The organism is Bradyrhizobium sp. USDA 4510, from assembly GCF_054059095.1.
Genome location: NZ_JBSSBT010000001.1, coordinates 1,661,519 through 1,718,063 on the forward strand (window position 1 = coordinate 1,661,519; position 56,545 = coordinate 1,718,063).

At 59.1% G+C, this 56,545-nt stretch carries 54 protein-coding genes and 4 pseudogenes (1 of these 58 only partly in view); 26 read left to right on the forward strand and 32 right to left on the reverse strand.

The features are described 5' to 3' along the window. Positions 1 to 800 precede the first annotated feature (800 nt). From ACVMDN_RS07375 to ACVMDN_RS07425, 11 genes are all read right to left on the reverse strand, one after another. Positions 801 to 1,091: a hypothetical protein gene (locus tag ACVMDN_RS07375; protein ID WP_253587595.1), complete on the reverse strand. Its 291-nt coding sequence runs from the start codon at positions 1,089 to 1,091 to the stop codon at positions 801 to 803. Between the two features lie 53 nt (positions 1,092 to 1,144). After that, positions 1,145 to 1,426: a chaperone modulator CbpM gene (locus ACVMDN_RS07380; protein WP_456835399.1), complete on the reverse strand. Its 282-nt coding sequence runs from the start codon at positions 1,424 to 1,426 to the stop codon at positions 1,145 to 1,147. Positions 1,427 to 1,433: 7 nt separating this feature from the next. Next, the gene (locus ACVMDN_RS07385; RefSeq protein ID WP_253587594.1) at positions 1,434 to 2,345 is read right to left on the reverse strand and encodes a DnaJ C-terminal domain-containing protein; all 912 of its coding nucleotides are present in this window, start codon (positions 2,343 to 2,345) and stop codon (positions 1,434 to 1,436) included. Between the two features lie 49 nt (positions 2,346 to 2,394). Next, on the reverse strand, positions 2,395 to 2,982 hold the full coding sequence (locus tag ACVMDN_RS07390; RefSeq protein WP_253587593.1) for a nucleotide exchange factor GrpE: 588 nt from the start codon (positions 2,980 to 2,982) through the stop codon (positions 2,395 to 2,397). Positions 2,983 to 3,025: 43 nt separating this feature from the next. Beyond that, the gene (dnaK, locus tag ACVMDN_RS07395; protein WP_253587592.1) at positions 3,026 to 4,930 is read right to left on the reverse strand and encodes a molecular chaperone DnaK; all 1,905 of its coding nucleotides are present in this window, start codon (positions 4,928 to 4,930) and stop codon (positions 3,026 to 3,028) included. Between the two features lie 149 nt (positions 4,931 to 5,079). Continuing rightward, the gene (locus ACVMDN_RS07400) at positions 5,080 to 5,550 is read right to left on the reverse strand and encodes an Hsp20/alpha crystallin family protein (protein ID WP_456835398.1); all 471 of its coding nucleotides are present in this window, start codon (positions 5,548 to 5,550) and stop codon (positions 5,080 to 5,082) included. A 44-nt stretch (positions 5,551 to 5,594) separates the two neighbouring features. Next, positions 5,595 to 6,251, reverse strand: a complete 657-nt coding sequence (locus ACVMDN_RS07405; protein ID WP_253587591.1) for a BON domain-containing protein — start codon at positions 6,249 to 6,251, stop codon at positions 5,595 to 5,597. 185 nt (positions 6,252 to 6,436) lie between these two features. After that, a complete protein-coding gene (locus tag ACVMDN_RS07410) occupies positions 6,437 to 7,087 on the reverse strand; it encodes a hypothetical protein (protein ID WP_225645948.1) in 651 nt (216 codons plus the stop codon). A gap of 21 nt (positions 7,088 to 7,108) precedes the next feature. Beyond that, positions 7,109 to 7,588, reverse strand: coding sequence for a PRC-barrel domain-containing protein (locus ACVMDN_RS07415; RefSeq protein ID WP_225645949.1), 480 nt, complete (start codon positions 7,586 to 7,588; stop codon positions 7,109 to 7,111). 194 nt (positions 7,589 to 7,782) lie between these two features. Beyond that, on the reverse strand, positions 7,783 to 8,091 hold the full coding sequence (locus tag ACVMDN_RS07420; RefSeq protein WP_253587590.1) for a hypothetical protein: 309 nt from the start codon (positions 8,089 to 8,091) through the stop codon (positions 7,783 to 7,785). 299 nt (positions 8,092 to 8,390) lie between these two features. Continuing rightward, positions 8,391 to 8,621, reverse strand: coding sequence for a redoxin domain-containing protein (locus ACVMDN_RS07425; protein WP_456835888.1), 231 nt, complete (start codon positions 8,619 to 8,621; stop codon positions 8,391 to 8,393). A gap of 303 nt (positions 8,622 to 8,924) precedes the next feature. Between ACVMDN_RS07425 and ACVMDN_RS07430 the strand changes: the two genes are divergently transcribed. Further along, positions 8,925 to 9,710 (forward strand): helix-turn-helix domain-containing protein, encoded by a 786-nt coding sequence (locus ACVMDN_RS07430; RefSeq protein ID WP_456835396.1) that lies wholly within the window; start codon positions 8,925 to 8,927, stop codon positions 9,708 to 9,710. A gap of 705 nt (positions 9,711 to 10,415) precedes the next feature. Here ACVMDN_RS07430 and ACVMDN_RS07435 read toward each other — a convergent pair. The 7 genes from ACVMDN_RS07435 to ACVMDN_RS07465 all read right to left on the reverse strand — a co-directional run bounded on the left by ACVMDN_RS07435 (position 10,416) and on the right by ACVMDN_RS07465 (position 16,461). Further along, a complete protein-coding gene (locus ACVMDN_RS07435; RefSeq protein WP_253587588.1) occupies positions 10,416 to 11,036 on the reverse strand; it encodes an HdeD family acid-resistance protein in 621 nt (206 codons plus the stop codon). A 234-nt stretch (positions 11,037 to 11,270) separates the two neighbouring features. Next, a complete protein-coding gene (gene lon / locus ACVMDN_RS07440) occupies positions 11,271 to 13,706 on the reverse strand; it encodes an endopeptidase La (protein WP_253587587.1) in 2,436 nt (811 codons plus the stop codon). Continuing rightward, positions 13,699 to 14,127: an Hsp20/alpha crystallin family protein gene (locus ACVMDN_RS07445; protein ID WP_253587586.1), complete on the reverse strand. Its 429-nt coding sequence runs from the start codon at positions 14,125 to 14,127 to the stop codon at positions 13,699 to 13,701. The genes lon and ACVMDN_RS07445 overlap by 8 nt, the downstream gene beginning before the upstream one ends. A gap of 89 nt (positions 14,128 to 14,216) precedes the next feature. Beyond that, positions 14,217 to 15,020, reverse strand: coding sequence for a universal stress protein (locus ACVMDN_RS07450; protein WP_253587585.1), 804 nt, complete (start codon positions 15,018 to 15,020; stop codon positions 14,217 to 14,219). Between the two features lie 258 nt (positions 15,021 to 15,278). Continuing rightward, entirely contained in the window at positions 15,279 to 15,740 is a 462-nt protein-coding gene (locus ACVMDN_RS07455; RefSeq protein WP_253587584.1) for a PRC-barrel domain-containing protein, read from the reverse strand. Continuing rightward, positions 15,731 to 16,150, reverse strand: a complete 420-nt coding sequence (locus tag ACVMDN_RS07460; protein ID WP_253587583.1) for a hypothetical protein — start codon at positions 16,148 to 16,150, stop codon at positions 15,731 to 15,733. The genes ACVMDN_RS07455 and ACVMDN_RS07460 overlap by 10 nt, the downstream gene beginning before the upstream one ends. Before the next feature lie 131 nt (positions 16,151 to 16,281). Then, entirely contained in the window at positions 16,282 to 16,461 is a 180-nt protein-coding gene (locus tag ACVMDN_RS07465; RefSeq protein WP_057836313.1) for a hypothetical protein, read from the reverse strand. 333 nt (positions 16,462 to 16,794) lie between these two features. Between ACVMDN_RS07465 and ACVMDN_RS07470 the strand changes: the two genes are divergently transcribed. Beyond that, complete coding sequence (locus ACVMDN_RS07470) at positions 16,795 to 17,010, forward strand: hypothetical protein (RefSeq protein WP_253587582.1); 216 nt, start codon at positions 16,795 to 16,797, stop codon at positions 17,008 to 17,010. Between the two features lie 116 nt (positions 17,011 to 17,126). Here the strand turns inward: ACVMDN_RS07470 and ku are convergent, their stop codons facing one another. Then, a complete protein-coding gene (gene ku, locus ACVMDN_RS07475; RefSeq protein ID WP_456835395.1) occupies positions 17,127 to 17,996 on the reverse strand; it encodes a non-homologous end joining protein Ku in 870 nt (289 codons plus the stop codon). A 63-nt stretch (positions 17,997 to 18,059) separates the two neighbouring features. Continuing rightward, positions 18,060 to 18,545, reverse strand: a complete 486-nt coding sequence (locus ACVMDN_RS07480; protein ID WP_253587580.1) for a DUF2267 domain-containing protein — start codon at positions 18,543 to 18,545, stop codon at positions 18,060 to 18,062. 572 nt (positions 18,546 to 19,117) lie between these two features. On the opposite strand from ACVMDN_RS07480, the gene ACVMDN_RS07485 reads away from it, so the two are divergent. Next, a complete protein-coding gene (locus ACVMDN_RS07485; protein ID WP_253587579.1) occupies positions 19,118 to 19,678 on the forward strand; it encodes a type 1 glutamine amidotransferase domain-containing protein in 561 nt (186 codons plus the stop codon). A gap of 213 nt (positions 19,679 to 19,891) precedes the next feature. Here ACVMDN_RS07485 and ACVMDN_RS07490 read toward each other — a convergent pair whose 3' ends face one another. Further along, positions 19,892 to 20,029 carry a hypothetical protein gene (locus ACVMDN_RS07490; RefSeq protein ID WP_253587578.1) on the reverse strand — a complete coding sequence of 46 codons (138 nt, stop codon included), beginning with the start codon at positions 20,027 to 20,029 and terminating at the stop codon, positions 19,892 to 19,894. 14 nt (positions 20,030 to 20,043) lie between these two features. On the opposite strand from ACVMDN_RS07490, the gene ACVMDN_RS07495 reads away from it, so the two are divergent. From ACVMDN_RS07495 to ACVMDN_RS07510, 4 genes and pseudogenes are all read left to right on the forward strand, one after another. Beyond that, positions 20,044 to 20,445: a PCC domain-containing protein gene (locus ACVMDN_RS07495; RefSeq protein ID WP_253587577.1), complete on the forward strand. Its 402-nt coding sequence runs from the start codon at positions 20,044 to 20,046 to the stop codon at positions 20,443 to 20,445. A gap of 209 nt (positions 20,446 to 20,654) precedes the next feature. Beyond that, positions 20,655 to 21,005, forward strand: a complete 351-nt coding sequence (locus tag ACVMDN_RS07500; protein WP_253587576.1) for a DUF5335 domain-containing protein — start codon at positions 20,655 to 20,657, stop codon at positions 21,003 to 21,005. 405 nt (positions 21,006 to 21,410) lie between these two features. Beyond that, a complete protein-coding gene (locus ACVMDN_RS07505; protein WP_225645966.1) occupies positions 21,411 to 21,836 on the forward strand; it encodes a DUF3775 domain-containing protein in 426 nt (141 codons plus the stop codon). Between the two features lie 318 nt (positions 21,837 to 22,154). Further along, positions 22,155 to 22,441, forward strand: a pseudogene (locus ACVMDN_RS07510) (SDR family NAD(P)-dependent oxidoreductase); the annotation flags it as partial. Here the strand turns inward: ACVMDN_RS07510 and ACVMDN_RS07515 are convergent. Further along, positions 22,359 to 22,988, reverse strand: coding sequence for a TetR-like C-terminal domain-containing protein (locus ACVMDN_RS07515; RefSeq protein WP_456843628.1), 630 nt, complete (start codon positions 22,986 to 22,988; stop codon positions 22,359 to 22,361). The pseudogene ACVMDN_RS07510 and the gene ACVMDN_RS07515 sit on opposite strands and share 83 nt — an antisense overlap. A 604-nt stretch (positions 22,989 to 23,592) precedes the next feature. Here ACVMDN_RS07515 and ACVMDN_RS07520 point away from each other — a divergent pair. Then, complete coding sequence (locus ACVMDN_RS07520) at positions 23,593 to 24,567, forward strand: AraC-like ligand-binding domain-containing protein (RefSeq protein WP_253587575.1); 975 nt, start codon at positions 23,593 to 23,595, stop codon at positions 24,565 to 24,567. Positions 24,568 to 24,640: 73 nt separating this feature from the next. On the opposite strand, the gene ACVMDN_RS07525 is transcribed toward ACVMDN_RS07520, so the two are convergent. The 3 genes and pseudogenes from ACVMDN_RS07525 to ACVMDN_RS07535 all read right to left on the reverse strand — a co-directional run bounded on the left by ACVMDN_RS07525 (position 24,641) and on the right by ACVMDN_RS07535 (position 28,009). Next, positions 24,641 to 24,796 carry a hypothetical protein gene (locus tag ACVMDN_RS07525; RefSeq protein ID WP_225645968.1) on the reverse strand — a complete coding sequence of 52 codons (156 nt, stop codon included), beginning with the start codon at positions 24,794 to 24,796 and terminating at the stop codon, positions 24,641 to 24,643. 793 nt (positions 24,797 to 25,589) lie between these two features. Beyond that, positions 25,590 to 25,848, reverse strand: a pseudogene (locus ACVMDN_RS07530) (DNA ligase); the annotation flags it as partial. 1,114 nt (positions 25,849 to 26,962) lie between these two features. Continuing rightward, positions 26,963 to 28,009, reverse strand: a complete 1,047-nt coding sequence (locus ACVMDN_RS07535; RefSeq protein WP_253587574.1) for a zinc-dependent alcohol dehydrogenase family protein — start codon at positions 28,007 to 28,009, stop codon at positions 26,963 to 26,965. An 879-nt stretch (positions 28,010 to 28,888) separates the two neighbouring features. Between ACVMDN_RS07535 and ACVMDN_RS07540 the strand changes: the two genes are divergently transcribed. The 9 genes from ACVMDN_RS07540 to ACVMDN_RS07580 all read left to right on the forward strand — a co-directional run bounded on the left by ACVMDN_RS07540 (position 28,889) and on the right by ACVMDN_RS07580 (position 40,216). Continuing rightward, a complete protein-coding gene (locus tag ACVMDN_RS07540; RefSeq protein ID WP_301322233.1) occupies positions 28,889 to 29,818 on the forward strand; it encodes a lactate/malate family dehydrogenase in 930 nt (309 codons plus the stop codon). A 449-nt stretch (positions 29,819 to 30,267) separates the two neighbouring features. Further along, positions 30,268 to 30,882 carry a DUF1931 family protein gene (locus ACVMDN_RS07545; RefSeq protein WP_253587573.1) on the forward strand — a complete coding sequence of 205 codons (615 nt, stop codon included), beginning with the start codon at positions 30,268 to 30,270 and terminating at the stop codon, positions 30,880 to 30,882. Positions 30,883 to 30,921: 39 nt separating this feature from the next. After that, complete coding sequence (locus tag ACVMDN_RS07550) at positions 30,922 to 31,737, forward strand: universal stress protein (RefSeq protein WP_253587572.1); 816 nt, start codon at positions 30,922 to 30,924, stop codon at positions 31,735 to 31,737. 36 nt (positions 31,738 to 31,773) lie between these two features. After that, entirely contained in the window at positions 31,774 to 33,516 is a 1,743-nt protein-coding gene (locus tag ACVMDN_RS07555; RefSeq protein WP_253587571.1) for an FAD-dependent oxidoreductase, read from the forward strand. A 267-nt stretch (positions 33,517 to 33,783) separates the two neighbouring features. Next, the gene (locus ACVMDN_RS07560) at positions 33,784 to 34,239 is read left to right on the forward strand and encodes a hypothetical protein (protein WP_253587570.1); all 456 of its coding nucleotides are present in this window, start codon (positions 33,784 to 33,786) and stop codon (positions 34,237 to 34,239) included. 73 nt (positions 34,240 to 34,312) lie between these two features. Then, positions 34,313 to 35,821 carry a glucose-6-phosphate dehydrogenase gene (gene zwf / locus ACVMDN_RS07565; protein ID WP_253587569.1) on the forward strand — a complete coding sequence of 503 codons (1,509 nt, stop codon included), beginning with the start codon at positions 34,313 to 34,315 and terminating at the stop codon, positions 35,819 to 35,821. 207 nt (positions 35,822 to 36,028) lie between these two features. Then, positions 36,029 to 37,870 (forward strand): glycoside hydrolase family 15 protein, encoded by a 1,842-nt coding sequence (locus tag ACVMDN_RS07570; RefSeq protein ID WP_456835394.1) that lies wholly within the window; start codon positions 36,029 to 36,031, stop codon positions 37,868 to 37,870. Between the two features lie 174 nt (positions 37,871 to 38,044). Next, positions 38,045 to 38,599, forward strand: a complete 555-nt coding sequence (locus ACVMDN_RS07575) for an NADPH-dependent FMN reductase (RefSeq protein WP_253587567.1) — start codon at positions 38,045 to 38,047, stop codon at positions 38,597 to 38,599. Positions 38,600 to 39,592: 993 nt separating this feature from the next. Then, a complete protein-coding gene (locus tag ACVMDN_RS07580; RefSeq protein WP_253587566.1) occupies positions 39,593 to 40,216 on the forward strand; it encodes a MarC family protein in 624 nt (207 codons plus the stop codon). Between the two features lie 94 nt (positions 40,217 to 40,310). On the opposite strand, the gene ACVMDN_RS07585 is transcribed toward ACVMDN_RS07580, so the two are convergent. The 3 genes from ACVMDN_RS07585 to ACVMDN_RS07595 form a co-directional block, all read right to left on the reverse strand. Further along, positions 40,311 to 41,159: an SDH family Clp fold serine proteinase gene (locus tag ACVMDN_RS07585; protein ID WP_253587565.1), complete on the reverse strand. Its 849-nt coding sequence runs from the start codon at positions 41,157 to 41,159 to the stop codon at positions 40,311 to 40,313. 22 nt (positions 41,160 to 41,181) lie between these two features. Then, positions 41,182 to 41,922, reverse strand: a complete 741-nt coding sequence (locus ACVMDN_RS07590) for a rhomboid family intramembrane serine protease (protein WP_253587564.1) — start codon at positions 41,920 to 41,922, stop codon at positions 41,182 to 41,184. Positions 41,923 to 42,075: 153 nt separating this feature from the next. Next, on the reverse strand, positions 42,076 to 43,770 hold the full coding sequence (locus tag ACVMDN_RS07595; RefSeq protein ID WP_253587563.1) for a thiamine pyrophosphate-dependent enzyme: 1,695 nt from the start codon (positions 43,768 to 43,770) through the stop codon (positions 42,076 to 42,078). A gap of 494 nt (positions 43,771 to 44,264) precedes the next feature. On the opposite strand from ACVMDN_RS07595, the gene ACVMDN_RS07600 reads away from it, so the two are divergent. From ACVMDN_RS07600 to ACVMDN_RS07610, 3 genes are all read left to right on the forward strand, one after another. Next, complete coding sequence (locus ACVMDN_RS07600; RefSeq protein WP_456835393.1) at positions 44,265 to 44,462, forward strand: transposase; 198 nt, start codon at positions 44,265 to 44,267, stop codon at positions 44,460 to 44,462. 112 nt (positions 44,463 to 44,574) lie between these two features. Next, the gene (locus tag ACVMDN_RS07605; protein WP_456835392.1) at positions 44,575 to 44,850 is read left to right on the forward strand and encodes a transposase; all 276 of its coding nucleotides are present in this window, start codon (positions 44,575 to 44,577) and stop codon (positions 44,848 to 44,850) included. A 255-nt stretch (positions 44,851 to 45,105) separates the two neighbouring features. After that, positions 45,106 to 45,399, forward strand: coding sequence for a hypothetical protein (locus ACVMDN_RS07610; RefSeq protein WP_428841160.1), 294 nt, complete (start codon positions 45,106 to 45,108; stop codon positions 45,397 to 45,399). Positions 45,400 to 45,466: 67 nt separating this feature from the next. On the opposite strand, the pseudogene ligD reads toward ACVMDN_RS07610, so the two are convergent. Continuing rightward, positions 45,467 to 46,366: pseudogene (ligD, locus tag ACVMDN_RS07615) on the reverse strand (non-homologous end-joining DNA ligase); the annotation flags it as partial. A 998-nt stretch (positions 46,367 to 47,364) separates the two neighbouring features. Continuing rightward, entirely contained in the window at positions 47,365 to 47,496 is a 132-nt protein-coding gene (locus tag ACVMDN_RS07620; protein WP_301322231.1) for a hypothetical protein, read from the reverse strand. 4 nt (positions 47,497 to 47,500) lie between these two features. Here ACVMDN_RS07620 and ACVMDN_RS07625 point away from each other — a divergent pair, with 4 nt between their 5' ends. From ACVMDN_RS07625 to ACVMDN_RS07650, 6 genes and pseudogenes are all read left to right on the forward strand, one after another. Next, on the forward strand, positions 47,501 to 47,770 hold the full coding sequence (locus ACVMDN_RS07625; protein WP_253587562.1) for a hypothetical protein: 270 nt from the start codon (positions 47,501 to 47,503) through the stop codon (positions 47,768 to 47,770). A 118-nt stretch (positions 47,771 to 47,888) separates the two neighbouring features. Then, positions 47,889 to 48,209 (forward strand): co-chaperone GroES, encoded by a 321-nt coding sequence (locus ACVMDN_RS07630; RefSeq protein ID WP_253587561.1) that lies wholly within the window; start codon positions 47,889 to 47,891, stop codon positions 48,207 to 48,209. Between the two features lie 46 nt (positions 48,210 to 48,255). Continuing rightward, positions 48,256 to 48,648: pseudogene (locus ACVMDN_RS07635) on the forward strand (TCP-1/cpn60 chaperonin family protein); the annotation flags it as partial. 168 nt (positions 48,649 to 48,816) lie between these two features. Then, on the forward strand, positions 48,817 to 50,823 hold the full coding sequence (locus tag ACVMDN_RS07640; protein WP_456843629.1) for an erythromycin esterase family protein: 2,007 nt from the start codon (positions 48,817 to 48,819) through the stop codon (positions 50,821 to 50,823). A 35-nt stretch (positions 50,824 to 50,858) separates the two neighbouring features. Beyond that, on the forward strand, positions 50,859 to 51,536 hold the full coding sequence (locus ACVMDN_RS07645; protein ID WP_456835391.1) for a dienelactone hydrolase family protein: 678 nt from the start codon (positions 50,859 to 50,861) through the stop codon (positions 51,534 to 51,536). Positions 51,537 to 51,812: 276 nt separating this feature from the next. Then, positions 51,813 to 54,173 (forward strand): efflux RND transporter permease subunit, encoded by a 2,361-nt coding sequence (locus ACVMDN_RS07650; protein WP_456835390.1) that lies wholly within the window; start codon positions 51,813 to 51,815, stop codon positions 54,171 to 54,173. Between the two features lie 19 nt (positions 54,174 to 54,192). Here ACVMDN_RS07650 and ACVMDN_RS07655 read toward each other — a convergent pair whose 3' ends face one another. Beyond that, on the reverse strand, positions 54,193 to 54,789 hold the full coding sequence (locus ACVMDN_RS07655) for a hypothetical protein (RefSeq protein WP_456835389.1): 597 nt from the start codon (positions 54,787 to 54,789) through the stop codon (positions 54,193 to 54,195). 130 nt (positions 54,790 to 54,919) lie between these two features. Then, positions 54,920 to 56,545, reverse strand: the 3' portion of a protein-coding gene (hpnN, locus tag ACVMDN_RS07660) for a hopanoid transporter HpnN (protein WP_456835388.1). 999 nt of this gene lie beyond the right edge of the window; 1,626 of the gene's 2,625 nt are visible here — the last part of the coding sequence; the start codon falls outside the window, past its right edge; it ends in the stop codon at positions 54,920 to 54,922.

Genomic DNA, 56,545 nt, shown 5'->3' on the forward strand with positions numbered 1-56,545 from the left:
GCACGACTTCAGGCCGAGGCTGATAGTCTGTGAAGCGAGATGTTCGAGGCGGCGCTCCTGTCGACCTTGCTTCAGGAGTCTGAGGCGATAAGAAGAATCAGCCGGTAAGAAGCTAGGGGTAGTGTCCGCTCAACAGGTTGGGGAAGTTTACAAGCCGGGCTGCCATTGTCCCTGCCGGAACAATGCGATCTTGCCCTAGCAACAACAGACGAACACGCAAAATTGCGGTCACAAACTTGGTTGCGACCGTGCCGCCAAGGCGCCTGGGTAGTTGTATATGGCTTCGAGAAGCCACGCGGGGGTAGGTGATGCAGCGCCTTCGTTGACGAGCGGTTGCCCAGTTAGGCGCAAAAAGCTGATCAATTGCTCACGTCGTGTTTCGGCTTCTAGCACCCCAAGGCGCACACGGCGGTTGGGTCCTATGATATGCGGCGGCGGAGGAACACGTTCCCGGCAAGTGCAGTGACAAGGGGCGAGCGTCAATGTCGTTTCGATGATTACGACGAGCCCAGCAATGGTGCTGATGAATTGCGTAGACGAGCAGACTGCTTTGTCGATCTCGCTAATCTGCGTTGCGATTGTGCCCGGCATCTAACGGTGAGGGCTTCGATTGGAGGTCTGAACTCGAAAGAATTTGCTCTTCTGCTTTCCTCATAAGGGCCTATCGGCGCTGTGCGCTGGGTCGGTCAATGGCGATAGCGTAGGCGTTGCGTTCCTTCGCCACAAGCGCAGAAGCCGATCGGCCGGCTTGATTGACGTCCCGCGCTGGCGCAAGATTGCTGCTCTGAATCCGAAGCTTGCTACTTCGAATCCGAGGCGGGTGACGCTGAATCGGCTTCTGGCTTGGGGTCCTTAATCAGCACGGCAGGTTCGTCGTACCCCTTGCGGCTGCTGTAAAAGAGCAGGGCCATGAGTCCGAAGCCGAGGACAAGCGAGAAGGTCACGCCGAGTGCCATGGCGATGTAACCCGATGCGGGTACCTCGGCATCTCCGAGGCGCAAGCCCTCATTTGCAAGGAAACCGGCGGCTGCCAGCAGCAACAACAATAGAGTGATGACCAGCCACGAACCGAGGCCCTTGGGAATTGGCATCAGTCGTTCCTTTTTTTGAACGCAGGATTGGCTCTGTTCAGTTTTCTGCGGCTTCAGCCGCCACGCTTGCTGCGATCCAGCGTCTCCATGGTGTGGATATCCTGAACTAGGCAACGCAGCCCGTGCAGCTGATCCAGCAGGTGCAAGATTATCGAAATGCCTTCGTCGTTAACGCCGAAATCGGCCTTGAGGTCCTGGATCAAGCGCACCCGCGCAAGTTCGGCATCAGAAAAGTCCAATCTTCTTTTGGCAGCGATGGGGACAAGCCATTCCGCTTCGATCCACACATTTAGTGTCGGGAGGTCGAGATGTGATCGGTCGATGAATTCCTGCATTTGCATGTCAAACCCCCATAGACTGCCGCGGGCTTTCCGTGGCCGGCTGCCATCGGGCGACGAATTTCTCGAGTTCCGGATCCCGCTTTTGCGGCAGCACCAGCTTCAGTGTAATGTATTGATCGCCCTTGCCTCCGTCAGGACGCGGAACGCCGCGCCCCTTGAGCCGGAGCAAGCGACCGGTGCTCGACCATTTCGGCACCGTCACCGTAACCGTCCCGCTCGGCGTAGGAACGCTGATCTTTGCGCCCAGCACCGCTTCCTTCAGCGAGATCGGTAGATCCAGATAGATGTCGTCGCCTTTGCGGGTGAAGTAGGGGTGCGGCTGAACGCTGATCTCGATCAGGGCATCGCCGGGTTGACCTTCGGCGGCCGCCGGACGGCCTTTGCCTTTCAGACGCAGTGTCTGGCCGTCTCGCACACCCGGGGGGATGTTGACCTCGAGCCTGGATCCATCGGGAAGCACAAGCGATTGCTTGCCGCCGTTGACGGCATCGAGGAAGGCGAGGTCGATATGATAGCGGACATCTTGGCCCCGTCTGCGGCCGCCGCGGCCCGCGCGACCGAAAATCTCCGAGAGGATATCCTCGCTACCGGAAAAGTCGCCGAAATCGGCAAAACCGGAATTGCTGGTGTAGGTCGACCAGCCGTCCTGATCGGCGAAATCCCGATAGTACCGCCGCCTCGGTCGCTCAGCGCCCGAACTGTCGATCTCGCCGCGATCAAAGCGTGCGCGTTTCTCCGGATCGTTCAACAGATCGTAGGCGGCGGAGAGTTCCTTGAATTTTTCCTCGGCGGCCTTGTCGCCGGGATTGAGGTCAGGATGCGATTTCTTCGCGAGACGGCGATAGGCCTTCTGGATATCTGCTTGCGTGGCATCCTTTTTTACTCCCAGTGTCGCATAGGGGTCTGCAGCCAATATCCGCTCCCGTTCCTTTTGTACGCGGTTGGGCCGCGCGCAGCCCGCCTCACTGTCGTGTTGCCTGCGGAGATGGCTGTCGAGCTTTGGCTACCGCGACGCGCGCCGGCCGCAGTAGACGATCGTGCAGCGTGTAGCCATTCTCGAGAACCTGAACCACATTGCGGGACGGCTGCCCGGCTGCATCGATCTCCAGCACAGCTTCGTGTTTCTCGGGGTCGAACGGTGCGTCCAGCGCCTTCATCTCCTCCACGCCGAACCGCTTCAGGACCTCCGTCAGAATGCGGTCAGTTGCTGTCACGCCTTCGATCAATGGATCCTGCTGGCCAGTGTCAGCCCGGTTACTGCCGGCACCGATCGCCCGCCGCAGATTGTCGACCACCTGCAGCAGTTCGCGGGCGAAGCTCGCGATAGCGTACCTCCGTGCCTCCTCTGTGCGCCGCTCGCCTTGCCGGCGGGTATTCTCGGTCTCGGCGAGCGCGCGCATCAAACGTTCCCTCAAAAGTTCATTCTCGACCTCGAGATCGCCGCTCCCGGTCTCGACGCTATTCACCTGCGTTTCGCGGCTATTCACCTGCGTTTCGCGGCTATTCGCCTGCGCCCTATTAGGATCCTCGTCCACGGGATTTGTTGCCATGTCATTCGCCTGTTTTCATGTGCGAGTTCGCGCTTCACGATGCTCATCGGTCGCGCGGGTCGACTTCCTCGAATTCGGCATCGACGACGTCTTCACCGGAAGAACCGCTTCCGCTCGACGACGCCTGCGCGTCGGCGCCTTGCGAGGCGGCGCGGTTCAGTGCCTCGCCGATCCTGGCGGCGGTCTGTTGCAAACGATCCGTCGCTTGGCGAATCGATTGCGGGTTTTCGGCCGTGAGGGCCTGCTTTGCATCGGAGATTGCCTGTTCGACCTCCTTCTTGAGATTGGCAGGGATCTTGGATTCCGATTCCTTCAGGGCCTTTTCAGTGCTGTAGATCGCCGCATCGGCTTGGTTGCGTGCTTCGACGAGTTCCTTGCGGCGCTTGTCCTCCTCGGCGTGGGCTTCGGCTTCCCTGACCATCTTCTGGATATCCGCCTCGCTAAGACCACCGGAGGCCTGGATCCGAATGCTTTGCTCCTTGCCGCTGGCCTTGTCCTTGGCGGAGACATTGACAATGCCATTGGCATCGATATCAAAGGTGACTTCGATCTGTGGCACGCCGCGGGGTGCCGGCGGAATCCCGACGAGGTCGAATTGCCCCAGCAGCTTATTGTCGGCTGCCATTTCCCGTTCGCCCTGAAAGACGCGAATGGTGACCGCCGTCTGGTTGTCTTCCGCAGTTGAGAATACCTGGCTCTTCCTGGTCGGAATGGTTGTATTGCGGTCGATCAGCTTGGTCATAACGCCGCCCAGCGTCTCGATGCCCAGCGAAAGTGGCGTCACGTCGAGCAGCAGCACGTCCTTGACGTCGCCCTGAAGCACGCCGGCCTGAATTGCGGCGCCGATCGCGACCACTTCGTCCGGGTTGACGCCCTTGTGCGGTTCACGCTGAAACAAGTTCTGAACGGTTTCCTGCACTTTCGGCATGCGGGTCTGGCCGCCAACCAGCACCACTTCGTTGATGTCGGACGCCTGCAGCCCGGCATCCTTCAACGCTGCCCTGCAGGGTCCGACGGTGCGCTCGATCAGATCGTCGACCAGCGCCTCCAGCTTCGCCCGGGAGAGCTTGATATTGAGATGTTTCGGCCCGTTCTGGTCGGCCGTGATGAAGGGCAAGTTGACGTCGGTCTGGGTGGCGCTCGAGAGCTCGATCTTGGCCTTCTCGGCGGCATCTTTGAGCCGCTGTAGTGCAAGGCGATCCTTGCGCAAATCGATGCCGTTCTCCTTGCGAAATTCGTCTGCCAGATAGTCGATGATGCGCTTGTCGAAATCTTCGCCACCGAGGAAGGTATCGCCGTTGGTAGCCTTCACCTCAAACACGCCATCTCCAACCTCAAGGATGGAAACGTCGAATGTGCCGCCGCCAAGATCGTAGACGGCGATCTTTCCGCTGCCCTTTTTGTCCAGGCCATAGGCAAGCGCGGCCGCGGTCGGCTCGTTGATGATACGGAGTACCTCGAGGCCGGCAATCCGTCCGGCGTCCTTGGTTGCCTGACGCTGGGCATCGTTGAAATAGGCCGGCACGGTTATTACAGCCTGCGTTACCTTATCTCCTAGATGGGCTTCGGCAGTTTCCTTCATCTTGGTCAGAATGAAAGCGCTGATCTGGCTTGGGCTGTACCTCTTGCCCCTCACTTCGACCCATGCGTCACCGTTGTCGCCGGGCACGATGTGATAAGAAACCATACCCTTGTCTTTCGCGGTGATCGGATCGTCATAGCGCCGCCCGATTAGCCGCTTGATGGCGTAGACGGTGTTCTCCGGATTGGTGATGCTCTGCCGCTTGGCGGGTTGCCCGACAAGGACCTCACCTTCATCGGTGAAAGCGACCATCGACGGCGTCGTGCGGCCGCCCTCGGCGTTTTCAATGACCCTGGCCTTGCTTCCTTCCATCACGGCGACGCAGGAATTGGTGGTCCCGAGATCGATGCCGATTGCTTTCGCCATGACTGGCTCCTTTCGATGTAGTCGCGCTGGCTCGGTTGCGGAGCGGTCGTCGACCGCCAGATGTGTTGGTGTGATTTCGCATCAGCAGGTTGAGCGGGACGCGCAATGCGCCGGGAGGAGAACGATTTGCGCGCCCCGCAGCCGCGGGGCTAGGCGGCTTCCTTGACCTCGATCTTCTTCGGCTCCGGTTTGGCAGGCTTCGGAATCGTAATCTTCAGCACACCGTTCGACATGGTTGCCTGAACGCTCGAAGGGTCGATACCGGAAGGCAATTGCAGCACGCGATAGAACACGCCGTAGCTGCGCTCGCTGTGCTGGACGTTCTTGTCCTTCTGCTGATCTTCGACCTTCTTCTCGCCACGAATGGTGAGAGCGTCGTCCTCGATCGATATCTCGACGTCCTTGCGCTCGAGTCCGGGCATCTCGGCTGTAACTTCGATCGCCTTGTCACTTTCGGAAATTTCGATGTTCGGCACGATGTTCGCTTTGCCGCTCGGGCCGATGCCTTGCGCGAACTCGCTAAAAAGCCGATCGATCTCCCGATGCAGACCGAATAGCCCGAAATCGGGTCGCATCAATGCGCCCGCATCTCCAAACGGGACCAGTGATTTTAACCTCATTGCAATTCTCCTTCTTTGAGTAAGTTCTGCTGGCTTGGGGAGGACTAGTAAGGCCGGACGACAATCCGGTCTTCGACCTTTGTGACGCCGGGCGCCGACCATGCAACACGTTCGGCTTCCTCGCGCTCGATCCAGGAGCGAACGGTGCCTTCCAGCACCACTTCGCTGCCCCTCACGTCCACGCTGATGCGCTCCGCATCAACCTCGGCGCTTCGTTTGAAGGCATCCTGGATCTTGCGCTGGATGTCGGTGGGCTGGACCTTGGGCTTCAGTGTAATGACGTTGGTGACGCCTTTCACTCCCTTGACCTTGCGGACCGCCGCGTCTGCGGTGGTCTTCTGGTATCGCCACTCCACCGTGCCTTCGAGCGTGATCCAGCCATCCTTGACGATGACCTTTATCTGGTCGTGGGAAATTGGCAGTTGTGACTTCAGCGCGGCAACTGCGTCTCGGGCGATGTCGGGATCCGGACGTTGGTCGATCGCTGGTAGCCGCACTTCGATGTCGTTTGCGACGGCAAGAACACCGGCGACCCGCTTCGCGGCTGTCTCGGCCTCAAGCCTGTCGGTGTAGCTGTGGGTGAACCCCGCTAGCGTGACGACACCATCCTTGACTGACACGGCAATATCGTCGGCATCCAGATCGGGATCCCATTTCAGTTCGTCCCGAACATCGCGCTCTATTTCGCTGTCGGATTTCATGTTGTTCTCCTGGTCTGCACGAGGCTCGGTAAACTGTCTCACATCATTTTTGACGATAGAGTTGGAATCTATGCTGGCCAATGGCGGCGGCCATGACGACCATCAACTTCCTCACAAGGTTTTGTGCGGTCGATGAAGCCGTTTCCCGAGAGTGCTTCGCAATGCTGGCTCCAACGAACGATGAGCTATGGCCGCCCCAAGGGTTCGTTCCCTAACCACGGATCGGGCCGCAGCGAGTGAAACGGGAGATCGTCGGTCGTTTTGGCGATATCGATTTCGTGGATGTGAACGGCCTCTCCTCCGTGGCGAAGCAGAATTTCCTGTGCCAAAGCTTCCTTCTCCGGGGACTGAACCCGTACCCAGATCAGCAACCCGTCCCATTCGGCGGCAGGTTCCAATCCGCGAACCCGGTCACGCTGCATCACCCGTCGCAGCGGACGTATCGCAACAGCGGCCGCGACGATCCCGCCGAGGACAGAAACGAGGATAACGCTCGGTGGCGTTATTTCGCGCGATATGAGATAGAGCGCGATGACAAGGGCGACAACGCAGCCGACCACGCTGGCCGTGACGACTTCGAGGCCAAGCCGATCGTCTCCGCCTACGTAGGGCCTCCGCGCCGCTGCCGGTATGTCGGCAAGGTCGGCGGCCGGAATAACCTGATAGTTTAGCCGCCGTTGCTGTTCATCGGGCGAGGCGCTGATGTCGATGTCGGCTCGGTCAAATCCCGAGGACAACAAATCCTGGGCGGCGGTGTCGAGCGCTCTCCGGGAATGGAAGACGCCCGTCACCTCTCGTGTGCGGAGCTGGTCAAGGACATCGGAAGGTCCGGACATCGGACGCGCGCTCCTGTCCGACTAGGACGATTTATAATGGTATTCCGTCAGCTTCTTTAGTTCCTCCTTTGATGCGCCGGGCAAGGTGATCTTTTGTCCGTTGTCGTCGATGGCGAGGCTCTCATAGGGCACGACTATCAGGCGGCCGCCGACGCCGAGGAACCCGCCGACCTGCAGCACAGCAAAGTTCACTTGCTTCTTGTCCGCGATGACATCATCGAGGGTCCCGATCTTTTCGTTCTTGTCGTTGATAACGTTGCTGCCGAGCAGCTTGCTCATGCGGTAGCCATTGGCCACAACCGAGAAGTCGACCTTGATGAGACTTACGCCGGCCTGCGGAAGTGCCGGAGTGGTAGTCAATGCCGTGATCGACGCGAGCGCAAACCAAATCATCCAGTCGGGAGCGGTCCTGTGCGCTGCCAAGGCGTGACTAGGTGAGTGCGGCGATGCGGTGCGGGTGTCAGAGTCAAGAGAGGCTCCAAGTCTGTTGAATGCAATCATGGGTATCTCCTGGGCTTGATCATCACTGCAGAATTAAACCCTCAATCCCGGCAACGGCGATGACGGTTATCAATGTGGCGGACCGCTAATCGCTCGGGCACGTCCAACGTCGACCTGTTGGCTTGTCAGGCATGGCTATCGGCTGTAGGGGGCTTTGAATTGCCGAGGTCAGGGACGCGAAGTCAAACGGACCTTCATGACGGACACCATTGATGAAAAAGGGTCGGTGTGCCGTTTACGCCACCGCGTACACCGCCCATGAAGTCGTGCCGTACTTTGCATCTGAACTGTCCCGTGTCGAGAACATGGCGCATCATTGTCTCGGAAAGCCTGAGCTTCTCGGCAATTGGCATGATCGTCGGAACACTCAGAATTACTTGGTTTCGAAACACATGCATTTTACAGTAGAGGCCCCTCGCATCGGAAAATTCGGCGCTTTTGACCGCGACCTCGGCATAGGGATGAACTTCGGTTAGCGGAAAAGGGCGGAAGACAAATCGCATCTATCCTTCGAAATTCGATTCCATTTGGTCGACGACGTCACAAGCCGAAGCGCAAAATGGTCACTGATGGTCGCTATACTCAAGGAGACTTATCCCAGCATGGGGCGGTCCGCGGGAATGCCATCTTCGCCGGGATTGAGCGCAACCGGTCAGCAATAGCTCCACGCGATCGTTCGCTGGCCAAGGACGAATTGTGAACGCTCACAAACGCCGTCGCTATCACGATAGGCGCTGCATCTTTTTGTTACTGCGCCCTTGGGCTCGAAGTCAGCGAGCAAGGGAAAATGCAAATGCACCGGTCACAGCGAAGGCCGCCGCGTGGTACCGAACTCCGTCGACGGAAATTTGAGTGTTTCCGCGCTGTGTTTGTGAAAGTCCGAAAGCAGATCGTTATATCGCGTCACCTGATCGGCGCAGATTGGGCTCCAGTCAGCTGGGTAGAACGCCAGAATGACAGTCTTGCCCCTGAGATCGGACAACGTGAGCATTTGGTCGGGGCTGACATGCTGCATGAAGCTCGGCGCGGCGATACCCGCGGCTCAGGGTGAATGACATCGTCTTCCTGGTACGTGACTTGCGGCTCGAATTGAATCGATGCCGTTTTAGAGGAATGAGCCACTTGCTTCTTAGAGGAATGAGCCACTTGCTTCGTTGATTGCCGTCAATTGTGTGGTGTCCAAATCTTCAACATGGCTGCGGAGCTGCGTCGCCCTGATCCGGCCGGCGTTACGTAATTTTACGGTACGCAAATCCCTCGAATCTTTGGAACGGGGGCATCCTGGATTGTTTATGAAGCCAGATAGTGCCGACGACCTTCGAAAAGGGTTGAAATCATGAAAAAAAGCGCGCACGCGGCAGACTACTATCGGCGGATTCTTTCGAGGCAGGCCCATTCGTTGACGCAACTAGATGCATTCGCCAAGATTGTGCTTTGCAATCGTGGTCAGAAAATTCCGCGAAGTGTGAGTTCCGCCGGTCAATGGTATTGCGTCATTGCCGGGGCGGTTCGCAGGTGCGCGCTCCGAGCTGACGGCCGGCGGCAAATCCTTGATCTGATGCTGCCCCGAGACTTCTTCTTTGTGAGAAGCGACGGGGACGAGGTCGCCATCGAAGCGATTGTGGACGAGACGGCGCTTGCAAGCTATCCCGGCGAGGGGATCGAACAGCTGGCCGAGCGTGATCCGAAGTTTGCGCGCGAGCTCCGCGACGTAGCCTTCCGGGCGTTAGGCAGGTCCCAAGCCCAGTTGATGATTGTTGGCGGCGTCACCGCACTCGAGAAAGTCAGTTCCTTTCTCCTTTCCCTCGACCGTCGTTCCTCGGACGAAGATGGACAGGTTGTGCTGCCCGTCTCGCGCTACGATATCGCTGACTACCTCGCGGTTTCGGTCGAGACGGTATGTCGCTCCTTCACCAATCTGCAGCAGCGGGGTGCTATTAGGCTGGCGGGCAAGCGTACGGTCAAAATCCTGAACCGCGCTGCGCTGGAAGACCATATTGGCGAACCAGGGAGCCGGGGCCTAACTCTATCTCTTAAGCCTGTTGAGCGTCGAAGTGATTTCTCAAAAGAAGGGCTTGCGCGAGCTCGCGCATGCCAAGCCGGTCCATCATACGCGCGGTGAACTTCGACCATCGCCGAGACCGAGATTGTACACGAGCGCCTTGTTGGAGTGACCGTCCATCAAGCCGTCAGCCACCTGCCGCCCGCGCGCCGTGCTGCGTCCGCAACCTCGTCGTTGTAATCGGACTGCCTGCCTGTCGCAATGGTCATCTCGATCGTACTCAGCAGCGCACGCTCGCTGTATGGCTTCTCAAGGAAATCGATCGCCCGAAGCGGTCATTACGATTACCGGAGATCGCGTCTGAGGCGTTGCTGGGCCCCAGTTCGTCATGCCTTGCAACTGGATATCGAGCAAGAGGCAACTCGCCTCGATCGGTTTCGCAACTGTGAGGAACGCGGCCGGATGCTCGAAGGTGACGGAGTCGAACTTCGCCGAGCGCAAAAGTCGCTCCATGCAGGGGCGGACTAGCTCACGGTCGTCGAGATAGACAGCTCGTCCCGTGGGCATCGACACGTCGTAAGGAAACGATCGTCTCGCCTGTATCTGGTGCGACCGTCAATCGACGGTCGTAGGCCTCGTGATCGATCACAGTCACATTGTAGCTATGCCTCGTAGGGCATGGTACCATCTTGAGGGACAAGCAATCAAAAAATGAAGTTGACGTGTCTAGAATCAAAAGGGTCTGTTCGGCCGAACTTGGCTTGGGTCGCGCGACCGCGCTGAGGCGATCCACTATTCTTACATTAATGCCGTTGACAGTTTCTATTAAGCGGCCGTTCGGGCAACCGTTCGGTTGATCTGTTGGTTCTGTCTGAGCCGCAGCTTGAAGGATAGGACGACAAGCGCGAAGCCAAATGCGATGGCATAGGCCCCCATCCACCATGTCAGAACGATCGCCCCGATGAGCGGCGTGGCGACCAGAAGCGCTCCATAGCCGACGGACAACAAACCGCCCAGAACGAGCCACCACCTGCCGTGGCTGACGCTCAGCCGGAAAGCAGCGGCCGTCATCAACGCGCCCGAGACGATTGACCAGGCGGCAACAAGCAACACGAAGGCCAGAACAGTCATGCCGGGCCACAGAAAGGCAAGGATGGCTACAGCTATATTGACAGCGCCTTCGAAGATCAGCCATCCCCACCGCTCCTCCTTGCGCTGGATCGCCCTTACGGCCGAGATAATGCCGGCAACGCCATCGACAAGTGTGTAAGCCGAGAACAGGAGTACCAGTGAGAGCATCGTTGGGCCCGGAAAGATCAGCGCAACAACGCCGAAAAGGATTCCTAAAATGCCTCGCAGCAGGAACAGCCACCAATTCTGAGCCAAATTCTCGCTCGCCGAGATGGACTCGGTGCCGAAGCCGGAATTAACTGTGCTACTCGCCATGACATTCTCCCAAGTGCAACCTAGTTTCCGACCAAATTGAAGTGTCGCTGCCTGCGCACCATAATTCTCCTATTCCATGCGCCCAAGGGATGCATTGACGCCCGTCAGTGGCTTGGCTCGGGTAGTCTTTTCGAAAAGTCCGCGGCACTGGGTACCCGCTGTCGCAGGATGATCCATCACCGGCAGAGCCCATAGATAGGTGACGTGGCTGGTGTGTCTTCCAGAAGATGCTGGTTATCGGGAACGCGCCGCCTGCCGTTCCGCGGGCGCTACTTGTGGTGTTTCCTCGAAACGGCGATCGAGCGTCTGCGGGCGATTTAGCGCAGCATCAATCGCGTCGTCGACCCGCTCAAGCCATATGAAGCGCAATCGGTTGCGCGCATTTTCAGGGACCTCCTCGATATCCCTTCGATTGCGGGCAGGGAGCATGATCGTGGTAATCCCGGCCTGCAGCGCGCCGAGCACTTTCTCCTTCACGCCACCGATCGGGAGGACTAGGCCGCGCAGTGAAATCTCGCCGGTCATCGCTGTATCGCTCCGGACCGTGCGGCGGGTCAGAAGTGAAGTCAGTGCCAGAAACATAGCCACGCCCGCGCTTGGGCCATCTTTGGGAATGGCGCCCGCCGGGACGTGAACGTGGACATCGGATTTCTGCAGCGCGATCGTATCGATGCCAAATTCAATGGCGCGCGACTTGACGAGGGAGAGTGCCGCCTGCGCGCTTTCCTTCATCACCGCACCCAGCTGACCGGTGAGGATCAGTTTGCCCCGGCCGGGAATGCTGGCCGCCTCGACGAAGAGAATATCGCCGCCGGCGGGAGTCCAGGCGAGGCCAGTAGCGACGCCGGGCACGCTAGTTCGCATCGCGACCTCCTGCTCGAAACGCCGCGGCCCAAGAATGGCAGGAAGGTCCGTCGGCGCGGCGATAAAGCGTGTGACGCTCGCCTCGGCTATCCGCATAGCCGCGTGCCGGCAAATGGCGCCGATATGGCGTTCCAAGTTGCGCACGCCGGCTTCCCGCGTGTAGTTGCGGATGACGGCTGTAATGACGTCGTCCGAGATCTCACATTGCTCGCTGGTTAGACCAGCGGATTTCAGTTGACGCGCGAGGAGATAGCGTTTGGCGATCGCCAGCTTTTCCTCCTCAGTGTAACCCGGCATCTCGATGATTTCCATGCGGTCGCGCACCGGGGCCGGGATATTGTCGATAACGTTGGCGGTGCCAATCAGCATGACCTTGGAGAGATCAAAGGGAATCGCAAGGTAGTTGTCGCGAAACGCCGCGTTCTGCTCGGGATCGAGCACTTCGAGCAGCGCCGCCGCCGGGTCGCCGTGAAATCCCGCACCCAGCTTGTCCATCTCGTCCAGCATCAGTACCGGGTTGCGCGTTCCTGCCTTCCGGATCGATTGGATAACGTTACCCGGCAACGCACCGAGATAGGTTCGGCGGTGTCCGCGTATTTCGCTTTCGTCATGGACGCCGCCGAGGCTCAATCTCACGAACTTGCGTCCCGTGGCGCGGGCGATGCTTTGGCCGAGCGAGGTCTTGCCGACGCCGGGAGGGCCGACAAAGCAGAGGATTGGGCTTTTGCCTTCCGGATTGAGCTTGCGCACAGCAAGGTGTTCAAGAATTCGCCGCTTCACCTTCTCAAGGCCATAGTGATCGTCATCGAGAATTCGCCGCGCTTCGACAATGTCGATCTGTTCCGGATCTAGCTTCGACCAAGGCAGCTCGGTCAGCCATTCGAGGTAGCTTCGCGTCAACCCATAGTCTGCCGCGGCCTCCGGCATGCGTTCGAGCCTTTTCAATTCCCGCCTGGCCTGCTCTTCGGCCTCCTTCGGCATCCCGGCCTTGTCGATCTTGTCACTGAGTTCCTTCAGTTCAATGGACTTGGCGTCGTCGTCGCCTAGTTCCTTCTGAATCTGGCGAAGCTGTTCGCGAAGAATGTGTTCGCGCTGCTGCGACGAAAGGGTCTGTTGCGTCTGTTCGCCAATCGCCTTTGAAAGCTGCAGGACCTGAATTCGCTTCGCCAGCAGGCCGAGCAGCTTGTCGAGAAGCTGGGTTACGTCGAAGGTTTCTAGCAGATCCTGCTTCTCGCCTACAGGAATATCGATGATGCCGCCGAGAAAGTCGGCGAGTACGGACGGCGAATCCAGACCTTCAATCGCCGCTGAAATTTCCGGCGGCAGATTCGGTAGCAACTGGATCGCTTCCCGGGCGCGCATCTTGAGCAGATTCATGCGCGCCTCGACCTCGGGGGTCATCACCTCTGATATGCCGACTTCCTCGATGCGCGCTACGATGTAGGGAAAACCGGAAAGAAATTCCTTGACGCGGAATCTGTTTATACCGCGGCAGATCGCATAGTGGGTCGCCTCGGAAGTGACATAGCGCAGAATTTCGGCCACCGTACCGACGTGCCGCAGATCCTCTGGCCCCGGCTCCTCAACGGTGGGGTCCTTCTGTAACAGCAGACCGATTTTGCGGCCGCTGCGGACGGCTTCCTGTGCGGCAGCGATGGACGACGGCCGGGCAATCGTCAAAGGCAGCACGACACCGGGAAACAGCAGTGTACTGCGAATCGGTAAGATGATGATTGCATCCTCGGGCACACCAGCCGGGTTTTGATCGGTCGTGGTGCCGGATTCGCGTTTGGATGCGTCAACCATCGATCGATCCTTCTATAGATTGCTTGAAGAAGGCCAGCACGAGACATCCGTTGCGGTATTCCGATTGACCGAACCGTAGGCCCTTAGTCGGAAACGCAATCCGGCGCTCGAATGTCCCGTAGGGGATTTCGAGACGGACCGCGGTGCCATCGCGCGGGATCGTGCCCTGACGGCGAAGGCCAACGACCGAAACGCCATCATCGTCGACCGTCACATTCAAGTCGTCCCGGTCGACGCCGGGAAGAGCGACCGTTATTCGAGCCTCGGAATCCGTCGCAATGATATCAATTGGCGGCTCCCAACGGGCTGCGGAAGCGATGGCGGTGATCGGCTGGAAGAATTGACGATGCAAGCGCTCGGCGCGCTCAATCATTTCGCAGGCAGTGGCCCACATAAAAGTTCCTGGATCGACTGCGGCCATGTCATCCTCGTGCGCGTGCCCGTCGAGCCTATGACGCAACTCCAGAGGTGACCTTGACGATCGTCAACCGGCAGCGATCCGGCATCGTCCTAGTGGGCGATGACCAGTGGTACCGGTGAATGATGCAGGAGTCGTGAAGTCGTGCTGCCTGGCAAGAATACGTGCAAGCGCGAGTGGCCATAGCTGCCATCACGAGAAGGTCGGCGTCCAGTCGCCGGCACTCTTCGATCACGATGTCGGAAATTTCGTCGTCCTCCCCGACCGCGCGATACTTTACCGCGTTGATGCCGTGATGCCGCAGATGCTGCGCGGCATCGTTGCTCCTCGGCCATCGGTCTGGGCCGGCCGCTCGTATTCCACCACGAGAAGCCAAACTTTCCTCGCTCGCTGCAGATAGGAGAGGGATTCGGACAGAGAGCGCGCAGATTCCCGGCTTCCGTTCCTGGCAACCACGACGTGATCGAGGGCGCCATGGTTTTCTCGTCGTCCGGAACAAGAAACAGATGACGTCCCGCACCATAGAGGAGTTCTTCGATCAGACCCCGCGGTTCGTTTGGTTGGCCGTTCAGGGCGAAGCGCCACGAAGGTATCGGCGGCACGAGCGAAGCGGTATCGGCGACGTCGCGTTCGCCTTCCACATCGAACCGCCGGAAAAAGGTTGGTTGCTGCAACCGCTCCAGCCGCTGTAGCGCCGTGGCTTCGACGGCGTCGCCGGCCTTCCTTGCATCGTGCGGCAGTTTTGCCGGTCCGCTAGACCCTGCATCCTGGACCAAATCTGATATAGCCGCCGGCAAGACGTTGAATAGCAGCCCGGCGGCGATCCGCCTGACAGCGGCCAGCCGCGCGAAGTCTCCTGCTGTTCCATTTAACCGAAGCAAGATGTCCTTGATCATGATGACCTCGCAAGACGTCGCTAGCACGCCGAAGAAGAAGGACCGCTCGGATTTCGCCGGCGGTCCAAGTCGGGGGAGGAGCCCCCGGGGAGGGGGCACCGGCAGGAGGATACTGCCGATCATGCAAGACTACGAATAGAACGGGGCTCCGCATTGACAACGCTCAATTTCCGTTCAACCTTCGTGACCCGTGGGCGGATACTTCGCTGCGTGCTCGTGGAGCGCCGGGCATCGTCTACTGATTGGTGCGCGACCGCATCAGCGCGTGGACGAGGATGCCCGAGGTTGCGCGTTGTACAGGTAAACAGGCAGTTTCTCCAATGCCGCGCGATTTGCTCCCGGAAGCACGATGAAGCCGCGTGAATCGTCCAGCTTCAAACTGTTGAACGGAACGGCGACCAAGCGGGGTCCGGCGCCGATGAAGTCGCCCACGGAAAGCACGGCGAAGATACGTTCATCCTTGCTGAAGATGAAATCGTTGATCTTCCCGATCGTCTCATTCTTGTCATTGACGATTATCTTCAACTTCAGCGTCTCGGCGGGATAACCGTTCGCGACCTCGTTGACGTCAAGCGTAACAAGCCCGACTGGTTGCGCCGCCGAGTATTGCCCCGGCAAACAGCAGAGGACAACGGCAACCGCAGCAAGCCACGGCGAAGGAAGCCCTCCTTGGGGAGGCTTCCGTCGAGTGCCGTAGAGGCGTTTGCGCGTTACGAGCATGGGGGTACGGTGCCGGCGCCACAGCCCGAACGACCGACGATGTTCTCGGAGCTCGAGCCGCTGGTATTTGGCTCCCCTACAATCTCGGTCACGAGTTTCGTATCGGGATTGATCAACACGATCCGGTCGGGCAGCTTCACAAAGAGAAGGCTTGTGACCTCCGGCACCTGATCGGTGACGTTGTTGGGAAGGGCTTGCGCGTTCATCGAGTTCGGACGCTTGGTGCCGTCCTGCGGTTGCGTGCCGCCGGGCGCGGACTGTGATGACGAGCACCCAAGTCCCCGGCTAATTATCTGTTGCGGACTCGACGTCAGATCAGCTTGGGCGGTATCGGCCTTCTGGGCAGCGGCAAAACCTGCGCTGTCAAGAAGTGCAAGGGTGACGGTGACTGCAAAAAGAGGTCTCTTCATGGTATTATCTCTTGGATCGGGACCCGGCGTCGGCCGTCGTGCGTCGGCGATTGTACTCGCAAGGAACGGCAGGCCTGGCGTTGACTCAAGGTTTGTGCGGGAATTGAATGGTGGAGCGCAAATCACCAACGCTAGGCCGTGTGCGGTGGATCCAGATATGTCGGCGTCTTCTTCGCGCGTTGCGGCGTCATTTTTGCCGGCGATGGCTTGCCGGGAACACCACGAGGTCCAAGCAACTCCTGCTGGATGTCATCCTCGGTCTTGCGTGGCAGTCCATCATCAAGTTGGCGAGGTTCACCGAATATCAGCATCTTGCCACTCCGGATTTCCTGCTTAGTCCATGAGAGTTCAATTTAGTCCAGGAGACTTCAATGGGCATTGACGGTTGTCAAAACCGACCAATCGTTTTCTAACCACCATCGGCTGGCTTTGGCAAAAGGCAAGGTAAACCGGAGGATCGTTCCGCCTCCAGCGTTTGGTTCGTAGCGCAGCGCGCCGCGACCAGAGGAAAGATAATCATCGAGAAGTTCTAATTCCCTCGATGATCGACCGGACAGGCAGCTACGTAAAAATACTGAAGTGCCCACTGCGTTGGACTCTTAGTAGTTGCCAGTCACTGAAGCCAAAGCGAGTTGAGGCGTTGCATGCAGGACATTCAGAAGCGGATCGATGAGATAGATGTCCAGGCGGCCGAATCGGCCTTGATTGCTGATCTGGCTACGGATTATGAGGCGCGAATCTACAACGGCAGGCGCGCGCGGCAGCTTCGTGAGTTTGCGGCGGACCTGCGTCAGCAGACACAAATCACAGGGAACGCACCGCCTTTCGTCGGGCCCTCGTCCGACGGTCGTGCTCGGTAAAGGTCCCGTCCGCCATGCGATATCGATCAAGGCCACATCGCGGGGCTTGTCGACGCCGACACTATGGTCTTCGGAGGCGATGCTAAGTGCCCTCGCAGATATCGCTGCGACGCCAATTAGCTTGCCCTCCTGGCCCGCATCGACGACCGTTTCGCTGCGACTTGCTTGGATCTTCTAGTGACACGCTGATGATGCGCTAAAGGCGTGCTGCGGCCATCTGCTGCGCTCTGGCGCAATGCATCCATCAGGTCAATAACCTCAGCCGAGGGCCGCTCCTTTAGTTTATCGATCTTTTCGCCGCGTTGTTTCCTCTTAATTAACGCTCGCAGGGCTCGTTCGTAGTGATCTTCAAATTGTTCGGGATGAAAGTGACCAGCCTTCATCGCGAGTATTTTCCTCCCTAGCTCAAGCATTTCTCTCGGTACTCTCTCCTCTGGCAGATCACCGAAATAATCCCTTTCGTCCCGGATTTCATAGGGATATCGCAGCGTCACGCCCAACAGGCCCTTGCCACGCGGCTCAACCGCCATCACATGTTCGCGCGTCGTGAGCACGACCCTGCCGAGCGCTACCATACCCTCTTTTTTGATTGCCTCTCTGATGACCACGTACGCCTGCCGGCCGATTTCTCCCGCCGGGGTCATATAGTAGGGACGACTCAAATAGAGATCGTCAATCTCGCTTCGTGGCACGAACTGGTCGATCTCGATTGTATGCGTCCCTTCGATCTCGATCGTCTTGAGCTCATCCTCGGTGAGGGCGACATATTGCCTCCGACCGACTTCGTAGCCCATGACGATGTCTTGCGTGTCTACCTGCTTGCCCGTCTCGGCATCAAGTTTGCAGTATTTGATCCGGTGCCCGGTCTTCTTGTTAATCAGATGAAATCGGACTTTCTCGCGGTCAGAGATCGCCGGAAACAGCTGGATCGGACACGATACTAGCGACACACGCAAATAGCCCTTCCAGTAAGCACGTGGACCCATCAACCTCTCCATTCGCAAATCTATCGTTGTCAGCTAGTTGCAACGAGTGTCTGGCTGGGCGGTCTACTTTGCGACAGGGCCAGACGACGCCCAGGTGACTGGCCAAAGCGCGCGGATCTCCTTCGGCAGAGACTGAACTACGTGGCCGATTTCCCCTGCGGAGACATGGTTCTCAAGGGTCTTGAAGACGGCACGTGCAGCATCTTCGCGGTTGACGAGCGCTGTGTTGGGGAGACGCGTGTCTATCCAGGCTAGGAATTCGTCCCGCGACCGAATCTTTTCCGGCTTCCGGGCCGGACGCCATGCCTCGTAGTAGATGCCACGTATTAGCATCGGGAGTTGTTCGCCGAGATGAGCCGCCTCATCGGTTGTCAAGCGGTCGCGGAGGCAATGCAGCACCACTCGCAACGCCTGATAGGCCTCGTGACGATCAGAGCCCAGCATCCCTCCGATTTCTTTGAGCCACGTGTTCGTCTTGTGAAGCGTTTCGTCAAACACTTCTAGGCCGGTCAAGCTCATGGTCACACCTTCCGGATTGAATGCGAACATTCCAAATGCGGGTCGCGCCCGAGTGATCGGTCACGCCCCCCAAAGCTTTAAGATCTTGCGCGCGACCGCCTAGGGCGCCTTGATGGGTGTCAATTCGGAGCATTCGCCCAAACCGTAAGCACTGCGCAGTGACGGCCTTGCATAGAGTTCTAGGTCCCACCAAGCTTGCCCGTCTATAAGCGACGCAGTCAATGTTTCAATGCGGAACGAGGCTGCACGGATACACAGGTGAATTATTTCTATCCTCAATTGACAAGTATCAGCATTGTCGTTCGGAATTTTGAACCGGGTTGGCTAGAAGTACTTGAGGGGAGTGGACGATAAGCCGCCGCTGGGGACCCACTTGGAAAGATGCACATGCGCAACCAAACTTCGGCGACCGTTGGCTTTGTGCTCGACGCAACAATGGGACAGCATCTACCGCGGCCATCGAAGAGTGATGATCTAGCCACTGCCAGGACAGTCGATCGCTTCGTAGCGCAATCAGATAAAAAATTCCGCGTTTGAAGCCACAGGAACGATAGGGCGAAAAGCGGATTGATAGGGGAGAGCTCTTCTGAAGGAGTTTCCTGATGGATCTGAAAGGCAAGAAGATCGCCATCCTGGCGACCCATGGCTTCGAACAATCCGAACTTGAAGTGCCTCGCGACCGTTTGAAGAACGCGGGTGCAACCGTCGAGGTGATTTCGTTGGCTACTGGCGAGATCAAGGGGTGGGACATGAAGGACTGGGGTCGGACGGTGAAGGTCGACAAGTCGCTCGATCAAATCTCATCGTCGGACTACGACGCTATCGTGCTACCGGGCGGGCAGATCAATCCCGACCTGCTCCGGGTCGAACCGAAAGCCCTCAAGTTCATAAAGGAGATTTTTGATGCCCAGAAGATCGTCGCTGCGGTCTGCCACGCACCGTGGTTGTTGATCGAGACCGGGATCGCGAAGGGGCGGATGATGACGTCCTACAAGTCGATCAAGACCGACGTCATCAATGCCGGTGCGAAATGGGAGGACTCCCAGGTCGTAGTCGACCAGGGTGTGATCACCTCGCGGAACCCCGGTGACCTCGAAGCGTTCAGCGCGAAGATCATCGAGGAAGTCAAGGAAGGCCGCCACGTAAGGCGAAACGTAGCCTAGCCACTGTGTGTCGGCCGTTGTGGTGCAATAGTGGCCGAAGCGGGGGGCGACCTCGTCTCGCCGGGGCCGCTTGCGCCCCGCTTTGGAATCGCAGGAGGCGCCAATGACAACGGTCCGAAAGATACGAATTCACCGCCATGGCGGGAACGACGTCGTTCGAGCCAATCAACTGAGCAGTCGCAGCCAGACGTTAGATCAAAACGCGCTCAGGAATCAGAGATGAAAGCAAAGTCCGTCACTGTCGGTTCGGAGCGCACCTTTGTCCTCGTGCTCGACCAGGGAAGAGGCGTTCGGTTCGAGCACCGATTTCGCGAGCAAGGAGCAGGTCAGCGGCGCCGCAGTGACGGCCATCGGTGCCTTCGTGCATGCCGAAGTTGGCTGGTTCGACCTCGCGGCTAAGAGCTACAAGCGCACTGCTGTCAACGAGCTGCGATGTCCTTAGCCTGATCGGCGATGTGGCCGAGAGCGATAGCGGCAAGGCCAGCCGTCACCTTCACACAGTGCTTGGTCTGCGGGATGGCTCGGTGCGCGGTGGTTACTTTCTGTCAGGTGCAGTGCGGCTGCCGCTGGAAGTCGCGATCAACGAAACGGTCAAGCAGACGCGGCGGAAAAAGCGCCCCGATCTCGCGATCGCTCTCCTCAATCTGACCGAGGATGAACCTGCCACTGATTCATTGCATTTTCGTGATCGAGGGTTTGATCGCGCTTTGAGTCAGTCGTTCTTGATGCGCAAGATCTTGAGCCGCACTCGGAAGTCGACCACCTGAGGGCGTCTTTCGCCAAAGACGGCGCCGAACTTTGCTATCGCGCGATAACAGAGATCGCTTCTTGAGATGATTGAGCTTGCGCTTTGACGGGATGCGTTGTGTTGGTATGGCAAAGTTTGTGGAAAGTTGATCGTTGTCAACGCGTAGAAACGGGCTGCCAGTTACTGGCGTGGGGAATCCGGCGGAATCTAACTCGGAGACTCCGAACAATGGCAAAGAAGCTCGAAAAATCGCAGTGGAGCGTCTATTTCGATCTCATTTCAAAAGCACTGGGCGGCAAACATGCCGAGATCGAGGTGACGTCGCTTAAGCTCGGTGATCAGGTCGAGGCGGACTGGCTACCGTTCTTTGGGGTTTCCTATGATCCAAAGGACGACCTAATCTCGCTCGTGCTCGAAGGACACGACCATCTGATCCGCAAACCGAGAGAAATATACATCGAAGGCGAAGGCCTGGAGTTGTCCAGCCTTGAGGTTATCGACGCGGACGGCGTGCGTCAGATCGTCGTCCTCAGAGATCCTCTGATGCTGCCGGCGCCGTCTGCGGTAAGGGCGGGCTGATCTTACACCAATTCAAAGAAATAAACGAATGCTCATGCTTTATGCCGCGATTATCCAATCGGGCGTCTGCTCGCGATGAGAGCCCGGACGCGCTCAAACAGAAGTAGCATATGCTCAGGCGTCATAGTTTCAAGCGGCTCTTCGCACAAGCGAAATTTGGAAGGGATGCCGCAGCAACAGCCCGGTTCAGCCGTCGAAAGCGATCGAGGGGCCCTGACAGTGCTGCAAGACGAAGACAGCTCCGACTCAGGCATTCAACTCCACGAATCTGTCAATCGGTCGCAATAGATGATTGGCGGAACGTGTCGCTCGGGAGGGCCGGCAGGCGCATTTCCGCGGTATGGCGCCATGGATCATCTCGTGGCCCAGCGCGTTGATCGAAACGCCCCCAATAAGGAGCAAGCAATGTCCGAGCTAACCGTTTCACGCGAAAAGGTCAGCTTTCTGATCGAAAAAGCGCATGAGTTTGATGTCAAGGACCTGCCGGCCGATGAAGAGTCCGGATCGAATCCTACTGATGATGCTGAAGTCGACGTTTTGCAGGACGATGGTTGCGACGCTGTCGCTGCCGAGCTGGCGAGCTTCATCAGGGCATTGAACGAGGACGAACAGATCGACCTTGTCGCGTTGATGTGGCTCGGACGGGGCGATGGCACGATCGACGAGTGGGAAGATCTGCGTAGCCAGGCGGCCGAACGGCGAAGCGAATACCGCAACCCGCGTTGGGAGACCGTGCGCTACCTGCTCGGCGAACCGCTGTTGGGCGATTTCCTGGCTGAGGGCCTGGACAAGTTCGGAATATCCTGGGGCGATGAGGCGCCCACGCCCTGACGAGCACGATCATGGTGGCCGAGAGGAGCGTCGTGAGATTAGCTCAAGCTGATCGAACAAGCCCTTGGATTGGAAACGCGGAATCCGCGCTGTTGGCCCAGCGGAGCGCGGAAGACCGGAGACCAAATCAGACCCATTAGCGCGTACGTACTATGACAAATCGCACCCGGACATTGTACCGACGAGGCAGGACACTTCGAGAGGTGAGAGTGGAAAGCGCCATTGAACAGCTAATGCGCTCTCGATGTCTTGAAAATCAGGGGCGCGCCCACGCGATCAAAAGGAGACTTGCGCACGCGAAAGTGGAGATAATTTATGTTGTCTGACTATCCGAAGTCGCCTTACCCCAATCAGCACCCGGTTGGACCGCCAAGCTGGACCCGCGTCCGGATCATGGCGAGCACAGCTACAGTGGCACAGGTAAGTTGAGAGGCATGCGGGCCGCCATCACGGGCGGCGACAGCGGCATTGGACGAGCGATGGCAATCGCCTATGCGCGCGAAGGTGGTTCTTATCGCCTATCTAATCGAGCACGAGATGCGCAGGAGGTAGTAAAGGCATTGGTCGAGAACGAGGGGCGCAAGGCCGTCTTAATCGCCGGCGAGCCCTAGCAGCAGCAGTCCCGATTGACCCCACCCCAGCTACGTATATCTCGACTACCCTTTCGAAGCTCTCGTCATATGAATAGACGTCCAAGAATGAGCCTAGGATCTGATGCACGGCAAAGCCGCGCACTAAGCTCCGAAGCATATCCAAGGCGTCTTCTGCGTGTTGCCCATGCACCCCACATTCGGCGAGAACAGATTTGATGAGGTCGCAAAGTTCTCCGTGGCTTGCCCTCCACTCAGCGCAATCGCTTGTGGACGTTCTCGATCCGGCAGCCCACAAGGCGGGACGCTCCAACGCATATTGTCGCATTTCTCGGGCAACTGACCTAAGAGCATCAAAGGACGTTTTGCCCTCGCGTGCTGTCGTCAGCCTAGCGAGCAGGTCGCGATAGCACTTGATGGCGAAAAATGTCCGCAATTCCGGAATTGTGCAGCGCCTGTCGGAGGAGAAATGTTCTACCTCTGAGGCGAGATCTACTGCAAGCCGCTGATCCCAGGATGCCGACAACATTTCATCGACGTGGAAGCTACGTTCGCGGTTCATAAATCCAGCCCCACGTTCAGGAGGAAGGCCGGTTGCTTCCGCAGACACGCGACTTCGATCACGTTGCCGCGTGTGCTGACTCTTCTACATTGCCTTGACACCGGCTTTGGACGGGACGTGAATAAAAGATAGAACTCAGTGAGATCAGCCGGGAGACTTGCCTCAAGTTGTGCGCCGGTGTGCCAAGCGCTCAACACCAAGCAGTTTGTCGACCACAAACCATCGATCGACCTGCATCTGGCGTAAAGTGGGGTGGAGAAAACTACGCGCTTCGGCTCCGCTAGATTTAAGGGCGGGAACCCCAGCGTTTGCTTGTTCCTATCCTTTTTGTGGAGGACATTGGCTCGCGGGAACGAAACGTTTCCGGGCTCCACTGGCGGTGTTTCTGTCTGCCGAGACGTCTGACGGTGATGCATCGTGGGTCGTCAAATCTGCAGCCTCCGCGTTATTGCGCATTCGGGCGAAAAGCTACTAAGTTTCCTTAGAGTGGACGTGCAACAACGCAGTCTCGAGTTGCGTTTGTTTCTAGCAGATGCTCTGTGATTTCAATCGGCGGCCATGGATCAATTCGTCGGCTGATCTACGGTTAACGAACGGCAAACACGTGGAAACTATCTTCTCGACCTCCTCGGTTCATCCCCGCGACCGATTTGATTATTGGCACAGCCTGGCCTGCAAGAAGATCGTGGGTCATGACTCTGTGCCGGAAAATCGCCTGACATTCCAAGCCGAGATCAAAGCCGCGAAGTTCGGCAACCTGGACCTGGTTGAATTCAGCAACTCACCGATGCAGGTCTCTCACACTTTGGGCCACGTCGAGCGCACCGGCCCCGACACGTTGTTCCTGTGTTACCAATTGTCGGGCAGGGTCCTTATCGTCCAGAACGCGCGCGAGGTTAACCTGGACGCCGGTTCTTTGATGCTGCTTGAGCCGCTGTTGCCTTATGATGCGAAGTTTTTGCCAGACTCGAAAACTCTCCTCATCAAGGTTCCGCGCCGTGAGCTACGCGCACGGATCGGTACAAACCGCGAGTTGATCGGGCGTCGCGTGACTGCCGAGAGGACGGACGATGATCTGGCGCTTTCGGTCGCTGCAAAATTGCCGTCGCTCGCTGGGAGGACAGCTTCCATAACAGAAGAAATGGTCGGCAATCACGTGCTTGACTTACTCGGACTATCCATTGCGAGAACAATTGGGAGCGCTACCGTTCGCGTCTCGAATTCAAAAGCGCTATTGCTGGGGCAGATTCGTTCAGTGGTGGAAGCGAGGCTCACCGATCCCGACCTCGACGGACAGAAGGTCGCCGATATCGTTGGAATAAGCGTCCGATACGCCAATGCGCTTCTTGCCGAACAGGACTCCTCACTTCACCGTCTCATTCTGTCCCGACGGCTCTCGCGTTGCCGGTTTGCTCTTGAAGACCCCAACCAAGTCCATCGAACCATAGCCGAAATTGCACAGGGATGGGGGTTTTCGGACATGACGCATTTTGGCCGCTGCTTTAAAGGGGCTTATGGGGTTTCACCGCGCGAGTATCAGAAAGCAGCGGCGCAATCCCGGCAAGATGGTCGGCCCTGACCCTGGGCGCGCTTTTCGGGAGAAAATCGTGGCCGACCTCCATCGGCGGTCCGCTTAGAACTGTCGACGTATTTTAGCTTCTGGATTTCAACAGCATTGCAAGCGATGTCAGCGTCACCTTGCCGGCTGGATCTTGGTCGGCTGCCTCGAGCTTCGTCGCGCCGATCGCGCGCGCCTGATCGAAGCGCCGAACGCTGGCGACATTGACCGGGTTATAGCTCTTGCGCACTGCTTGTTGCGGTCGGCCGTCTTGGCCATCTTGTTGGACTGATCCTCGGCCGTGCGGCCGCCGGCGTCGCCGTCGACGGCGCCCGAGCGGCGCTGGGGGGATCTCAGTCTTGCCGAACGCGAGCTCGCACACGGATGCAGACATTGGGCTCACAGCTCGCGGTCGCCACCAAGGACATCGCCGAGATGAAGGCGTCGATTTTGTTACAAGCGATCTCTTCGATTCGATCGCCCGAACATGTGATCTGCTGGTATCTAAGCTTCCCTACGCACCGGACACTGCCGCCAAGGCGAGCGATAATTTTTGGAGCGGTGGAATAGACGGTACTGAGCTTCTGCGAAGAGGTCGTCGTGGCTCTTCCCACGAGTTGGACGCGGACGGAACAGCCTGCATCAATTCCCTGTTTCCGAATCCTCCGGAATAAAGTCAGGGATCATTTTAATGCTTGGCTTGGAGGCAAGCTCACCGAGTGGGGATGTGCTGGATAACACCTGGCATGTGCCGGGATATCAAGATTTTCTCTCCGAGCAGCCATTCTAAGGTGATATGAGCGCGTGGCGCTTTGGCGTGGTCAGTATGCGTCGATCTCGGATTGGCCGCGGTTGGTGGAAGGAAGTCGCAGGCAATGGCGTGTTCTTTGCAGAAGATAGAAGCTGCAGCGTCATCGCTGATCACGATGCCTACGGGTCATCTGCTGGATTATCGCCGAACAGCCCGTAGCGTGCGCTGTCGAGCACAGCATCGATTTCACCGATCGTCAGAAGAGTTCCTATAGCTGGGCATCAGCTGCTATTCCGTGGCGGGTCAGTTCGTCACCCTTGCGCCGGCCACGTAAGTCCCGTCCCATTGTCGTCCAGTGCAAAGGCCGCGGTTGTCAGCGTCTAGCGCTGGGCGCAGGTCTTCTTGACCCAGTCCCGGCTGCGGGCGCCGGTCGGATAGACACTGTTTGCTACCTTCGACACCACGCCCTCGTAGCCGAGCTTGCAAGCATGGGTGAACATCTTGGGGCCGTCGATCGCGAAGCTTTCGCTGAACTGGATGGCGGCGCCGGCAAAGGCCGTCAATAAGGTCGGCAATAGCCGCAAGCGAGTTGAGGGCCGGCTGAGGTCGGCGATGAAGAAGTCGTTAGGAACGGCACCTTCGAAGCGTGGTTAGCAACGTGCCGCTCCCCGGCACAGCGCATCGCGAATGAAGGTGCCCCGGCTCTTGCCCCCCAAAGACCCGGGGCACATTCGCGATTCATTCCCATGGGGGCCGTAGCTGTGGACCGGATAAGGCGCAGCTTTTTTCCCGCCGGGTACCCGCTAAGCGGGCAGCTCGAAAACCAGACCGCGTCGCGACGCTGGGAAATAGTGGCAACATTACCGCCACTGGATTAACGTGGGTTATTTCCACCCGATGCAAACCGTTGCTAGCCGCGCTGTTATCGTTGGATTAATGCCGGAGTGAGTTATGCCCGCCAAGCCGTGGTCCGAAGAGGACGAGCAACAGTTGCTAAAAATGATACGAGAGACAGCCCTAACGCAGTTGGAGATCGCCCGGAAGCTTGGACGAACGGAGGCTGCGGTAAGCAGTCGGCTTACGATCGTCAGAAAGCGGGAGCAGGTTGTCGGCGCCCGAGCAAAGCACCCCCGCGGCGTGCCTGCTCGAGCTGTCATTTCGTCCTCTCGAAGGACGACCGGTAAATAGGAACTAAACGGCCGAGTGCTGGTTCTGGCGGAAAGGTAATCATGGCAACTCGGCCTCGGCGCCCCCCACCGCGCTGGGGCCATTTCGCGAAGAGGCCGCCAACTGAGTGGCCTCCGCTATCGAAAAATATCCTACGCACCCTACAACGACGACCAGCCAGACGAGCGATAAAATTCGATATACGGTATTGGGCAGCACCATTAAGGTTCTTCGGCCTCCTCCGTTACCGAGCCTTCTTCTTTGTCATGCTGGCGGACCCGCTGTCCAGCTACACTTCAGGAACAACTGTTGCGGTGACGGGCGGAAAGCCGTTTATCTGATCGCTCTCTTCATCAATTTCATCCATTCGAGAACCTTGCCAACAAACTGCCTTCAGCTCTCGGCGGCGAGTCAGTTCGGGCAGGGAGCCGAACCTTTCAGCTTTTTGCGCGCCATCAATCTCGCACCGCCGTCAAGTCTGTCGACCTAGATAATCTTTCAAGCTTCGGTTACTGAGATGATGACCTTGAGAGCGTTCGTCTTGGCCGCCTCGCCGAACGTCGCATAGGCGTCCATGATATTGTCGAGCTTGAAGTGGTGCGTGATCAGTCGCTTGGGATCGATCTTGTTTGATTGTACAGTCTTAAGCAGCATCGCCGTTGTGACGGTATCGACGAGTCTTGTCGTGATCGCGACGTTACGGTCCCAGAGGCGTTCTAGATGCAGATCGACCTTGACGCCATGGACGCCGATGTTAGCGATGACACCACCAGGCGCCACGATGTCCTCGCAAGTGACAAAGCTTGAGGGAAGGCCGACGGCTTCGATCGCGGTATCGACGCCACGACCGTCGGTCATCTTCATGATTTTCTCGACTGCCTTGCCGTCCCTATTGTTTATTGTTGTGGTCGCACCGAAGCGGGACGACATTTCGAGCCGGTTGTCGTCAAAGTCGATCATTATGAGTTCCGACGGTGAGTAGAATTGAGCCGTCAGCAACGCCGCAAGCCCGATCGGGCCGGCTCCGACGATCGCGATGGTCGCGCCGGGTTGAACCTTGCCGTTGAGCACGCCGCATTCGAACCCGGTGGGCAGGATATCGCTCAGCATTACTGATGCTTCCTCATCCGCTCCGGCGGGGATGCGGTATAGGCTGGTTTCGGCAAAGGGAATGCGGACATACTCGGCCTGGGTGCCGTCAGTCGTGTTGCCGAGGATCCAGCCCCCGTTGACACAATGCGAGTACATTCCGCGGCGGCAATAGTCGCATTTTGCGCAGGACGAGATGCAGGACACGATCACGCGGTCGCCGGCCCGAAAGGCGGTGACGGCGGCGCCGACTTCTTCGATGACGCCGGTACCTTCGTGGCCAAGGATACGGCCTGGTGTACAGGTCGGCACGTCGCCTTTGAGGATATGCAAATCTGTTCCGCAAATCGTCGTCCTGACGATCTTGACGATAGCGTCCGTTGGCGCGGCAATCTTCGGCTTTGGGCGATCCTCAAGCGCCTTCTTTCCGGGGCCTTGGTATACCAGCGCTTTCATAACCATTCTCCTACGTTCGATTTTGCCAATGGAGTGAATCGTCTCGAGCATCAGGCGATGCCCCAGTGTCACCGGTGCTATCCTCCCACGCTGCGCCTGGGCATAGTCGCGTTTCATTGCAGAGAGCAGGCGAGCGGTCAGAACCGCGCCGGGCGCTCCGATCGGACAGCCGTGGGCAACGGCACCGCACTCGACCTTGATGACTGAGCGAGTCCAAGCTGCCGGTCAGGGCGATGGTGATCGATGCAGAGGCCTCATCTCGATGCGTCCAATCTCGCCAACCCGATCAGGCGCCTGCCGGACGACAAGATGGAGCCGAGCCCCAACATGCGTAGCGAAAACTATGACAGTTACTTCCTAGTTCCCTTGATAACCATCAATCGCCCGTATTATTCGGCGAGCAGGAGCAACTGGGAATATATGCTTGTTCATCACAGGTGTAGGATTGCGACCCGACCGCGCCCGAGCCGATCGACGTCACTGTCGACGGAAGACGCATCAAGCCTCGCCGATTACTTCGAGGGGCTCGTGAGAGGACCTATTCATTGACGATGATCAATGCTTGAAGCCGTTGCGGAGTTCATGATTCCTTGTGATGCCAGCAGCGAAGGAAGTTTCTATGCGGCTCGGGAAAATATGCATCGCTCTTGCGATACTACCCGGCCCGCCCGCTTCCGCCCAGGCCGGCCGGTCCGGGTTTTGTCCTGTAAAGCATGCGGAGATTGTATCCGCATGAAGCCTGCTCAGACATTTTGATGTTCTCGATTGTTTAGTCCCGGAACGCCAGCAAACATTGCGAACCGGCGCTCACGCGATCGACAAACGATGTACTACTGGCGTTGGGGCATCGGTTGACGGTCTTTGGAACGCAGGTTCATCATGAAAGTCGGAATCGTTGGAGCAGGTAGGGTAGGGTGTTCCTGTGCTCTTGCCATGGTGGTACGGGGGAGTGCCCGGACAATTGTGATCGTGGACCGAACGTCTAAGCGGGCGAGGGCGGTCGCCACCGATCTTCGTTACGGAGCGCCGCTCGGCCCAAAGACCACCATTGTCGATGGCGACTATGAAGAGCTTGCCGATTCTCAGCTGGTTATGATTGCCGCCGGCATCAATGAAAAGGCGGGGGGCGCCACCGACCGCAGCGATTCCCAGGGCAGGTTGCGGTTGCTTGACAAGAATGCTGAAATCTACCGCGAGATCGTTCCGCGCATTGTGCACGCCGCGCCTAGCGCGGTGATATTGGTCGTGACCGATCCGCCGGATCCGCTCGCCGATATTGCGCGCGCAAGCGTATGCCATGATCGCGTGCTAAGTACCGGTACGTTTTTGGATTCCTTGCGTTTCCGCGTTCATCTGGCGGCGCATTTCGGCGTCGATGCCAATCATGTAGAGGCGCAGGTGGTCGGCGAACATGGGACCTCGCAGGTATTCCTCTGGTCAACCGCCCGGATCGCCGGCGTGCCGGTCGGCGAACTCGTCGGACTTCGTGGCCGAGTGCCTCACAGTTTACGCAGGCAGATCGAGGCAGACGTTCGTTACGCGAATATCTCTATCATCGAAGGCAACGATGCGAGCCAGTTTGGCATTGGTATCGTTGCGGCGCGGATCGCGGAAATTGTTCTTCGCGATGAACGAGCGGTGATTCCGATCGGCAGCTATAACGGCAAATTTCGCGTTACTCTCTCACTTCCAAGCGTCGTCGGGCGCGAGGGAGTGCTTCGGATTTTCGAACCCGAGATGTCCGTCGAGGAGCAGCGGGCGCTGGAACTGGGCGCGGCTAACTTAAGGAGGTCGCTAGGTCGTCGGTAGACGGAAAGCATTTTGTCGGGCTGCAGCGCCGGACGCGAAATGCGCGCGGCGTGCCAGAGCTGATTGATAATCAATCCGTCAGCCTGGTCCGCCGCTCTCGTGACCTCACGCCGTGCCTCCTGCTTGCGGCGTGGATGCCGGGGGCCAGGTTGGCCTTGCATCGACAGTTGCTTGTAGTAGCAGGCCGCGAGGGCACGTTGCCGGTTGACGCGCCCGCGAGCGCGTCAACGACGCCATGACCATTCGATGCGGCAGCCTGAAAAGGACCCAGCCGGTACGGCAGGAACAGCGTGTTGGTGTCCGCCGTCTGCCTGACGCGAGGGCTGCCGCAACGATGGTGGCTTCGTCTATGTTTCCCTCCTTTCGAGGATGAATAGACCCGCGGGATGGTGACCCGCGCTGAAGTCCACACACGCAACAAAGATGTCGCAACTTCGAAGAATTGCTCCGTGACAAAGATCAATTTCGTGTCCGTGCGAGAAGATCGCGCGAAACTGACGACCGTCAAGGGGGAGGCTGGCCTGCGCACGGTATCGTGCGGCGAGGAGACGCTGCCTATGATTATCGCCGCCGTGCAATCGAACCAGTCGCGCGCCAGCCATGTTATGCGCATGGCGAGATTCGAGCGATTTTTTCGGATCGTAGCCAGCGTCGATGTCGACAAGCAGGACATCAAGCGCTACAGCGATTTTATCAACCAAAAACTTTATGATTTCCTGCCGCGGGCCCAGGCGGTCGCCAAGGCGAACGGCGGCGTGATCCTGGAGCCATTCGACCTGCCGGTCACCAGGGGATTGCAGGAATGCATCCATGAATTCGTGAGACTCGACGAAGAGATCGAGCCGCGGCTGATCCTCGACCGCGTCGCCACGCGCCCGCCGATTGATCTTGCTTACGGAGAGGATCGAGGCTCGCCTACCGGACATCGTGGGAGGTCTGAGTGTCGCGCTCGCGCATACGTTCAACATCATCGCCCCCGGGTTGTAGAATCCATCGAACGAGCACTGGCGGAAGTGTTTTCGTATTTTCGATCTGCTGCTGTAGCTGCGCGAACAGCAGAGTAGCCAAACATCGCGACGGCTGTCGCGAGCGAGGAGAGAGCGATGATCAGGGATGTAATGGTGTGGCTGGACGGCGGCGCCTCCGACGAAATTCGTCTGGCAGCTGTCGCCGACATGACCCGCCAGCTGGAGACCCGCGTGGTCATCGGGTTGTATCTCAACGTTCTGCCTTTGCCGGGGCCGATTGAGGGCGACGTCACCGCCACAATCGTCGAGCATGCGCGCCAAACTGGCAATGCGGTGGAGGAGGCATTAGCCAAGCGGCTGCGAATGCTGGATCGGATGGTCGAGGTCCGGCGCCTCGATGTCTTGTCCGATGACGTAGCCAAAATTGCCGCGCGAGAGGCGCGCTCCGCCGACACCTTCGTGGCACTTCGTCCCAATGGCGCGATGGATCCGGAACAGCTCGTCGAAGGCGTGCTGTTCGGCTCTGGCAGGAATGTCTATCTCGTTCCCGAGACGGAGCGGCCGAGGATCACCTTCGATCGCATTATGGTCGCTTGGAACGGGAGCCGGGAAGCGGCTCGTGCGCTTGCCGAAGCGATGCCGTTTCTTCACAAGGCGGAAAGTGTGTCGGTCATCGTTGCGACCGGCGAAAAGCCTACCGAGGAGGAGGCGGTGATGGGGATCGATGCCGTTAATCATCTTCGGCATCATGGAATCAAGGCCAGTCTGCATCGCATCAAGTGCCGCTCAAGCGAAGTCGGGCCGCAATTGATGGCTGAGGCCGAGCGCCGGAAGGCGAACCTTATCGTTATGGGCGGATATGGTCACATGCGCCTGCGCGAGCGGCTGCTCGGCGGGGTGACCTACAGCCTGTTGCACGAAGCGCCTATCCCGCTGCTGATGGCGCATTAGGACACGTCGCACCTTGCCCCGACAGCGAGATTGCAGATGCCGACGATTGATAGCCGCCGCGAGCAGATGTTTCCCAAGCTTGCGCCGCATGAAATCGACCGTCTTCGCCGCTTCGGCGCGGTGCGGAACTACCGTGCCGGCGAAGCGCTGTTCGTGACCGGAGAAGTCGCCCCGGGCATGTGTGTGCTGATCAAGGGCTCGGTGCGCGTCGTCAGGCGTGATCCGCTAGGCCATTGCGCGCCGATTGTGGAGCAGGGACCCGGTGAATTCGTCGCCGAAGTGGGACAATTATCGGGCCAGCCCGCTTTTGTCGACGTTCACGCCATCGACGATGTCCAAGCCCTCTTGATCCCGCCGGAGAATCTACGTGCGTTGATGATTGGGGAGCCCGAACTCGGCGAACGCATCATGCAGGCTTTGATCCTCCGCCGCATTGCGCTGGTCGAGGCAGGCGCCGGTGGTCCAGTCCTAATCGGCCCCGAATCGAGCCCAGACGTTGTGCGCCTGCAAGGCTTTCTCGCCCGCAATGCGTATCCACATCAAGTGCTCGATCCAGCAAAGGACCCCGACGCGGCGAAGCTTGTCCAGCAGTATGCACCAAATCCGGCCGACCTGCCGCTTGCGGTGTGTCCGAAAGGAACAATCCTGAAAAATCCGAGCGAAGCAGAGCTGGCGCGCGCGCTTGGAATGGTGCCGATCGACGACGAGAGCCGAACCTATGATGTCGCAGTCGTTGGCGCTGGCCCGGCGGGCCTTTCGACGGCGGTGTATGCCGCATCAGAGGGCTTGTCGGTCGTCGTCTTCGACGCCCGTGCCTTCGGCGGGCAAGCCGGGGCCAGCGCGCGGATCGAGAACTATCTCGGTTTTCCCGCCGGCATATCCGGCCAAGCACTCACCGGCCGCGCCTACGTCCAGGCGCAGAAATTTGGCGCGCGGATGGTGATCCCTGCGGGGATATCGCGACTCGATTCGAGGGAATCGCCGTTCACGCTGCACCTGGAGGATAGGCGGTGTGTGAGGGCCTCGACGGTGGTGGTTGCGAGCGGCGCCCGCTACCGCCGCCTCAACGTGCCGAATCTGCCGAGTTTCGAGGGACGCGGCGTTTGGTATTGGGCTTCGCCGATCGAGGCACGCCTGTGTCGGGGCGAGGAGATCGTCCTGGTCGGAGGCGGAAATTCAGCGGGCCAAGCCGCCGTATTCCTGCGCAACTTCGCAAAAAAAATCTGGATGCTGGTTCGTGGACCAAGCATCACGGAGAGCATGTCGCGTTACCTGATCGACCGTATCGCGAATCTCGATAATATCGAGGTGCTGACTCACACTGAGGTGGTCGCGCTTTATGGCAGCCGGGAAGGGCAATTGGAGCGCGTACGCTGGCGCAACAGCTCGACCGGCGAGGAAACCGAGAAGCCGATCCGCCACCTCTTCCTCTTCATCGGCGCGGAGCCGGCAACGGCTTGGCTTAAGGGCGCCGGGATCGCGTTGGACAGCAAGAATTTTGTACTGACTGGATGGGACACTCCCTCCACCATCCGCTCGAAGGGTGGCGCTAGCCGTCCGTTGCTACTCGAGACCAGCGTAGACGGTGTATTCGCCGCCGGCGACGTGCGATCTGGGTCGGTCAAGCGCGTGGGTGCCGCGATCGGTGAGGGTGCCGTCGTCGGGGCGGAGCTACACATTGCGCTTGCCAACGGCCAAGTGCGAGACAAGAGTGAACAACGCGCCAGTCAAGACTCGCGCGAAACCGAAAACGCACTTGCAGTCCCATCACAGCAGTGAGCAGCGGCGATGCCGAGATGTATCACGGCCACGACTTGCGAAGTTGACCATTGCCAAGGTCGGCAGGGGTGGACTGGATACGATCCCGTTCGGACATCGCGCTGCTGCCGCGGCTTTGAGTAGCTTTTCGAATGCGATCATGAAAACCACCGTACCCGGCCGTTTCGCGATTTCAAACAAGCCACGAGTATCTTGACGGCGGTCAAGGGCCAGCTCGGCGGTTTGCGGCATCATCGTTCGGGTCAAGGAACCCAGCGGAGAAAATCCATGTGCGACTACAGCCTACATGCCGTTACGTCACGCCCCGCAAAGGTGGGAGAGAGTTTGGTGTCGACCAGCTTTCGCGGCACATCGACCCGCGGCTTTGCCACCAAGGACGAACCCACCGTCGCCGTTTGTCTGCTGCCGGGCACCGAGCTCGCATTCGAGCAGGACGTGAGATACAATCGCAACTGGTTGTTGACCAAGAGCGCGGGCTTCCGTGTCGCCCAATTCTGCGTGATCAAACCGGAAACGCCGGCGCAACACCACGATGCCCTGCTGTTTCCCGATGGCACCATTATTCTTGTGAACCTCCTGTCGGAAGGACAGCATGCTCGGGTGCTTCAATTGCCAGCTGTCTGGCTGAGAAAGAAGAGCGACGATCACGCTGGGCCGGCCCCCGTCTACTCGGCCGAGCAGGATAACCGCGTTGAGATCGAACCTGCTCAACAGGCATCATAGGTCCGGCCGGATAATTGGTGCTGCTCCCGTCCTCAGGGGCGCAGAGGGCGACGCGATAGCTCGTCAAGCGTTCGTGAGAAACGTCCAGGCCCGCCCGAAGCCGCAATCCTGCGCCCTTGTCATCTTCGGTGTCACAGGAGACCTGACCAAACGGCTGGTGATTCCTTCGCTTTACAATCTTGCGGCAGCCGAACTGTTGCCGGAAAGATTCTGCGTTGTCGGCGTCGCGCGCTGCGGCATATCGAACGAAGCGTTGCGCGAGAGCCTAATGAAGGGTCTGCATCAGTTCGCAACCCGCCCCGTGGAAGACGCGGTCGCGAATCGTCTTCTGGAATGCATCACCTCGGTCGTGGCCGATCCCGGCGAAGGCTCTTCTTACGATCGTCTTAAGGAGCAGCTTGAACGGTTGGAAGCCGCGCGCGGCACCGGGGGCAATCGGCTGTTTTATTTAGCGACACCGCCTGATGCCTTCGCGCCGATCGTGCGCCAACTCGGCCGTCTCGGCTTGTTGAAGGAGGACCCCGGCGCCTGGCGGCGGGTCGTGATCGAAAAGCCGTTTGGAACCGATCTGGCATCGGCGCGTGTGCTGAATGCGGAATTGTTGAGCATCCTCGGCGAACACCAGATCTACCGAATCGATCACTACCTTGGCAAAGAGACCGTCCAGAACATCCTGGTGCTGCGCTTCGCCAACGGAATGTTCGAGCCGATCTGGAACCGCCATCACATCGATCACGTGCAGATCATCGTGGATGAGCAGCTCGGTGTTGGCCATCGCGGTAGCTTTTATGACGCGACCGGCGCTCTTCGCGACATGGTGCCGAACCATCTCTTTCAGCTGTTATCGCTGGTCGCTATGGAGCCGCCGAGACATTTCGATGCCCATAACGTGCGTTCGGAAAAGGACGGAGTGCTGTCGGCGATCCACTGTCAGAGCGAAGAGGAGGCGCTGAAAAACTCCGTGCGCGGCCAGTACACTGCCGGGAAAATCGGCGACACGGAGATTCCTGATTACCGAAATACCCCGGACGTCCGGCCGGACAGCGCTACGGAGACTTACGTTGCGATGAAACTGAATATTGACAACTGGCGTTGGGCCGGGGTCCCCTTCTACTTGCGCACCGGAAAGGCGCTCGCCATGAAGCGCACGGAAGTGGCGATCAAATTCCGCGAGACGCCGTTTGCGATGTTTCGATGCACGCCCATCGAGCAACTGGCTGAGAACTATTTCGTCATCGGCGTCGAGCCGAGTGAAGGCATCACGCTGCAGTTCAACACCAAGGTGCCGGGGCCAGTGATCAGGATCGACGGCGTGCAAATGAAGTTTCTCTATAAGGACTACTTCAAGTCCGAGCCTGCGACGGGATATGAGACCTTGATTTACGATTGCATGATTGGCGACAACATTCTGTTCCAACGCGCCGACGGCGTGGAGGCTGGCTGGCGGGCGGTTCAGCCGCTCCTCGACGCCTGGAAACGAGTGGGCAGCAAGGGGTTGGAATTCTATCCTGCGGGCAGTGAGGGCCCTCCGGGCGCGTTTGAACTTTTGAAGCGCGATGGCCGAAGCTGGCGGAAGCTCTGACGGCGATGCGCTCGAGGAAACAGCCGCCGAGAGATTGTGGGCCTGGATTCAGTGTCGACCGCGATACCGTGGAATCGGCTCACTTATCGCTTATCAAGGGTTGTGAGCACCGGCAGTTTCAACGGGGCTGTGCTTCGACGAAGAAAATTTAGGGATCAATATCTGAGAGCGGTTGCGTGGGCAGCGAGCCCAGGCCGAGAGTTGTGTATGGCGCTCAAAATCGAAAACTATGCGATGATCGGCGACTGCAAGACAGCAGCCATGGTCGGGCACAATGGCTCGATCGATTGGCTGTGCTTGCCGAGATTTGATTCGGCTGCGTGCTTTGCCGCTTTGCTTGGCGACGCAGAAAATGGACGGTGGCTCATTGCGCCGAAGGATGAGCCGATCGAGACGTCGCGACGCTACCGCGCAGGCACGTTGGTTCTCGAAACGGAATTCAGAACGAAGGGTGGCACTGCGACGCTTATCGATTTCATGGTACCGGGAAATCGGGCCGAGCTTGTACGCATCCTCGTAGGTCGACAGGGGCGAGTCGAGTTTCACTCCGAATTTGTAGTGCGATTCGACTATGGGGCGACGGTGCCGTGGGTCAACCGGCTTGATGACGGCAGCATCAGCGCAATCGCCGGTCCGGAGCGTCTGGTGCTGCGTACGACAGCCGCGCTTGACGGCGAGGACCTAAAAACAGTTGGTGAACCTGCGGTCACGGCCGGCCAGTCAATCCCGTTCATCCTCTCCTACGGGGCGTCGTTTCAAGATCCTCCTTCGGCGATTGATGCCTTCGACGCGCTGAAACGAACGGAAGCATTCTGGCGTGGATGGAGTGATCGGTGTCCCGAAGTCGGTCGCTGGACGGAAGCGGTCAAACGTTCGCTCATTACATTGAAGGCTCTGACCTACGCCCCGACCGGCGGGATTATCGCCGCGCCCACGACCTCTCTGCCGGAGCTTATTGGTGGAATCAGAAATTGGGACTATCGCTTTTGCTGGTTGCGTGACGCCACGTTCACCCTGCTGGCCCTAATGCACCTCGGGTACTACGACGAGGCGCGGGCATGGCGAGACTGGCTCCTTCGCACCATCGCCGGTAGTCCGGAGCAGGTGCAGATCGTGTACGGAGTGGGAGGCGAACGCTGGCTGCCGGAGCTGACCATTCCGTGGCTCGGCGGTTATGAAAGATCGTTGCCGGTGCGCATCGGAAACGCCGCCTACCAGCAACTCCAACTGGACGTCCTCGGCGAGGTCACCGACGCCATGTTCCACGCCGGGAAGGGCGGTATAGGTTTAACCGACCGTGGCCGCGCCCTGCAGCCCATCATGCTGAAATATCTCGCCAGCGCTTGGCGCGAGCCGGATCAAGGTATTTGGGAGGTACGCGGCGAGCGGCAGCACTTCGTCCATTCGAAGGTCATGGCCTGGGTTGCGTTCGATCGTGCCGCGAATGAATTCGCCACCCGCGGATCAATCGAAGCATCTCGGCATTGGCGAGCGGTCGCCGACGAGATCCACGCCGACGTGTGCGACCGCGGCTTCGACCGCGATCTCGAAAGCTTCGTGCAGGCTTACGGCTCAAAACGGCTCGACGCTGGCTTGTTGCTGATGCCGCTGGTTGGCTTTTTGCCTGCAACGGATCCGCGCGTGAGGAATACCGTGCAGGCCATTGAAAAGAGACTGCTGGTCCAGGACGAGTTTGTTCTGCGGTATGAACGCGCAAATCCCGGTGACGGTCTGCCCCCGGGAGAAGGAGCGTTTCTGGCGTGCAGCTTTTGGTTGGCCGACAATTACATTCTGCAGGGCCGCTATTTGAAGGCCCGCAAGCTGTTCGACCGCCTCCTATCGCGTTGCAATGACGTGGGACTGTTCGCCGAGGAATACGATCCGTTCGCCGGCCGCATGCTGGGCAATTTTCCGCAAGCCTACAGCCATGTGGGTTTGATCTGTTGCGCCTTGAATCTCACCCGGGGAACGTGTCCTGCGAAGGAGCGCGCCGAGCCGCAGCGCCCGGCGATGCGTCCGATTCCGCAAGCCGCAGCGGAGCCGGACTGACGTAGACGTTCCTGCTGGACGGCGGCCCGCGGGCAATGTCAACCAGCCGGTCTGGTTCTTCGAATATCATTTTTTTGCTGCTGGCGGTGGCGAAAACGGGCAATCGTCAAAGACAAATATCGCCGCTTGAGGTGATGTGTTTTCAGCGTCTCATGCAAGCAAGAGGAATAGTCAATGGTACTCAACGTGGTGACGATCAGTGGCAGCCTGCGCAAGGGCTCGTACAATACCGCGCTGATGCGGGCGTTGCCTAAGCTTGCGCCTTCGAATCTTCATCTTTCCGAGGCGCCGCCGTACGACGGCATGCCCCTGTACAATATGGACGTTCAGGCCGCCGGCTTTCCAGGTGAAGTGACGACCTTCGCTGAAGCCATCAGGAAAGCCGATGGCATAATCATCGTCTCGCCCGAATACAACTGGACTCCCGGAGGCCTGAAGAACGAGCTGGATTGGGTATCGCGCCTGGAAAATCAGCCCTTCAGGGAGAAGCTAGTCGCCATTCAGGCCGCCAGCGGCGGTCCCCTGGGCGGGGCGCGAATGCAGTATCATCTGCGAATGGCGCTTACCTATCTCAGCGCCTTCGTGTTTGGGATACCGGAAGTATTCGTCGGACTAGCCCAGACAAAATTTGATCCGCATACGCTCGAACTGAAGGACGACCCGACCAGGAAGGTGATTGCCGATCAGCTCGCGGCCTTCGCGAAATTCGTTGCTCGCTTCAAAGGGTGAGCTTCAACACTATTTCTTCCTTGGCGGCACGTTCCCACCATTGTCCAGGATCGCGGCCACCGACTGTCGGTCAGGTGAATCGGCTCACTCGTGCCAGTATTTGCCGATCTCGAATTCTGGCAGCTTGATCGCAAGCCTAGCCAACTGCATTTCACAACCTGGCGAAGCACTGAGACGGTGAGCGTATAATTTTATATGTGCGTATGTCTCGTCGCGCCCCGCATTGACAGTCGTGTATCGACGGCGTGAGCCAGTCATCACTGGCCAATTATTCTACGAGCGGCGATGGACCGATCGTAAGTTGATGCCTACGTAAAAATACGACATAGCGCATCCTGCGTGTGGCCGATATAGCATAAGTGCGTAGGCTGCGCGGTTCAGTCATGCGTCTGCTCGCAGCACACACAAAAACGAGAGCGGCTCGCGTCGGCGAAATCAATGTTCCTGGCTCCATCTGATACGCTCAGAGGGTTTGCGACAATCAAGAAACCCGCATGCCGGAAATGTGGACGCGCTATGGCCGCGGGCAGGGCCGCGCCAGGCGCGCTCGGTTATCAAGAACTCACTTTTGCTTGCTCGACGTGCGGCCAGTGCACGACACTTTCAATCCCCATCGATCCGCTCAGGAGTGATGCGGTAGGTTGGCTTAGAAGCGAGCTCAGGCCGCCGAAATAGTCATATTTCTTTGCATGCAGCGGCAGAAGAAGGGAAGAACAGGATCATGGTTAGAGTACAGCCGCTCAACGGCGAAGAACCCGAGAGGTCCGAGGACGTTATTCAGCGCGAACTGCTTGGTCAGCGCGGCGTGCTCGGCGCCCCGGACTCGGCCAGGCCGAGCCCTCAAGGCGAAAAGGATACGCATGATTTCGGCGCAGTGCATAGAGTGGCGAGGACCGCTGGTGGATTGCTTACTACTGTACTTTGCGTCGGCTCAGGTCGAGCTGCGTACATCCCGTACCACGATCTGCCTGCCGCTCGCGGCGGGCATTCGCCGTGATCGACTTCGCGATGTCGGCCTTTGTGACCCTGTTACTGGTCGTCGACCCCGTCGGATTGGTGCCGGCGTTTCTCGCGGCAGCAGGCGGACTCAGTAGCCGAGACAGGGCGCGAATCGTCGTCCGGTCTCCGCTGATCGCTGCGGGGATCCTTGTAGGTCTTGCATTATGCGGGAACTGGCTGTTGGGCCAGCTTGGGATCAGCATTCCAGCTTTTCAGATCGCGGGCGGACTTCTTTTGTTCGCTGTTGCCTACCAGATGGTCTTCGGTGACCGGCCGCACCGGGAGGCACGCGAAACCGACAAGACGATGGCCGAGCAGGTTTCGGATATCGCCGTCTTTCCGTTGGCTATCCCGCTGATGGCCGGACCAGGCGCAATTGCCACCACGCTATTGTTGTCCAGCGCCGCAGGCACGACATCGAGACTGGTTGTGCTCATTCTGGTCATTCTGCTGGTGTGCCTGACCTGCATGATTAGCTTTGCTCTGGCCGTGCCGATCGCGAAAACACTGGGCAACACTGGAAATGCCGTGCTTTCCCGGCTGCTCGGGATATTGCTCGCGGCTTTCTCGGTTCAGTTCGTATTGGATGGGGTCGCATCCGCTCACGCAAGCGCCTGAATAGTCGGTGGGCGCGTTGACGAGACGACCCATCAATGACCGCATCGGCATGCCATGCTAATTTGGCAACGGTCTGAGGCGGCCCCGCTGAACGTCAGTCCGCCTCCACAGAATCCCCTCCGGCCGGCAGACTTCGCCGCACCGGCAGATATTCCACGCCGCCGCTGCTTTGCATGCGGACGGGTTGCGGATACAGTTTCAGGAGCTCGAAAACGCCGTCAGGCATGTCAGTGTTCACGGGCAGGCCCAGCCGCTTCGCTGTCGACGCCCAGATCGGATAGTCATGCGTCCAGGCGCCGGATGCGAGCTGTTCCGCCAGCTTGGCGGCTTGTTCAGCGGGCAGCCGCCGCTCCAGCAGCTCGCTTGCCGACTGTTTGACCTGCGCAATAGCCTTGCGGCCGACGTCGGCCATTATCAGCGTTTGATCTTCAATCTTGGCTAGCGGCTTCTCCTCGACAACCTTAATCAGCGAGACTGCCGGCGACTGTCCGAGCTGCGGATCGATCGGGCCGAGCACGGCATGGCTGCTCATCACGGTCTCGTCGGCCGCCAGCGCGATCAGCGTACCGCCGGACATGGCGTAGTGCGGCACGAAGACCGTGACTTTCGCCTTGTGCTCGCGGATCGCCCTGGCGATCTGCAGCGCTGCCAACACGAGTCCTCCCGGCGTGTGCAGCACGAGGTCGAGGGGCACATTTTCGTCTGTCATCTGAATGGCGCGCAGAACCTCCTCCGAATCGTTGATGTCGATATAGCGCGCGATCGGGAAACCCAGTAGCCGCATAGTTTCCTGCCGGTGCACCAGCAGGATCACCCGCGATTTTCGCTGGGCCTCCAGCTGCGAGATCTTGCGCACGCGCATCGCCTCGAGCATGCGCTGGCGCAACAGCGGCTGGATCGCCGAGAACATGAAGAAGATCCAGAAGAGATCACCGATCGACATGGAAGCCTCCACGAATAGCATCTCACATCCGCCCTTCAGGATCGAAGCCGAGCACGCCTTCGTCCCGATAGTAGGCCCGGTAACGCCGTTCGGACTGGACGATGAGAGAGACAAGTGCGAAGCCTGCCACAAACCCGCCGATATGGGCCCACCACGCGACGTCCGCGCGCATTGGCGTTACCGCCAAGTCCGGGATTCCCTGCAAGATCTGCATGAGGAACCAGAACCCGACATAGAAGAAGGCATAGACTTCGAAGAACAGCGGGATGAACAGGATCGGGATCACCACGACCACCCGGGCGAAGGGGAACAGGCGCATGTAGCTCCCGAGGATACCGGCGATCGCTCCCGAGGCGCCCAATGCCGGTACGATCGAGACCGGGTTGAAGAAGATATGCGCGACAGAAGCCGCAACGCCGCAGGCAAGATAGAATGCCAAATAACGGCCATGACCCAGCCGATCTTCGATCGTCGGACCGAACAGCCATAGCGTCCACATGTTCAGGATGAGGTGCAGCCACCCGCCGTGCAGGAACATCATAGTGAAGAGCGGCAGGACGTCGTCGATGGTCGGGTCGATCCCGTCGGAGGCAAGAATCCCGGAATAACGCGCAGGGACAAGCGCGAATTGATACAGCAGCTGCTCAAGCTCGTAGGGGCTAAGGCTGATCTCGAACAGGAACGCGATACAGTTGGTGGCGATCAGCACCCACGTGATCACCGGCGGGTAACGGGTCGGGACAGTATTCCTGATCGGGAACATCTGCGTCTCTTCGTAACCGTTCCGCGATGCCCGGTAGATACTGCGCCCAGATTCCTGGACGGACCATGACGATCGTCAATTTTCGGGCGGGGAGGGCCAAGCGTCGCCGCCGGCTGCGGGTGGTTTCGGTACGTCCGGGCGGACCTGTTCTCGCTATCCTCCGGTTACGGCGAGAACGGCTTCCTTGATCTTGGCCAGCCCAAAATGTCGGATCATCTCCAAATCGACGTGCGGCAAATTGGGCATTTCATTTGAGATGACGGTTGCGTCAACAATTGCCGGGCCATCGATCGCGAGAGCTTCGACTACCGCTGCCATCAATTCCCACGGGCGTTTGGCCATGTATCCGTGGCCACCGCACGCACGGGCTAATGCTGCGAAATCCGGGTTTGGAAAGTCGATGGCTTCGCGAAATGGCACCAGTCCGACGCTTTCGGCTTCCAGCGTGATCAGTCCGAGCGACGAATTGTTGTAGATGATGACCTTGACCGGCAGGTTGTGATGGACTGCTGTCAGAAATTCGCCCATCAGCATATTGAACCCGCCATCGCCGGTCAGCGCGATCACCTGACGGGAGCGATCCAACGCCTGTATGCCATTGGCTTGGCCGAGGGCCGTTCCTACCGCCGCATTGTTGAAGGATCCGATGATCCGCTGCGTCCCGGTCTGACGGATCCAATTGGCCGACCATAGCGTGTTTAGGCCGGTATCCAGGACGAATATCGCGTCGGAACGGGCGAGATCGCTAACCGCGCGGGCAACCGCCTGTGGATGGATCTGATGGTCGCTCCGCTTGATATCCGCTTGCTTGTTGAGCATGGCGTCCCATTTCCTGCGCTCGTCGGCGACCTCGTCCCAGAATTCGGTATCGGTCTTCTGGGCAACCCGGCCGAGTAATTGCTTCAGCGTCGGCCGGACCGATCCGGCAACGCCGAGCGCGGTCAGAACGCGTCGTCCTAGCACCTGTGGTCGTTCATCGATCTGAATCACCGTGCTCTTGGTCGGAAGGAAGTTGGAATAAGGATAATCAGTGCCGATCATCAGGAGCAGGTCGCAACGCATCACGGCATTGTAGACGGCCCGCGTCCCGATCATGCCGAGACCGCCCATCCAGCGGGGATCGTCGTAGGGCAGGAGGTCTTTGCCCTTAACTGTATGGATCAGCGGAGCCTTGAGCCGATCCGAAAGAGCGCACAACAGGTCAACGGAGCCGCGGCAGCCGGCGCCGCACATCATCACTATCTTGCCCGCCTCTTCAATCCGCCGGGCTAGTTCGGCGATCCTTGCCTCGCTGGCGGTGACTTCCGACCGGGGCTTCAAGGTTGGGATGCTGGGAACGGTGCCTTGCGCTTTCGCTGCGATCACGTCCTGCGGAAGCGTCAGATGTGCGACGCCCGGGCCGGCATAAGCGGCCGCTATCGCCTGATGGATGACCGCCGGTGCCTGCGCTGCGGTCGAGATGGTCTCGGTGTAGAGCGACACGTCACGAAACAAAAGATCGGGTTCAGTGGTCTGGATGTAATCGGTGCCATGTAGCTTGCGCGGCATGTCGCCAGACAAGGCCAGCACTGGCGCATGATCGCGGGCCGCTTCATAAAGACCAGCAACCAGATGATTGCTGCCAGGTCCAGTGGTGCCGGCACACACTGCGAGCGTGCCCGTGATCTTGGCCTGGCCGGCGGCGGCCTGCGCCGCGCCTTCCTCGTGGCGGACGCTGACCCACTCGATCTTGCTGCGTCGGACCACATCGGCAAGCGGATTGAGCGAGTCGCCGATCAATCCGAAGATGTGCCGAACGCCGATTTGTTCGAGGGCACTTACCAGAATGCCGGCAACTGTCTGTGACATGTTCCGTTCCCAACTCTCGCCACCGAAGTTCGTTCAATGCGGCAGGCTGGCGCCCCCACCGGCCATAGACCTTGACCGGCGTCAACCCGTCAACGAGGCGACGAAGTTGTGATAATTGCTGGCCCAGCTCCCTTGTTCCAACAGCGCTTGTCGCGGCAATGTGCGAGCAGTCGCCGCATGGGCGCGCCCGGTCGAGACCGGATGATGAGCCGCTACCCCCGTTCATGCGGGCGGTGGCCGCTCTCAGTAATTTAATGTTGGAACAACCCGTGCGGACGAGATCATCCGGATGTACGCCGGGGCGCCACACCTCCTGGTCGATCGGCGCGCCAGCAGGCAGACCCCACATTGCTCTGATCCTGTCGTCCCATTGCAATTCGTTGGCTTGTGGATTCCACGCTTAACGGCCAAGCTTCACAAGATCGACGGCGTCCGGGCGATTACGATCAGCTGCACCATTTCGTCGCCGATGGCACGTCTGGGATGCGACACCGGTGGAGACAGAGCTGCTCAAAGACGCCGACCGGCTTGTCGGCGGCGGTGATGCGGTGCTGGTTATCCACGACACTGCGGTGCCGAAGAAGGACGAACACTCAGTCGGTGTTGCGGCTCAATATGCCTCGGGCTTGGCAAAAAGGGGCGAATTGCCAAACATTGGTGTCGCTGACGCTCGCGTGGTGAAGTGCCGGTGATGATCGCATTGCGTCTCTTACTACCCGAGAGCTGGACCAGCGATGCGGTACGGTTGAAGCGCGCCGGCGTACGGTCAACTACCGATCGCCACGGTCCAAGCCAGAGATCGCTTTGGCGAAGATTGATCGCGCGATAGCAGCCCACGTACGCTTCGGTTGTGTGCTGGCGGACGCGGGATACGGCCTGAGTGCGCCGTTTCGACAAGGACTCACGGCACGCGGGCTGGCGTGGGCCGTTGGCATCCCGCGTCACCTCAAGGTATACCCGGTCGGCGTCAAGCTTATCTGGCCGGTTGCAATGCGCGGGCGTCCCCCAAGCGGTCCATTCCGGACATCCTGTCGCGCCCGGCCGAAGACATGCTGGCCGACACCAAGTGGAAAAATGTGAGTTGGCGAACGGGGACAAAAGGCCGATTGAAAGCCCGGTTTGCCGCGGTTCGGGTGCGGATCGCCGATGGATCTCCCCAGCGGATCAAGGATAAGGGCCAGCAACATCTTCCCGCCGAGGAGGCTTGGCTGACCGGCGAACACAGGACGTCAGGGGAAAAGAAATACTATCGCCAATCTGCCCGCCGCGACAGATCTGCGCACATTAGCCGCCGCCATCAAGGCACGATAGATTTGCGAGCAGGCGCATCGGCAGTTGGAAGAGGAACTCGGGCTTGATCACTTCGAGGGGCGGTCCTGGCAAGGCCTGCATCGTCACGCGCTGATGACCATGATCGCCTACGCCTCCCTGCAACACCCAAGCCTCGTCAAGCGGGGCGGAAAAAAAGAATCAACGGACCGCCGCCGCAGCCAAGCTTACCGGCGGTACGCCACACCATCGTCGACTTCATCCTTCGACCGTCAGCTCAGCGATGCCCATACTGCCGAAAACGAATCCGTGAAAAGCTGCCAGAGAATCAGTATCGTATTGTCGGAGCGGAAAAACTAATGAGTTCTTACCCTAGATCCTCCGCACTCGGGAAGGATGACAGGCGCGCGCAAGGCCATCAACCTTGCTATTTGCCGGCCAATTTCTTGATCGCCGACTTGATCGACGACGCGGCCTCGTTATAACCCTGCCATGCCGTGCTTCTGGCGAGCAACGCTGGCGCAGTGCGCACGGTGTAGCGCTCCGGATCGAGATCACTTTTCACCTGCGCCCAGGTCAGCGGCATCGAAACGGTGGCTCCGTCACGCGCCCGCGGCGATAGGGGTGCGACTGCCGTCGACGTGCGATCGTTGCGCAGATAGTCGAGGAAGATCTTCCCCTTGCGCAGCCGCTTCGATATGTAGAGCAGATACTGGTCGGGCGCATCCCTGGCCATCCACTGGCAAATGCCTTGCGCGAAGCCTTTGGCTTCCTTCCAGCTCAGCTTGTCTTTTGCACGATAGAGCAGCGGCACGACCACATGCAGACCCTTGCCGCCAGTGGTCTTGCAAAAGCTTTCCATGCCGACATCGGCCAAGCGCTGTCGCATCTCCTTGGCCGCAGTGACCACTTCGGTGAAATCGACGGCGGGCGCCGGATCAAGGTCGAACACGAGCCGGCCCGGCGTGTCATAGGCATATGGCGCGCAATTCCATGGATGCAGTTCGAGGCCACCGATCTGCGCGACCATGGCAAGCCCTTCGACGCGATCAATCTGCAAGTATGGTTTGCGGCCGCCGGAGACTTTTGCGAGCTTGAGATATTTCGGTGTTCCCTGCATGGCATGACGCTGGAAGAAACGTTCGCCGTGGATGCCGTCGGGACCGCGGATGATCGAACAGGGTCGGCCCTTGATGTGGGGAATCAGCCATTCGCCGACCGCCTCAAAATATCGGGCGAGGTCGAGCTTCGTCACTGGCCTCCCGTCGCCGCCGTCCGGCCACAACTCCTTGTCGGGCTTTGAAATGACAACGCCCATGACCTCGGTGGGTGTGCGCTCCGCCCCTGCGGGCTGCACCCCAGTCGGTTGCCGCGATGTCGCAGTTGCGCGTGGGACCGGATTGACAACTTTGTAAGTTACCGGCTCTTCCGCCTTGACCTCGCTGGCTGGATTGTTCTGCCGAGATTGCTTACGTCGTCCCATGTTTGCAATGGCTCCTGGATACCAGAATTGTGGAAAAAAGTTGGATCAGGCCGTCGGCCGAAGTTTTCTCCATGCACCTCAGCCTTAAGTTCGTCGACTGAGTTGCTCCATGCAGTCTTCAAGCAATGCCGCAGGCAGTCGGTGTGGGACCATCGCGCTCGACGCCGCGTACCGAGCGCGCTCGACATGTGCCATAGCTTTGCTGATGAGCCGCTCGCCGTTTCCCACGTGCCATCCTGTCGTTGACCGGCGATGCGCTCGGCCCCCCTTTCGTGCCGACATCATGATACCGGAACGCGACGAACTGGCGTGCCGGCGCCACCTGAATTTGGACGAATTGTCCGCCGCCGCGTGTGCCCGGTTTGGCGCGGCCGCGCCGCCCAAGTCCGGTTCCGCGAAGGCGACCGCTGCACCTTGAGCAATTTGCTTTTGCCTGCTTGCCTTTGCGTTGCGGTGGCCATTGCGCGCACCCATCTTATGCTCCGCTTCAACGCGCACAATTACTCAAAGATCCGATTTTCTCGCTATTGAGGCTCCTATGCTTCATTGACTCGTCGGTTCGTCGCGATTGAACGCTTCGGGAGCGTTCGCCGGTGATCCGTGGAGGTGTGCCGACGACGTTGGTTGCGAGAACCACTCCGGTCGCCGCAGCGCTCTGCCGAAGCGCTTTCATCAGACTAGTTAGCTTGGTCGAGGTTCGACAAACGCAGTCGGCCTTTCGGCGTTGTCAATGAATCGCCGGCAAGCGGCGATGGAAGCGGCGACCATTCCATCATTGCGGCCGAGAATCGGTCCTTTGGCCCTTGACGGTCGTCATGGAACCGGCGGCGCGATGCGCATAATCATTTCTCGCCGAAGCCGATCGAGGAGACAGTTCCATTCAGATCAAGGTTGCGAAGCTCATCGCTGCAACACCCGCCACGGCATTTGCGAACGTCGCCGATTGGCCCGACATCGCGCTCGATCAGAAGCATCGGAGTGCTCACCGCCGGCCCGATCCGCGCCGGCACGCGGTTGCGCGAAGATCGCGTCATGTTCGGCGCCGAGGCGACGCATGAGCTGGAAGTCGTGACAGTCCATGTACAGCGGCAGGCGCGGCATGATGCTGATCTTTCGCAGCCGTCCGGGGACGGTGCCGGGACAGGGACTGCAGCCGCTCACGGCGCCGCCATGAGAGTGAGCCTGCGCGACGAACTGGAACGCAACGCCGACTTCGCGGCGACGATCGACCGGCACGTTGCCGTCTAGGCTCTGCAGGCGTCCTCGCAGCGGTTCCTTGATTGCGTGTTGCTTGATGACCGTCAATGACCGGGCGTGCGCGTCGGCGCATGCTGACCGCCAATGACGGCGACCAGGAGCTTCGATCATGAAAGGATTCAGACCGCTGCACGATCGCGTCCTGGTGCGACGCATCGAGGCCGAGGAGAAGACGCCCGGCGGCATCATCATCCCCGATACCGCAAAGGAGAAGCCAGTCGAAGGCGAGGTGCTGGCGGTCGGAGCCGGCGCGCGCGACGAGAACGGCCGGATCGTTCCGCTCGACGTCAAGGTCGGCGATCGCGTCCTGTTCGGCAAATGGGCTGGCACCGATGTGATCATCGACGGTGAGGACCGGCTCATCCTCAAGGAGGCCGACATCCTCGGCGTGATCGAAGGAAAGACTCGCGCGCACGCCAAGGCGGCGTAGCGCGCAGGCGTCGACGGCATCGATTTCGTCTTCAAGGAGTAAGCCAATGGCTGCCAAGGAAGTCCGGTTCAGCGGCGAGGCGCGCGAGAAGCTGCTGCGCGGCGTCGACATTCTGGCCGATGCGGTGAAGGTCACGCTCGGGCCCAAAGGCCGCAACGGCGTGCTCGACAAGTCGTTCGGGCCGCCCCGTATCAGCAAGGACGGCGTCACGGTCGCGCGCGAGATCGAGCTCGCCGACAAGTTCGAGAACGTCGGCGCCCAGCTGCTCAAGCAGGTCGCGCTGAAGACGAGCGAGCTCGCCGGCGACGGCACGACTACGGCGACGCTGCTCGGCCAGGCGATCGTCCGCGAGGGCGCCAAGGCAGTCGCCGCCGGCATGAACCCGATGGACATCAAGAACGGTATCGAACTCGCCGTCATCGCGGTGGTGGCGGACATTGGTGACGGATTCGGTGGACGTGCACGAGGAGAACTGGCCTGAACTGCGAACGGTCTCCATTACGCCGCCGCTGGCCTCTGCCTTGAAGCGACTGGCAGCCGACGGCCCGCGCGGCGAGCTTCATTCGAAAAGCCTGCGCCGAACGGCTGCGCAGGCAAGGGAGGAGATATGATGCCAGGACTGTTTCTCGATCGTCGAGACGCGGGCAGACGACTCGCCGAGAAGCTTGGAGGCTACTCCCGTCGCCCGGACGTGCTCGTTTTGGCGCTGCCGCGCGGCGGCGTGCCCGTCGCCTATGAGGTAGCCCGCGCGCTCAACGCACCTCTGGACGTGTTTGTGGTCCGCAAGCTCGGCGTCCCCGGCCATGAGGAGTTGGCGATGGGCGCGGTCGCGACAGGTGGCGTGCGCGTGCTCAACAACGAGATCGTCGAAGCCCTGGGCATTCCGACGCCTATCATTGATGCGGTTGCGGCACGCGAGCGCCTGGAGCTGGCACGGCGCGAGCGGCTTTACCGTGGCAGCCGTCCGCAGCCCGACGTGCGCGGCCGCACGGTGATCCTGGTTGACGACGGGTTAGCGACAGGTGCCACAATGTACGCCGCGATCGAAGGGTTACGACAGCAGGGGCCTGCGCGCATTGTCGTCGCAGTTCCGACGGCATCGCGCGACGCCTGTGAGGAAATGAAGAAAAGGGCCGACGAGGTCATTTGCGCAATTACGCCGGAGCCATTCCAGGCGGTGGGTCGTTGGTATCAGGAGTTTTCACAGACTACGGACGATGAGGTGCGCGAGCTGTTGGCGAGCCAAAGCAAGTCCAACGCTGAAGTCGCACGTTTTCGCGCAGCAGATGATGTGCTCGTCAATGACTTGCGCGAGACTGCGTATCCCCTGGTCGGATCCGTGCGCGACTATGATCCGTTGATCGGGCGGATCGGTGAAGCGCGCTTCGCTCTGCTTGGTGAAGCGTCCCACGGTACCCACGAGTTCTATCGCGAGCGGGCCGAAATCACGAAGCGACTCATCATCGAAAAGAAGTTCACGGCGGTCGCGGTGGAGGCAGATTGGCCTGACGCCTATCGTCTCAATCGCTATGTGCGCGGCGCTGGCGACGATGTCGATGCGGTAGATGCGCTCGCCGATTTTCGTCGTTTCCCGACCTGGATGTGGCGTAACGCGGTGGTGGTCGAGTTCATTGAGTGGCTTCGGGCACACAATGATGGACTTCCTCCGGGTGTCGGAAAGGTCGGTTTCTACGGGCTCGATCTCTACAGCCTGCACGCATCGATGAAAGCCGTGCTCCGTTATCTGGAGAAGGTCGATCCCGGGGCGGCGATCCAGGCGCGTGAACGTTACGCCTGCTTCGATCATGTCGGCGAGGATACACAGGCCTACGGCCTGATGACGCGCCTGAATCTTTCCAAATCGTGCGAGGAGGAGGTTGTCAACCAGTTGCTCGAGTTGCAGCGCCGGGCGGCCGATCGTACGCGCCGTGGCGGCGCCTTGGATGATGATCTCTTCTATGCCGAACAGAATGCTCGCCTGGTGAAGAACGCCGAGGCCTATTACCGCTCGGTGTTCCTCGAGGCGGTGTCATCATGGAATTTGCGCGACCGGCATATGGCTGAGACGCTTGAGGCACTGGTCAGCTACCTTGATCGAAAATCCGGTCGCGCCAAAATCGCCGTCTGGGAGCACAATTCGCATCTCGGCGACGCTCGCGCGACGGAAATGGGCCGGCGCGGCGAACTGAATGTCGGCCAGCTCACACGCGATAAATACGCCGACGATGCGGTTCTGATCGGCTTTACTACGCATCGTGGCACGGTAACGGCCGCTTCCGATTGGGGCGGCGCGGCCGACCGCAAGCGCGTCCGGCCGGCGCTCGGCGGCAGCTACGAGGCGCTGTTCCATGCTGCAGGGCACGACCGATTCCTTCTGATCATGGACGACAGCGATGTGGTGGTGCGGCAATTGGGCGCGCCTCGGCTCGAGCGCGCGATCGGCGTGATCTACCGCCCCGAAACCGAGCGGCAGAGTCACTATTTCCAGGCGCGACTGCCGGACCAATTTGATGCAGTCCTGCATTTCGATGAGACATGTGCGGTCAAGCCGCTCGAAACCACCGAGGCGTGGGAAGCCGGCGAACTTCCGGAAACATTCCCGTTCGCGGTATGAACTTCGGGCCATAGCAAGCGAAAAGGAAGCATGCCATGAACAGTTCCGCAGCTCAAATGATTGAGGGGCAATTGATCAGCGTCCCTGCTGGTTCCGTGACGCTTAACGGCAATCTGACTATGCCGGAGGACGCACGTGCGGTGGTGCTTTTCGCTCACGGGAGCGGCAGTAGCCGCCACAGCCCCCGCAACCGGTATGTGGCACGTGTGCTCAACGAGGCGAAACTGGCAACCTTGCTGATCGACCTGTTAACGGTGCACGAGGAAGTGGTCGATGCGCGCACGACGCACTTGCGCTTCGACATCGACCTGTTGGCCGAAAGGCTCGTCGATATAACCGACTGGCTCATCCAATTCCCCGATACCAAGCACTTTCCGATAGGCTATTTCGGCGCCAGCACCGGGGCCGCAGCCGCGCTGGCGGCCGCAGCGATCCGCGCCGATCCAGTAGGGGCAGTTGTTTCGCGCGGAGGCCGACCGGATCTGGCCGGTGCTGCCTTGACGCGCGTTCGGGCTCCAACGCTATTGATCGTTGGAGAACACGACAAGCAAGTCCTTGAGTTAAATCGGGCTGCTCTCGCGCAGCTGCGCTGCGAAAAGCAATTGGCGATCGTAACGCAAGCAACGCATTTGTTTGAAGAACCTGGAGCGCTGGATGAAGTGGCGAGCTTAGCGCGCGATTGGTTCAAGCGCTACCTCGTCGTCGCCGCTTAAGCCACTGCGACCGGGTAGGCCGCACCCGACGAACTCCGTCGCAGGATCGTTGACTGTCCTCCTCCGGCAGTGGGGTTTGATCGCGCTGAGGGCCCCAAGCCAAAGTCCGGACAGGCGAGCAGGTATGAACCAAAATCGAAATCGATCGCTTGGCAGCACGGATTTGATGCCCGTCATAGTCGCGGCCCAGGCACGGTCGTAGACTTGAGACGTACCCGAAAGCTCGCGGCAAAGTCCGGCTGGCCGCGTGGATGCTCATCGCGCAGGCCACGGAACATGGATACGTCGCGATATACAGAGCCAGAGCCCAACTCGCGTCCAATAGGCGCCTCGCGGAGCATCGCATACGGTCTCGAGCGCATCGGTCTGGTCTCGCTACGTTTTCCATGGCTCGTTTGGTTTGCCACCGTCGTGCTGTTGATAGTGGGAGCATTCGGGATAGCGCGTATCAAGGTCGATGACTCCCTTAGCCAGCTGTTCCGGTCCGAGACACCCGAGTTCAGGACGTTCGAAGAAGTGACGCGGCGCTTCCCGTCGAACGAATTCGACGTTCTCATCGTGGTGGAGGGCAAAGATCTGCTTGTGCGCGATTCGGTCGAAAAGCTGCGGGATCTAGTCACCGACCTGCAACTGATCGAAGGCACAAGAGGCATTATCTCGTTGTTTTCGGCGCGCGAGCCGCCAAAGGGCACCGACTTGCCCGCGCCGCTGTTTCCGGATCAACTCCCTGCCGGCGCCGAATATGACCGGCTAGTCCAGCGCGTACTGAACAACGAGATCATTCGCGGTAAATTGCTGTCCGAAGATGGACAATTGACCCTCATTGTGCTCGCACTGGACCCGGATGTCGTTGCGAGCAGCCGTTTGCGCGAGGTCATCGGCGAAATTCAGAGAACAATCGATAATGACCTGGCCGGCAGCAGACTTACCGCTCGCCTGTCCGGAGTACCGGTCATGCAACTCGAGATCCGCAATGCCGTGGAGCGCGATCGGCTGCTCTATAATGCATTCGGATTCGCAGCTGGAGCTTTGATCGCGATCCTGTTCTTCCGCCGGTTGTCATTCATGATCATCGCCGCCGGCCCACCCTTGATCGCCATCGTGCTGGCTCTCGGCGCTCTTGGCTGGCTTGATTTTCGCCTCAACATGTTTCTCAACGTCATGACGCCGCTGATCATGGTGATCAGCTTTTCGGACAGCATGCAATTGACGTTCGCAGGCCGCGACCGGCTGCTACAGGGCGAGGGGAGGTTTGAAGCATTTCGCAACGCCATGCTTGTGGTCGGGCCGGCATGCGTACTGACGCATGTGACCGCTGGTCTTTCGTTTATTGCGTTGCAATTTTCAGAATCCGATCTGATCCGGACGTTCGGCGAGGCCGGCCTGGTCGCAACTCTAATTGCCATGTTCGCGGTTCTGATGTTGGTGCCGCTTCTCGGTGTTCTGCTGATCCGGAACGAAGCGATGTTTGTTGTGGAAGTCAGAGGCGCGGACTCCGCTTTAGACGTGTTGCGGCGTTTCTGTTTCTGGGTTGCTGCCCGGATGGTGAGCCGGCCGGGGCTGTACAGCCTGCTCGGCGTCCTGGTTGTCGGCGGCCTTGGGCTAGTCTACGCCAATCTTCAACCTCGCTATCGATTGGCCGATCAGGTGCCCGACAGGGAACAGGCCGTTGCCGCGAGCCATCGTCTCGATGCCAAGCTCAATGGTGCCAATCCGATCGATATCCTGATCAAGGTTCCTGACGGCAAATCACTTTATGATCCGGAAACGCTTGCCGTGATAGCGGAGGTGCATGCGACCCTCGACAAGCAGCCTGGCATCGCCAATGTATGGTCGCTGGAGACACTGCGGCGCTGGCTTGCGGAGAAGATGGGCAAGTCCGACGTGGCGACGCTGAAGCAGTATGTCGATATCCTGCCCGAATATCTGACGCGTCGCTTCATTTCTGCGGAACAGGACGCCGTCCTGGTTTCCGGCCGCGTTCCGGACGTCGATTCCAGTCAGCTTCTGCCCGTCATCGAAGGCCTCGACAAAGCGCTGGATGCTGTCCGCGCAAAACATCCGAGCTACAAAGTAGCCGTGACGGGCCTGTCGGCTATTGCCGCCCGGAACAGCGCCCTCATGATCAACAAGTTGAACAGAGGTCTGACGCTTGAGTTTCTGTTTGTCGCCGCCTTCATCGGTCTCGCGTTCCGTTCGTTCGTCGTCATGCTGGCGAGCATCCTGCCCGGAATATTCCCGATCGTGCTCTCTGGATTCGTGTTATGGAGTCTGGGAGAAGGCCTGCAGTTCGCGAGCGTCGTGGCGCTGACGGTATCTTTTGGATTGGGCCTGAGCGCTACCATTCACTTTTTGAATCGGCTACGGCACGAGGAACGACCGTACAAGGATCCGGCCGTTGCCGTTGAGCGGGCGACCGTCCTGGTTGGTCCGCCTTTAATTCTGACGTCCATCGTGCTTGCGTGCGGCCTGATTGTAACCGTCTTCTCCGGTCTGCCGTCGCTCCGCCTGTTCGGTTGGTTGAGCGCGTTTGCCATGCTCGCGGCGTTGACCGCAGACCTCTTGATCCTGCGGCCGACGGTGACGTTTTTGGGCAGACTTGCACAGCGGGTGGGCGGCAAGCCGTTTTACCGATAGTGGGGAGATCGAGTTCCCCTCACCTTGTTCTGGCGAGCGCGACAGAGACTTCAGTGATATCGTGACCCGGCGACTCAATCACCACGGATTGCCGGTCACCTCGCGTATTCAGGGTCAAACGGGCTGAAAATCCGGCACCGCCAATTCTGGCCTCGATCTCGCCACCACTCGCGCGGCCGGAAACACCACCGGAGGCGTGGCGGCTGGTTTCGGTCCAGGTTCCATGCAGTGCCCGGCCTTCTGAAACAATGTTGCTATCGACATCAAATCGGTAGCTGTCGCTTGCGCAGCGCAAACGTTGCTGCAGTCGTGTACCGCTTTCGGTGACGGAATAGGTCGCCCGGCAGCGTAGGCGTTCACGTTGGCCGCTAGCCAGTTTGATGAAGCCGCCGCCCGACCAACTCCCGCTCAAGCCTGAGAAGGGGCTTTGTAGGGCATCACTTGGTACCGAGGAATGCAGGAGGGCGGCCACGAATATGGCCAGTGTCGTTGTCATGAGAGTTGTCCTGGTTAACATATCATCATCATTCAGGATGGATAATCCCATGATGGGGATCACCAGTGGAATTGTCTTTGAACGGCCGTCAAAACTCCATTGACCGGAATGCCGTGCCAATCGTCACATTTCTTCCGCCGCGCCGACGAACTTCAGAATGGGACTCGAACCGCAGAAAGGACTTCGGCGCCTTTCCGAGCGCGTCGTCGACTTTGCGTCGGAAGTCTTGTGGTGGCACTGGCACTGACGCCTATTCCGCGGCTTGGCGCCAATTTGCGTCCTGATCAGAATATACCTTCACTTGCCGCGGCGGCCCCATCAGAACCGGCTGGAAGAACACGGCCGCCCACATCGTGCACAGCAGTGACAAGGCCATCAGCTTGCCCATGCTCGACATGCCGGGATAGCTCGACGCCCACATGCTCCCGAACGCAATCGCGGTGGTCATGGCGCTGAATAGTACCGCCCTGGTCAGCGTCGATTGTAGCAGACCGCTTCTTCCGGCGCGCCACGCCATGACGTAGTAGATCTTGAATGCGACGCCGACGCCGAGCAGCAGCGGAAGTGCGATGATATTTGCGAAATTGAGCGAGACGCCAATCAGCACGCAAGCCTCGAGCGTAAGGACACCGGCGAGGAGGAGGGGGATGAGTGTCAGCAGCATATCGGTCAAGCGCCGCAGCGCTATAAGAAGCAGAATGGCGATCGAACTGATTGCCAGAACACCTGCTTCGACAAAAGCTGACATGACTGTCCTCGCAGCTTCATAGAGGCTGATCGCACCCCCCGCCGCCGACGGTTCGATACGAAGTACTGCGGTCGCGAAATTTCGCAGCACGTTGGTATCGTTCGGATCGCCCGCTGGCAGTGCCTGAACGCGGGCTCTACCATCGGACGTTAGCCAATTGCGTAGGAGATCTGGCGGCATCGTCTTGATGGTCACCACTTCCGGGACAAGAGACTTGCGTAGAAGGTCGAGATCGTAAATGAGCGGCTGCACGACCGCGGCGTCGGCCTTGGCCCGAATATCGGCATCTGCGCTCGCGAGGCGCCTCAGCAAATCCGAAACATGCCGTGCGGCCTCGGCGCCGGAGTCGTTTCCGCTTCCTGCGGCCAGGCCAAGAACTTCGGCTGCCTTTTGAATCGCAGCAATATTCTCCCGGTCGCTCGGGCCAGGCCGCTGCATCGGAGAATTGAGGGCTGGGCCAATCTGTTTCCAGGCGGCCTTCAACGCGGCAATTTTTTTGTCTTGATCGGCTGGGATCAGACTGCTCAGCGTCAATGTTCGTGAGACTTCGGAAAGTGCAGCTAGACGTTTGGCCGCTTCATCCGCCCTTTCGAGTGACGGCGCCAATACCTGAGCATCGTTGCCGCTGGCTTCCGGCTCGTTCTGCAATTCACGATAGGTCACCACGGAAGGAGAATTCGGATTTTGCAGATCGACTGGATTGAAGTTGAACTCCAAATGGAGCAACAGCGGTATACCGGCGAGAACGACGAGAAGCGTGCCAACGATTACCGCAATGCGATGCCGTTGAAGGAAATTGTCGAGCGGTGCGAGGCTTCGAAAGCCAACCGGCGCCGGCTCGCCTGGAGGTTTGAGCAGCGCTAGGCTCGCCGGTACCAATGTGATGCTGCAGGCGAATGCGACCAGCATGCCGCAACCGGCGATCAGGCCTAACTCCGACAGGCCGCGATAGCTGGTGGGCAGAAATGCGAAAAATCCGATGGCGGTGGCCGCGGTAGCCAATGAGAGCTGATCGCCCGCCTTGCGGGCAGCCGATCGCAGAGCGTCGTACAAGTCAGGGTGCTCGTGCCGTTCGGCGCGATAGCGCACGCTAAATTGGATGGCGAAATCTACTCCGAGGCCGACAAA

Bases quoted from the DNA above. Each gene is read 5' to 3' on its own strand.
- ACVMDN_RS07540 (WP_301322233.1), top strand. From the start codon at position 28,889: ATGAAAGTCGGAATCGTTGGAGCAGGTAGGGTAGGGTGTTCCTGTGCT.
- ACVMDN_RS07650 (WP_456835390.1), top strand. From the start codon at position 51,813: ATGGATACGTCGCGATATACAGAGCCAGAGCCCAACTCGCGTCCAATA.
- ACVMDN_RS07455 (WP_253587584.1), bottom strand. From the start codon at position 15,740: ATGCTCGTAACGCGCAAACGCCTCTACGGCACTCGACGGAAGCCTCCC.
- ACVMDN_RS07405 (WP_253587591.1), bottom strand. From the start codon at position 6,251: ATGAAATCCGACAGCGAAATAGAGCGCGATGTTCGGGACGAACTGAAA.
- ACVMDN_RS07390 (WP_253587593.1), bottom strand. From the start codon at position 2,982: ATGGCAACAAATCCCGTGGACGAGGATCCTAATAGGGCGCAGGCGAAT.
- ACVMDN_RS07400 (WP_456835398.1), bottom strand. From the start codon at position 5,550: ATGAGGTTAAAATCACTGGTCCCGTTTGGAGATGCGGGCGCATTGATG.
- ACVMDN_RS07375 (WP_253587595.1), bottom strand. From the start codon at position 1,091: ATGCCAATTCCCAAGGGCCTCGGTTCGTGGCTGGTCATCACTCTATTG.
- ACVMDN_RS07465 (WP_057836313.1), bottom strand. From the start codon at position 16,461: ATGCTGATATTCGGTGAACCTCGCCAACTTGATGATGGACTGCCACGC.
- ACVMDN_RS07620 (WP_301322231.1), bottom strand. From the start codon at position 47,496: ATGCTTCTGATCGAGCGCGATGTCGGGCCAATCGGCGACGTTCGCAAA.
- ACVMDN_RS07505 (WP_225645966.1), top strand. From the start codon at position 21,411: ATGTCCGAGCTAACCGTTTCACGCGAAAAGGTCAGCTTTCTGATCGAA.
- ACVMDN_RS07445 (WP_253587586.1), bottom strand. From the start codon at position 14,127: ATGGCCGCAGTCGATCCAGGAACTTTTATGTGGGCCACTGCCTGCGAA.
- ACVMDN_RS07490 (WP_253587578.1), bottom strand. From the start codon at position 20,029: ATGGCCGTCACTGCGGCGCCGCTGACCTGCTCCTTGCTCGCGAAATCG.
- ACVMDN_RS07515 (WP_456843628.1), bottom strand. From the start codon at position 22,988: ATGAACCGCGAACGTAGCTTCCACGTCGATGAAATGTTGTCGGCATCC.
- ACVMDN_RS07570 (WP_456835394.1), top strand. From the start codon at position 36,029: ATGGCGCTCAAAATCGAAAACTATGCGATGATCGGCGACTGCAAGACA.
- dnaK (WP_253587592.1), bottom strand. From the start codon at position 4,930: ATGGCGAAAGCAATCGGCATCGATCTCGGGACCACCAATTCCTGCGTC.
- ACVMDN_RS07640 (WP_456843629.1), top strand. From the start codon at position 48,817: ATGATGCCAGGACTGTTTCTCGATCGTCGAGACGCGGGCAGACGACTC.
- ACVMDN_RS07485 (WP_253587579.1), top strand. From the start codon at position 19,118: ATGGATCTGAAAGGCAAGAAGATCGCCATCCTGGCGACCCATGGCTTC.
- ACVMDN_RS07590 (WP_253587564.1), bottom strand. From the start codon at position 41,922: ATGTTCCCGATCAGGAATACTGTCCCGACCCGTTACCCGCCGGTGATC.
- ACVMDN_RS07460 (WP_253587583.1), bottom strand. From the start codon at position 16,150: ATGAAGAGACCTCTTTTTGCAGTCACCGTCACCCTTGCACTTCTTGAC.
- ACVMDN_RS07555 (WP_253587571.1), top strand. From the start codon at position 31,774: ATGCCGACGATTGATAGCCGCCGCGAGCAGATGTTTCCCAAGCTTGCG.
- ACVMDN_RS07500 (WP_253587576.1), top strand. From the start codon at position 20,655: ATGGCAAAGAAGCTCGAAAAATCGCAGTGGAGCGTCTATTTCGATCTC.
- ACVMDN_RS07630 (WP_253587561.1), top strand. From the start codon at position 47,889: ATGAAAGGATTCAGACCGCTGCACGATCGCGTCCTGGTGCGACGCATC.
- ACVMDN_RS07495 (WP_253587577.1), top strand. From the start codon at position 20,044: ATGCCGAAGTTGGCTGGTTCGACCTCGCGGCTAAGAGCTACAAGCGCA.
- ku (WP_456835395.1), bottom strand. From the start codon at position 17,996: ATGGGTCCACGTGCTTACTGGAAGGGCTATTTGCGTGTGTCGCTAGTA.
- ACVMDN_RS07645 (WP_456835391.1), top strand. From the start codon at position 50,859: ATGAACAGTTCCGCAGCTCAAATGATTGAGGGGCAATTGATCAGCGTC.
- ACVMDN_RS07595 (WP_253587563.1), bottom strand. From the start codon at position 43,770: ATGTCACAGACAGTTGCCGGCATTCTGGTAAGTGCCCTCGAACAAATC.
- ACVMDN_RS07535 (WP_253587574.1), bottom strand. From the start codon at position 28,009: ATGAAAGCGCTGGTATACCAAGGCCCCGGAAAGAAGGCGCTTGAGGAT.
- ACVMDN_RS07410 (WP_225645948.1), bottom strand. From the start codon at position 7,087: ATGTCCGGACCTTCCGATGTCCTTGACCAGCTCCGCACACGAGAGGTG.
- ACVMDN_RS07430 (WP_456835396.1), top strand. From the start codon at position 8,925: ATGAAAAAAAGCGCGCACGCGGCAGACTACTATCGGCGGATTCTTTCG.
- lon (WP_253587587.1), bottom strand. From the start codon at position 13,706: ATGGTTGACGCATCCAAACGCGAATCCGGCACCACGACCGATCAAAAC.
- ACVMDN_RS07560 (WP_253587570.1), top strand. From the start codon at position 33,784: ATGTGCGACTACAGCCTACATGCCGTTACGTCACGCCCCGCAAAGGTG.
- ACVMDN_RS07575 (WP_253587567.1), top strand. From the start codon at position 38,045: ATGGTACTCAACGTGGTGACGATCAGTGGCAGCCTGCGCAAGGGCTCG.
- ACVMDN_RS07415 (WP_225645949.1), bottom strand. From the start codon at position 7,588: ATGATTGCATTCAACAGACTTGGAGCCTCTCTTGACTCTGACACCCGC.
- ACVMDN_RS07585 (WP_253587565.1), bottom strand. From the start codon at position 41,159: ATGTCGATCGGTGATCTCTTCTGGATCTTCTTCATGTTCTCGGCGATC.
- ACVMDN_RS07480 (WP_253587580.1), bottom strand. From the start codon at position 18,545: ATGTTCGCATTCAATCCGGAAGGTGTGACCATGAGCTTGACCGGCCTA.
- ACVMDN_RS07550 (WP_253587572.1), top strand. From the start codon at position 30,922: ATGATCAGGGATGTAATGGTGTGGCTGGACGGCGGCGCCTCCGACGAA.
- ACVMDN_RS07380 (WP_456835399.1), bottom strand. From the start codon at position 1,426: ATGCAGGAATTCATCGACCGATCACATCTCGACCTCCCGACACTAAAT.
- ACVMDN_RS07470 (WP_253587582.1), top strand. From the start codon at position 16,795: ATGCAGGACATTCAGAAGCGGATCGATGAGATAGATGTCCAGGCGGCC.
- ACVMDN_RS07450 (WP_253587585.1), bottom strand. From the start codon at position 15,020: ATGATCAAGGACATCTTGCTTCGGTTAAATGGAACAGCAGGAGACTTC.
- ACVMDN_RS07420 (WP_253587590.1), bottom strand. From the start codon at position 8,091: ATGCGATTTGTCTTCCGCCCTTTTCCGCTAACCGAAGTTCATCCCTAT.
- ACVMDN_RS07435 (WP_253587588.1), bottom strand. From the start codon at position 11,036: ATGGCGAGTAGCACAGTTAATTCCGGCTTCGGCACCGAGTCCATCTCG.